This is a genomic window from Streptomyces sp. NPDC003697 (assembly GCF_053587115.1).
Genome location: NZ_JBSFNN010000029.1, coordinates 1 through 56,365, shown reverse-complemented (window position 1 = coordinate 56,365; position 56,365 = coordinate 1). Strand labels below are relative to the sequence as shown.

The 56,365-nt window shown below is 73.2% G+C and carries 48 protein-coding genes and 1 pseudogene; 15 read left to right on the top strand and 34 right to left on the bottom strand.

Features of this window, described 5'->3' with window-relative positions; genetic code table 11:
• Positions 1–372: 372 nt before the first annotated feature.
• The 3 genes from ACWDNY_RS14655 to ACWDNY_RS14645 form a co-directional block, all read right to left on the bottom strand.
• Positions 373–873, bottom strand: a complete 501-nt coding sequence (locus tag ACWDNY_RS14655; protein ID WP_451646104.1) for a hypothetical protein — start codon at positions 871–873, stop codon at positions 373–375.
• A gap of 323 nt (positions 874–1,196) precedes the next feature.
• Positions 1,197–2,594: a glycosyltransferase gene (locus ACWDNY_RS14650; RefSeq protein ID WP_451646103.1), complete on the bottom strand. Its 1,398-nt coding sequence runs from the start codon at positions 2,592–2,594 to the stop codon at positions 1,197–1,199.
• The gene (locus ACWDNY_RS14645) at positions 2,591–2,770 is read right to left on the bottom strand and encodes a hypothetical protein (RefSeq protein WP_451646102.1); all 180 of its coding nucleotides are present in this window, start codon (positions 2,768–2,770) and stop codon (positions 2,591–2,593) included. The genes ACWDNY_RS14650 and ACWDNY_RS14645 overlap by 4 nt, the downstream gene beginning before the upstream one ends.
• Before the next feature lie 818 nt (positions 2,771–3,588).
• On the opposite strand from ACWDNY_RS14645, the gene ACWDNY_RS14640 reads away from it, so the two are divergent.
• A complete protein-coding gene (locus ACWDNY_RS14640; protein ID WP_451646101.1) occupies positions 3,589–4,944 on the top strand; it encodes a UDP-glucose dehydrogenase family protein in 1,356 nt (451 codons plus the stop codon).
• Between the two features lie 1,022 nt (positions 4,945–5,966).
• Here ACWDNY_RS14640 and ACWDNY_RS14635 read toward each other — a convergent pair.
• The 3 genes from ACWDNY_RS14635 to ACWDNY_RS14625 all read right to left on the bottom strand — a co-directional run bounded on the left by ACWDNY_RS14635 (position 5,967) and on the right by ACWDNY_RS14625 (position 8,260).
• Entirely contained in the window at positions 5,967–6,629 is a 663-nt protein-coding gene (locus tag ACWDNY_RS14635) for a hypothetical protein (protein WP_451646100.1), read from the bottom strand.
• A gap of 234 nt (positions 6,630–6,863) precedes the next feature.
• A complete protein-coding gene (gene arsB, locus ACWDNY_RS14630) occupies positions 6,864–7,955 on the bottom strand; it encodes an ACR3 family arsenite efflux transporter (protein ID WP_451646099.1) in 1,092 nt (363 codons plus the stop codon).
• Complete coding sequence (locus ACWDNY_RS14625; RefSeq protein WP_451646098.1) at positions 7,952–8,260, bottom strand: ArsR/SmtB family transcription factor; 309 nt, start codon at positions 8,258–8,260, stop codon at positions 7,952–7,954. Before ACWDNY_RS14625 ends, arsB begins: the two co-directional genes overlap by 4 nt.
• A gap of 125 nt (positions 8,261–8,385) precedes the next feature.
• On the opposite strand from ACWDNY_RS14625, the gene ACWDNY_RS14620 reads away from it, so the two are divergent.
• On the top strand, positions 8,386–8,811 hold the full coding sequence (locus ACWDNY_RS14620) for an arsenate reductase ArsC (RefSeq protein WP_451646097.1): 426 nt from the start codon (positions 8,386–8,388) through the stop codon (positions 8,809–8,811).
• Between the two features lie 445 nt (positions 8,812–9,256).
• Here the strand turns inward: ACWDNY_RS14620 and ACWDNY_RS14615 are convergent, their stop codons facing one another.
• The gene (locus ACWDNY_RS14615) at positions 9,257–9,718 is read right to left on the bottom strand and encodes a hypothetical protein (RefSeq protein WP_451646096.1); all 462 of its coding nucleotides are present in this window, start codon (positions 9,716–9,718) and stop codon (positions 9,257–9,259) included.
• Positions 9,719–9,826: 108 nt separating this feature from the next.
• Positions 9,827–10,015 carry a hypothetical protein gene (locus ACWDNY_RS14610; RefSeq protein WP_451646095.1) on the bottom strand — a complete coding sequence of 63 codons (189 nt, stop codon included), beginning with the start codon at positions 10,013–10,015 and terminating at the stop codon, positions 9,827–9,829.
• Positions 10,016–10,189: 174 nt separating this feature from the next.
• Here ACWDNY_RS14610 and ACWDNY_RS14605 point away from each other — a divergent pair, with 174 nt between their 5' ends.
• Both ACWDNY_RS14605 and ACWDNY_RS14600 read left to right on the top strand, forming a co-directional pair.
• Positions 10,190–11,791 carry a helix-turn-helix domain-containing protein gene (locus ACWDNY_RS14605; RefSeq protein ID WP_451646094.1) on the top strand — a complete coding sequence of 534 codons (1,602 nt, stop codon included), beginning with the start codon at positions 10,190–10,192 and terminating at the stop codon, positions 11,789–11,791.
• 38 nt (positions 11,792–11,829) lie between these two features.
• Positions 11,830–11,922, top strand: a pseudogene (locus ACWDNY_RS14600) (acetamidase/formamidase family protein); the annotation flags it as partial.
• A 42-nt stretch (positions 11,923–11,964) separates the two neighbouring features.
• Here the strand turns inward: ACWDNY_RS14600 and ACWDNY_RS14595 are convergent.
• Positions 11,965–13,350: an NAD(P)-binding domain-containing protein gene (locus tag ACWDNY_RS14595; protein WP_451646093.1), complete on the bottom strand. Its 1,386-nt coding sequence runs from the start codon at positions 13,348–13,350 to the stop codon at positions 11,965–11,967.
• A 135-nt stretch (positions 13,351–13,485) separates the two neighbouring features.
• Between ACWDNY_RS14595 and ACWDNY_RS14590 the strand changes: the two genes are divergently transcribed.
• From ACWDNY_RS14590 to ACWDNY_RS14580, 3 genes are all read left to right on the top strand, one after another.
• Complete coding sequence (locus ACWDNY_RS14590; RefSeq protein WP_451646092.1) at positions 13,486–13,857, top strand: ArsR/SmtB family transcription factor; 372 nt, start codon at positions 13,486–13,488, stop codon at positions 13,855–13,857.
• Positions 13,858–13,881: 24 nt separating this feature from the next.
• On the top strand, positions 13,882–14,391 hold the full coding sequence (locus tag ACWDNY_RS14585; RefSeq protein WP_451646091.1) for an N-acetyltransferase family protein: 510 nt from the start codon (positions 13,882–13,884) through the stop codon (positions 14,389–14,391).
• A gap of 195 nt (positions 14,392–14,586) precedes the next feature.
• Positions 14,587–16,524 carry an NAD-binding protein gene (locus tag ACWDNY_RS14580; RefSeq protein ID WP_451646123.1) on the top strand — a complete coding sequence of 646 codons (1,938 nt, stop codon included), beginning with the start codon at positions 14,587–14,589 and terminating at the stop codon, positions 16,522–16,524.
• Positions 16,525–16,952: 428 nt separating this feature from the next.
• On the opposite strand, the gene ACWDNY_RS14575 is transcribed toward ACWDNY_RS14580, so the two are convergent.
• A complete protein-coding gene (locus ACWDNY_RS14575; RefSeq protein WP_451646090.1) occupies positions 16,953–18,806 on the bottom strand; it encodes a prolyl oligopeptidase family serine peptidase in 1,854 nt (617 codons plus the stop codon).
• A gap of 261 nt (positions 18,807–19,067) precedes the next feature.
• On the opposite strand from ACWDNY_RS14575, the gene ACWDNY_RS14570 reads away from it, so the two are divergent.
• Positions 19,068–19,877 carry an SURF1 family protein gene (locus ACWDNY_RS14570; protein WP_451646089.1) on the top strand — a complete coding sequence of 270 codons (810 nt, stop codon included), beginning with the start codon at positions 19,068–19,070 and terminating at the stop codon, positions 19,875–19,877.
• Between the two features lie 67 nt (positions 19,878–19,944).
• Here the strand turns inward: ACWDNY_RS14570 and ACWDNY_RS14565 are convergent, their stop codons facing one another.
• From ACWDNY_RS14565 to ACWDNY_RS14535, 7 genes are all read right to left on the bottom strand, one after another.
• Complete coding sequence (locus ACWDNY_RS14565; RefSeq protein ID WP_451646088.1) at positions 19,945–21,141, bottom strand: hypothetical protein; 1,197 nt, start codon at positions 21,139–21,141, stop codon at positions 19,945–19,947.
• Positions 21,138–21,848, bottom strand: a complete 711-nt coding sequence (locus tag ACWDNY_RS14560; protein WP_451646087.1) for a SigE family RNA polymerase sigma factor — start codon at positions 21,846–21,848, stop codon at positions 21,138–21,140. The genes ACWDNY_RS14565 and ACWDNY_RS14560 overlap by 4 nt, the downstream gene beginning before the upstream one ends.
• A 436-nt stretch (positions 21,849–22,284) precedes the next feature.
• Positions 22,285–23,337 (bottom strand): aspartate-semialdehyde dehydrogenase, encoded by a 1,053-nt coding sequence (locus tag ACWDNY_RS14555; protein ID WP_451646086.1) that lies wholly within the window; start codon positions 23,335–23,337, stop codon positions 22,285–22,287.
• A gap of 52 nt (positions 23,338–23,389) precedes the next feature.
• Positions 23,390–24,667 (bottom strand): aspartate kinase, encoded by a 1,278-nt coding sequence (locus ACWDNY_RS14550; RefSeq protein WP_451646085.1) that lies wholly within the window; start codon positions 24,665–24,667, stop codon positions 23,390–23,392.
• A 439-nt stretch (positions 24,668–25,106) separates the two neighbouring features.
• Entirely contained in the window at positions 25,107–25,763 is a 657-nt protein-coding gene (locus tag ACWDNY_RS14545; RefSeq protein WP_451646084.1) for a DUF5063 domain-containing protein, read from the bottom strand.
• Positions 25,756–26,355 (bottom strand): recombination mediator RecR, encoded by a 600-nt coding sequence (gene recR, locus ACWDNY_RS14540; protein ID WP_451646083.1) that lies wholly within the window; start codon positions 26,353–26,355, stop codon positions 25,756–25,758. Before recR ends, ACWDNY_RS14545 begins: the two co-directional genes overlap by 8 nt.
• Before the next feature lie 122 nt (positions 26,356–26,477).
• Entirely contained in the window at positions 26,478–26,819 is a 342-nt protein-coding gene (locus tag ACWDNY_RS14535; RefSeq protein ID WP_451646082.1) for a YbaB/EbfC family nucleoid-associated protein, read from the bottom strand.
• A 386-nt stretch (positions 26,820–27,205) separates the two neighbouring features.
• Between ACWDNY_RS14535 and ACWDNY_RS14530 the strand changes: the two genes are divergently transcribed.
• Positions 27,206–27,955: an SLATT domain-containing protein gene (locus ACWDNY_RS14530; protein ID WP_451646081.1), complete on the top strand. Its 750-nt coding sequence runs from the start codon at positions 27,206–27,208 to the stop codon at positions 27,953–27,955.
• Between the two features lie 109 nt (positions 27,956–28,064).
• On the opposite strand, the gene ACWDNY_RS14525 is transcribed toward ACWDNY_RS14530, so the two are convergent.
• The gene (locus tag ACWDNY_RS14525) at positions 28,065–30,596 is read right to left on the bottom strand and encodes a protein kinase domain-containing protein (protein WP_451646080.1); all 2,532 of its coding nucleotides are present in this window, start codon (positions 30,594–30,596) and stop codon (positions 28,065–28,067) included.
• Between the two features lie 256 nt (positions 30,597–30,852).
• On the opposite strand from ACWDNY_RS14525, the gene ACWDNY_RS14520 reads away from it, so the two are divergent.
• From ACWDNY_RS14520 to ACWDNY_RS14510, 3 genes are all read left to right on the top strand, one after another.
• Positions 30,853–32,208 (top strand): aminotransferase class III-fold pyridoxal phosphate-dependent enzyme, encoded by a 1,356-nt coding sequence (locus tag ACWDNY_RS14520; protein WP_451646079.1) that lies wholly within the window; start codon positions 30,853–30,855, stop codon positions 32,206–32,208.
• A gap of 116 nt (positions 32,209–32,324) precedes the next feature.
• The gene (locus ACWDNY_RS14515; protein ID WP_451646078.1) at positions 32,325–33,026 is read left to right on the top strand and encodes a GntR family transcriptional regulator; all 702 of its coding nucleotides are present in this window, start codon (positions 32,325–32,327) and stop codon (positions 33,024–33,026) included.
• A gap of 245 nt (positions 33,027–33,271) precedes the next feature.
• Positions 33,272–33,922 carry a hypothetical protein gene (locus ACWDNY_RS14510; RefSeq protein ID WP_451646077.1) on the top strand — a complete coding sequence of 217 codons (651 nt, stop codon included), beginning with the start codon at positions 33,272–33,274 and terminating at the stop codon, positions 33,920–33,922.
• A 533-nt stretch (positions 33,923–34,455) separates the two neighbouring features.
• On the opposite strand, the gene ACWDNY_RS14505 is transcribed toward ACWDNY_RS14510, so the two are convergent.
• Positions 34,456–35,739 carry an adenylosuccinate synthase gene (locus ACWDNY_RS14505; protein WP_451646076.1) on the bottom strand — a complete coding sequence of 428 codons (1,284 nt, stop codon included), beginning with the start codon at positions 35,737–35,739 and terminating at the stop codon, positions 34,456–34,458.
• A gap of 187 nt (positions 35,740–35,926) precedes the next feature.
• On the opposite strand from ACWDNY_RS14505, the gene ACWDNY_RS14500 reads away from it, so the two are divergent.
• Positions 35,927–36,796, top strand: coding sequence for a diacylglycerol kinase family protein (locus ACWDNY_RS14500; protein WP_451646075.1), 870 nt, complete (start codon positions 35,927–35,929; stop codon positions 36,794–36,796).
• Positions 36,797–36,835: 39 nt separating this feature from the next.
• On the opposite strand, the gene ACWDNY_RS14495 is transcribed toward ACWDNY_RS14500, so the two are convergent.
• On the bottom strand, positions 36,836–37,333 hold the full coding sequence (locus ACWDNY_RS14495; protein ID WP_451646074.1) for a GbsR/MarR family transcriptional regulator: 498 nt from the start codon (positions 37,331–37,333) through the stop codon (positions 36,836–36,838).
• Positions 37,334–37,543: 210 nt separating this feature from the next.
• Here ACWDNY_RS14495 and ACWDNY_RS14490 point away from each other — a divergent pair, with 210 nt between their 5' ends.
• Together ACWDNY_RS14490 and ACWDNY_RS14485 are read left to right on the top strand one after the other, a co-directional pair.
• Positions 37,544–38,506 carry an ABC transporter ATP-binding protein gene (locus ACWDNY_RS14490; RefSeq protein ID WP_451646073.1) on the top strand — a complete coding sequence of 321 codons (963 nt, stop codon included), beginning with the start codon at positions 37,544–37,546 and terminating at the stop codon, positions 38,504–38,506.
• Positions 38,503–40,137 carry an ABC transporter permease gene (locus ACWDNY_RS14485; RefSeq protein WP_451646072.1) on the top strand — a complete coding sequence of 545 codons (1,635 nt, stop codon included), beginning with the start codon at positions 38,503–38,505 and terminating at the stop codon, positions 40,135–40,137. Before ACWDNY_RS14490 ends, ACWDNY_RS14485 begins: the two co-directional genes overlap by 4 nt.
• A gap of 7 nt (positions 40,138–40,144) precedes the next feature.
• On the opposite strand, the gene ACWDNY_RS14480 is transcribed toward ACWDNY_RS14485, so the two are convergent.
• From ACWDNY_RS14480 to ACWDNY_RS14415, 14 genes are all read right to left on the bottom strand, one after another.
• Entirely contained in the window at positions 40,145–41,368 is a 1,224-nt protein-coding gene (locus ACWDNY_RS14480) for a cytochrome P450 (RefSeq protein WP_451646071.1), read from the bottom strand.
• Between the two features lie 80 nt (positions 41,369–41,448).
• Positions 41,449–42,195 (bottom strand): response regulator, encoded by a 747-nt coding sequence (locus ACWDNY_RS14475; RefSeq protein WP_451646070.1) that lies wholly within the window; start codon positions 42,193–42,195, stop codon positions 41,449–41,451.
• Entirely contained in the window at positions 42,192–43,556 is a 1,365-nt protein-coding gene (locus tag ACWDNY_RS14470; protein WP_451646069.1) for a histidine kinase, read from the bottom strand. The genes ACWDNY_RS14475 and ACWDNY_RS14470 overlap by 4 nt, the downstream gene beginning before the upstream one ends.
• Positions 43,557–43,767: 211 nt before the next feature.
• Positions 43,768–44,739 carry an alpha/beta hydrolase family protein gene (locus ACWDNY_RS14465; RefSeq protein ID WP_451646068.1) on the bottom strand — a complete coding sequence of 324 codons (972 nt, stop codon included), beginning with the start codon at positions 44,737–44,739 and terminating at the stop codon, positions 43,768–43,770.
• Positions 44,740–45,046: 307 nt separating this feature from the next.
• The gene (gene kynU / locus ACWDNY_RS14460; protein ID WP_451646067.1) at positions 45,047–46,291 is read right to left on the bottom strand and encodes a kynureninase; all 1,245 of its coding nucleotides are present in this window, start codon (positions 46,289–46,291) and stop codon (positions 45,047–45,049) included.
• Positions 46,284–47,180 carry a tryptophan 2,3-dioxygenase family protein gene (locus ACWDNY_RS14455; RefSeq protein WP_451646066.1) on the bottom strand — a complete coding sequence of 299 codons (897 nt, stop codon included), beginning with the start codon at positions 47,178–47,180 and terminating at the stop codon, positions 46,284–46,286. Before ACWDNY_RS14455 ends, kynU begins: the two co-directional genes overlap by 8 nt.
• A gap of 162 nt (positions 47,181–47,342) precedes the next feature.
• Complete coding sequence (locus ACWDNY_RS14450) at positions 47,343–47,756, bottom strand: DUF3151 domain-containing protein (RefSeq protein WP_451646065.1); 414 nt, start codon at positions 47,754–47,756, stop codon at positions 47,343–47,345.
• Between the two features lie 46 nt (positions 47,757–47,802).
• Entirely contained in the window at positions 47,803–49,353 is a 1,551-nt protein-coding gene (locus ACWDNY_RS14445) for an MFS transporter (RefSeq protein WP_451646064.1), read from the bottom strand.
• Between the two features lie 101 nt (positions 49,354–49,454).
• Entirely contained in the window at positions 49,455–50,486 is a 1,032-nt protein-coding gene (gene fbaA / locus ACWDNY_RS14440; protein WP_451646063.1) for a class II fructose-bisphosphate aldolase, read from the bottom strand.
• A gap of 174 nt (positions 50,487–50,660) precedes the next feature.
• Positions 50,661–51,233 (bottom strand): orotate phosphoribosyltransferase, encoded by a 573-nt coding sequence (gene pyrE, locus ACWDNY_RS14435; protein ID WP_451646062.1) that lies wholly within the window; start codon positions 51,231–51,233, stop codon positions 50,661–50,663.
• A gap of 10 nt (positions 51,234–51,243) precedes the next feature.
• On the bottom strand, positions 51,244–52,032 hold the full coding sequence (locus tag ACWDNY_RS14430; RefSeq protein ID WP_451646061.1) for an aldose epimerase family protein: 789 nt from the start codon (positions 52,030–52,032) through the stop codon (positions 51,244–51,246).
• A 70-nt stretch (positions 52,033–52,102) separates the two neighbouring features.
• Positions 52,103–53,461: an SRPBCC domain-containing protein gene (locus ACWDNY_RS14425; protein WP_451646060.1), complete on the bottom strand. Its 1,359-nt coding sequence runs from the start codon at positions 53,459–53,461 to the stop codon at positions 52,103–52,105.
• A 218-nt stretch (positions 53,462–53,679) separates the two neighbouring features.
• Positions 53,680–55,365: a polyamine aminopropyltransferase gene (locus ACWDNY_RS14420; RefSeq protein WP_451646059.1), complete on the bottom strand. Its 1,686-nt coding sequence runs from the start codon at positions 55,363–55,365 to the stop codon at positions 53,680–53,682.
• Positions 55,366–55,478: 113 nt separating this feature from the next.
• Positions 55,479–56,009: a DUF2617 family protein gene (locus ACWDNY_RS14415; RefSeq protein ID WP_451646058.1), complete on the bottom strand. Its 531-nt coding sequence runs from the start codon at positions 56,007–56,009 to the stop codon at positions 55,479–55,481.
• Between the last annotated feature and the right edge of the window lie 356 nt (positions 56,010–56,365).

The following is a 56,365-nucleotide window of genomic DNA, read 5'->3' as shown; positions in this document are numbered from 1 at the left end:
TTCAGCCGGCCGCCGTGCTCGTGGACGGCGTGGTTGCGCTTGTTGAGGCGGTGCAGGACCTCAGTGGTGCGCACCCGCTTCTCGTCCCATACGACGGCCGCGAGGTCGGCGCCGGAGATGAAGTGCGTGCGGACCGTGACGGGGGCCTTCCCGCGACCGCTACGCCCTCAGCCGCAAGAAGTCCGACCACCTTGACGCCAAGGGCTGGCCAACATCCTGCGCACCGACCCCGCGGAACACCGGCCCTTGCTTTCAGGTCCGCTGGTCAGCGGAGGGGCCGATCAGTAGACCGGCTTGTGAGCACACACTCCCGGGCTTTCCTCGGCGCGTGGAAGGGTGTTCAGTGATGATCAACGTCGACGCACGCAGCGATTACGGAGTGGTGTTCTTCTTCAGCGTCTGCGTCACGCTCGTCAGGCACGCCTGCATGAACTCACCCCGGTCGATCGCCATCGAGGTGTACTGGTTGCTCAGCGACGTGTAGAAGTCGGAGCACGTCGAGTCGTTCGGGGTGAACACCTCGTTGCCCGCACTGTCGTACGTGCCCTGCTGGATCGCACCCGACGCGAAAATCCCCATCAGCGTGGACTTCCCGAACGTCGGCACCTTCTTGGTCACCGTCTTCGTGACCGTCTTCGGCGGCTGGTTCTTCAGCGCCTTCGCCTCGGCCTGCGCCTTGTGTTCTCCCTTGCGCGCGGCGTCGACCTGGCTCTGTCCGTACATCCCCACGGTCACCGCAGCAGCGATGGCCAGGACAGCGACCCCGGTCGCACCGGCTGCGAGGAACTTCAGCCTGCCCCCGCTTCGCTTCTCCTCGATCTCCGGCACCTCCGCCACCAGTCCCTCGACCGGCAGCTCGTCCGTCTTGCTCACTTGCTCATTCCTCCCCAGTGCGACGACTTCTGGGGGCCTCCCCTAGGCCGCGCCGCCGCGGGTGAATCTTCACGGTTCAACTACCTCTCGTCAAGTGATCGTCCCGCCCGTAGTTCGCATCACGAGGCGCACCGCGACACCCCCACTCGGGCCGTCTCTGGGCCGTCCGAGGACGGCCGACGACGGCGGATGACGACAGTCGACGACGGCTCTTTCCCCTGCTCAGAGACGGTGCTTCGGGTACCGGCGTAGGTGCCGATCAGTGAAGCAGAGTTGGGGCGCAACAGAGCTTGCGGGCAGTCAGCCGCTGGCGCGTTCACCTGTCAAGGGATCAGCTGGAGGTCCAGTTCGACCTTCTGCCGGGTGCCCCAACCAGTCTTGTAGCAGGTGGCCATGGCGTACCAGCGCACGAACCGGAACACGGTGAACGCGAAGATCTGCGCAATCGGGGCCGCAAGGAACGTCAGGAAGTGTGACCAGAACGCGTCGTCGCTCCGCTTGAAGCTCAAGTAACGGAGCGCTTGTCCGTATCCGATGAGCACCGGAATCCACAGCAGATCCCACGTCCATTGCTGCTCAACCACCGGCAGGTACAAGAACAGCACTACGAAGATCACGGTGGACAGCACCATCTGCACCCAGCCCAACAGGTGCGCCCAGTAGGCATAGTTGTTCAGCCGTAGGTACCGGAAGCGCCAGAAGGTGCGGATGAAGGCTCCTCGCATCCACCGGGTGTACATGCGGAACAGCTGAGAGAAGTTGTCCGGCATCAAGGTGGTGGCGAAGGCAGTGGGCTGCTGCACCGCCTTACCCCGCTGTAGCGCGTAGATCGTCAGCATTGAGTCATCGGAGAACTCCACCTTTCGGCCACAAAACGTCTCGTTGAGGTATCCGTCCAGGTTGTCGTCGAGGACACCTGAACGATAGGCAGCGAGGACCCCGGAGTTCACGAGCACACCACCGAGCACGGACTGCGCTGATCTGTCCACCAGTTGACCCACAACGAACCACAGGTCCGTCATGCGTACCAGCATGTCCCGCCACTTGCGCGGCTGCCCCTCCTGGTTCACGTTCCCTCGCAGGTTCGAGGCGAGCACGATACCGGCGACGGACTGGATGGCCTTGTCCGCGAAGGGCTTCAAGATCTCCTCAAAGGCGTTCTGGTCCAGGTTCGCATCCGAGTCGACCGTCACGTAGACGTCCGTGATGACGCCTGCCCGCCGAGCACCGGTGACGGCAAGGCCCTGGGCGTGGCGCTTGCCGGGTGTCGGCGTGGATTCCCAGATGAGGGGAATGCGCAGCGCCGTGCACTCCGCCTCGAACCACGCCTTGACCTGGGAGTAATCCACGGAGTTGTCGTTTTCGACGACGATGATGCACTGCGGGAGACGGGACTGGCGAAGGATGGAAGCCAGGCACTCTCGGAAGGCGTTGGGGCCTTCGTTGCGGACCGGGATGGGAACCGTGACCCTAAGCTGGTCCAGCTGCTTCTGCTGCCCTGGGGAGACCTTGCTAGGCCGCTCGGAGAAGTACAGGACGCACTGCCACATGAGCATGAGGAATGCGAGGGAATAGACGGTGGCAAAGCGCTGCCCCTGGCCCTGCCAGGTGTGAATGCCGGAGTAGATGTGGCGGACCAGCCAGATGGAGAGGACCGCCCCCGAGAGGGCGGCCCCTGCCAAGATGCGGGTCCGGGTGCGGCGTACCCGGATCACGTTCATACCTCAGAAACCCCCTTGTTCCTGCGGAACTTCGTCCGGACGAGGACGGCGCCGCCGAGGACGAGCACGACCGCCAGGGCCAGCAGCCACAGCTGCTGGAAGGCGACCCCTCCCACCGTGATGGCGCCGGCTCCAGTAGCGGCGAGGCTCCCGCCTCTCCCCCCTGTGTAGTTCATGATGTTTTGCTCCTGAAATTGGTTGTACTCGACATTTGATAGCCCGCGCTCTCACGAGCGGGGCGGCTCTCGGCCCCGGCTTGTCTTTGTCAGCTCTGCACTGGTCGGCCCGTCCCCACAGGGCACCGGTCAGACAGAACCCTTGAGAGCATGGCCTTGAGGCAAATGGCGAACGTCAGTTGGGTGCCGGGAAGAGAGCTGTGGCTCCCCCAGTGACGGATGTACGCAGCCACATAACGACCCGAATGAGGACTGCCGTCGGATGCCAAGCCGGGAGAGCGACGGGAGTCGTCACATCTCCTGCGTGCACTACCCGCGCTGGGGCCCTTGTGTGGTTGGTGTCACCCCTGCTCCCAGGCGGATGGTTCCTGACCAGTGCGAAGAAGCCGAGGCCGCCTCACCTTCCGGCCCCCGGGCGAACGTGCGGTCGATGACCATCATCGCGGATGGCCGCGATGGGCGTCCGGACGCCCATCGAGTAGGTGATACAGCCGTCAACGAGAGCAGGCGCAACAGCCAGCTCAATCCCCCCATGCCCGGACATACCCCTCCAAGGGCAAGAACCCGATCCATCAATGGTGAAGATCCTGTGCGCAACGTGTATAGCATGCGGGTGGTTGATGTTGAAACTTCATCTTGCTAGCTGGTAGCAGGGAGGCGGACCCGCATGCCTCTGGATGCTCAGCGGCACTCCCCAGAGCAGCGGCATCCCCCTGTGACCACCGTCCCGCAGCCCCTACCGCGCCTACGGCCAGTGGAATCACTCGCCCCCCTGGCGCAACGTCACATCCTTCCGCCATGAACGAACGGAGCCCCGTATGCAGGGCAGTACCCGCAGCATCGCCGTCTTCGGCGCTGGATACATTGGACTGGTCACAGCCGCCTGCTTCGCTCACCTGGGCCACCGGGTCACCGTCCGCGACATCCAACACGAACGCATCCGTCTGCTTAACTCCGGCGAAGTGCCCCTCTACGAGCCGGGCCTGGGTGACCTCCTTGCCGAAAACAAAGAGCGCCTGACCTACACGCTGGACGCCGCAGAAGCCGTCCGCGACGCCCAAGTCGCTTACATCTGCGTTGACACCCCGCCTACCGCCTCCGGAGATGCCAACCTCGCCCGGGTTTGGGCCGTCATAGATGCCCTCAAGGACGCACCCCAACTGACGGCCGTCGTCGTCAAGTCCACTGTCCCGGTCGGTACCGGAGCGCGCATCAGGGCTGCTCTCAACGAGGCCGGCCTCGAACACGTCGGCTACGCCGCGAACCCCGAATTCACCGCCGAAGGCCGAGCCGTCACCGACTTTCTGCATCCCGACCGCATCGTCATCGGCACCGCCGATCACAACACCGTCGCGCTCCTCGCCGAGTTGCATGCCGGCATCGACGGCCCGGTGCAGCAGATGGACGTTGCCTCGGCCGAAATGGTCAAACTGGCTGCCAACGCCCTTCTCGCCACGAAGATCACCTTTATTAACGAGATAGCCACTGTCTGTGAGGCGACGGGCGCCGACGTGACTCACGTCGCCGACGCCGTCGGCATGGATCACCGACTCGGCCGCCACTTCCTCAACGCCGGCCTTGGTTACGGCGGATCATGCTTTCCCAAGGACTCCCGTGCCCTGCGCGCCATGGCCAGCAACAGTGGGTACTCCTTCCAACTCCTCAACGCCGTCATCGAGGTCAACGACCTCCAGCCCCGTCGCGCCGTCCATCGCCTCAAAGCCGAACTCGGCACCCTCAACCAGCGGCGCATCGCCCTACTCGGCATGACGTTCAAACCCGGCACCGACGACATGCGCGAAGCCCCCAGCACCGTCCTCGCCTCCCGCCTCCTCGCCGAAGGCGCCACCCTCACCTGCTGGGACCCCATGGCACGCACCGCCGACACAGCCCCCTGGGCCACCGCAGAACGGCACTCCACCATCATCGAGGCCATCACCGGCGCGGACGCTGCCATCATCGTCACCGAATGGCCCCACCTCCACGACGTCGACTGGGAACAGGCACGCCCCACTATGCGCAACCCCTTGCTCTTTGACGGACGCAACATGCTCGACCCCGACGCCCTTTCACGTGTCGGATACACCTGCATGAGCGTGGGACGCGCCACCACTCGGCCTAGCCCTGACGCCGTCATGCCGCACGCCACGCCAGCCGGTTGCAGCGGCGGCTGAACCAGCAGCTCAGAGTGGTGCCTGCCAACGCTGTAGTGCGTCTGGATGTCTCGGCCGGTCGGCGGGGCATCACTGGCTCAGGTCGTTCGGCTCGGTGGTCGGGACGCGCCTGGCGCCTTCCTGCCCCCAGGCGGCAGCCTGCGTGGCCTGCTGGGCACAGTCGAAGCCCGAAATAGGGGCGCGAGTACTTCGACGACAGGGTCAGGAGCGTGCGCACCATCCCGTACGACGCGGCTGATGGTTCAGGACGGCGGGCATGTCTGTGGTCTACGCAGGCGCGGCATTGACTTCGCCTCGCTGCACGAGGTGGTCGAGATGACCACGCTGGGCGGCGCCTGTGTTAACAGTTGTTGTCTTTCCGATCTTGAGAGATGCGCGTCGAACGGGGGTCCCGATCGGGTGATCGTGGGACGCTTGGCGCATGCGGACAGGGCCTCCTGAACAGCTCGTTGGTGTCGAATCACCGAGCAGCAGGAGGCCCTGATGCAGCAGTCTTCCGTGCCGACGGTTGGGCAGTCCCAGGTCGGTCACCTGGGAGTGTGACTGCCTGGCGCACCGGTTCGGAAACGCCGCCGACACCGGGGTGCGGCAGCCGCGCTACCCGTCGGACATGACGGACGCGGAGTGGGCGGCCGTCCGTCCGTTGCTGCCGGTGCCCGGCTGGATGCGCGGTCGCGGCGGTCGGCTGGAGGCGTACTGCCACCATGCTGTACTCGATGCGATCCGTTACCTCGTGGACAGTGGCGCATCGAGGGTGCGCCGTCAGCCGAGCGCGCCGAAGCTGGGCCGTCCCTGGGCCGTCCGAGGTCGCTCGACAGTGGCCAATGATGACCAACGTCGACTACCAGGCACACGTACCCATTGCTCCTGAACAGCGAAGACGCAGGGCACCAAGATTCCCGCCAAGACCCAGGGCAAGAAGACAGGCCGGGGGCGGCCGTGCAATCGGCCCTCCGAATGCGCGACGAAGTAGAAGGCCCCACCGCGACGGACTGGCACGGTGGGCAGTCCTTTGCTCTGGGTCAGCAGGCTTCTCCGAACTTGACCGCGGTGAAGGTGACCGGCTGCCCGTCGAGCTTGGCCCCGGAGGCCGGTTCCTGGCTGCAGACTTGCCAGTTGGACTCGACGAGGATGAAGCGGTCCTGCCCAGAGGCGTCTTTGACGGTGATGCTGGTACTGCTGTCGAGAGCCTCGCGAGCGACGTTGACAGACTTGCCTGTGAAGTCAGGCATGATGGAACCGGCTGCTTGCGGCTGGGCTCCTTGGTCCTCGGCCGGGCAGGTCTCCTCCAGCTTGACCGTCGCAAAATCGACGGTCGTGTCTGTCGAGTACTCGCCCGCCTCAGGCGCCTGCGAGCAGACCTTCCAGTTGCGGTCAAAGGCCTGCATGCGGCCTCGGCCGGAAGCATCGTGCGAGGAAAGCGCGTAGAAGCCGGCTGCCTGCGCCTGGTCCTGGGCGGACTGGAGACCCTTGCCCCTCATGTCGGGCAGGGCTGCGGTCTTGGCCTTCCCGGTGTTGGCGTCGCTGCCAGTCGTGCCAGTCGCTCCCGGGGCATCGGACTGGCTCTTGCTGGACGCGATGGTGCTGGGCTTGCTTGAAGTGCTGCCCGTGTCGGTGCCTTCGCAGGCAGTGAGCGCGCACAGCGCTGTGACAGTGAGTGCGGCGGCGGTGATGCGGCTGATCATGGTCCCCCCAGGACGGTGCTTGGATCGCAGATGCATGATGCATCAACCAGTGGAGATGCGGTGATTGCGTGACGCCTCTGTGACGTACTTGGGTGGGAACGTGGTCGGGCCCGCCCGGCGCCGGAGCGGCGTCCGGGGCCGTGAAGTCTGCGCCGTGGCGGCGCAAGTGGCAGCCGGCGGCGAGACTTGCCTGGCCGCCGCCGACCACCACCACGTCCACGTCGAGGTGCTGCGTCACGAACCCAGTCGGGCGGCCGTGAACTTCCGCCGCCAGGCGAGCGAGACATGGACCAGGGCGACCAGCACCGGGACCTCGATGAGTGGGCCGACCACGCCGGACAGCGCCTGACCGGAGGTGACACCGAAGGTGGCGACGGCCACCGCGATGGCCAGCTCGAAGTTGTTGCCCGCCGCCGTGAAAGCCAGCGTCGCGGTGCGGTCGTAGGCCAGGCCGATCGCCTTGCCGAGGGCGAACGTGCCGAACCACATCACCGCGAAGTAGGCCAGCAGCGGCAGCGCGATCCGGGCGACGTCCAGCGGCCGCGAGGTGATCGTATTTCCTTGCAGGGCGAAGAGGATGACGATCGTGAACAGCAGCCCGTACAGCGCCCACGGGCCGATCTTCGGCAGGAACTTGGCCTCGTAGTCGGCACGGCCGAGTTTCTTCTCGCCGATACGACGGGTGAGGAACCCGGCGAGCAACGGGATACCGAGGAAGATGACGACATTGAGGGCGATCTTCCACAGGGAGATGTTGAGGTGCTCACCGTCGCCCAGGCCGAGCCAGCCGGGCAGCAGGTCGAGGTAGAACCAGCCGAGCAGGCCGAACGCCAGGACCTGGGGGACCGAGTTGAGGGCCACGAGTACGGCGGCGGCTTCACGGTCGCCGCAGGCGAGGTCGTTCCAGATGACGACCATGGCGATGCAGCGGGCGAGACCGACGATGATCAGGCCGGTGCGGTAGGCGGGCAGGCCGGACAGGAAGATCCATGCGAGCGCGAACATCACCGCGGGTCCCACGAGCCAGTTGATGACCAGCGAGGACACCATGAGCTTCTTGTCGCCGGTGACGGCGTCGAGCTTGTCGTAGCGGACCTTGGCCAGGACCGGGTACATCATGATCAGCAGGCCGACGGCGATGGGCAGCGAGATGCCGCCTACATCCACCTGGGCCAGGGCGTCGTTCAGGCCCGGGATGGCACGGCCCAAGCCGAGACCGAGGGCCATCGCGAGCAGGATCCAGACGGCGAGGAAGCGGTCCAGGGTCGACAGCTTCGCGACGATCGAGGATTCCTCGGGCGGCGCGGCTGCTTCGGTGCGGGTCACGGGCAGGCCCTCTTGTCGCCGGCGGTGGCGCGGGCAGTGGCGGCGAGATCGGCGAACTGACCGGCCAGCGACGCGATGACGTCGGGCTTGAGCCGGTAGTAGGTGTACCGGCCGCACGGCTCCGTCTCCACGACCCCGGCCTCGCGCAGCACCTTGAGGTGGTTGGAGAGGTTGGTCTGCCTGGCCCCCGTCTCCTCGATCAGGTGCGTGGTGCAGAGCGTCTCCCTGGCGAGCAAGGAGACGATCTGGAGCCTGAGCGGGTCGGCCAGCACCCGGATCAGATCAGTATCGACTGACGTCAGCATGGGCTGATACTGTCACATCAGCCTGGAGTGATACCAGTCCGGGCTGATCCCAGGGAGTCGAACTCCACGTTCCGATGGCGACGGCCCAAAGGGGCCCGCTCGGTCCGCTCGTGAAGGAAGAACCGATGTCCTCCAGCCCGCTCGCCTCCGTGCTGTTCGTCTGCGTCCACAACGCCGGCCGGTCCCAGATGGCCGCCGGATTCCTCTCCCACCTCGCGGGCGACCGGATCGAGGTCCGCTCCGCCGGTTCCGTCCCCGGCGACCAGGTCAACCCCGCCGCGGTCGAAGCCATGAAGGAAGTCGGCGTCGACATCTCGGCCGCCACACCGAGGGTCCTCACCACCGAGGCCGTCCAGGCGTCCGACTACGTCGTCACCATGGGCTGCGGTGACGCCTGCCCCGTCTTCCCCGGCAAGAAGTACCTCGACTGGGCCCTGGAGGACCCGGCCGGCAAGGGCGTCGAGGCCGTGCGCCCGATCCGCGACGAGATCAAGATCCGCATCGAGGCCCTGATCGCCGAAATCGACGCCGCCGAGCAGCGCCAGGACTGACGCTCACTGACACCAGCACACGAGCGCGCAGCATCGGTGAGTGTCTGACTGCATGACAACGCTGACGCACAGCGGCGGACGAGCGCGGACGCCTGCGGACCACCGGTGATCCGTCGGTCCGGTGCGCCTCAGTCGGCGATGGTGGCGTACTCATGCGCCGGCGTCCCCTGTACGACGAGTCGACCGCAGTTCGCCCGCGGCGCGGAGTGGCAAGGCCCAGTACGTGCGACGCCTTGCCGCGCCGCCCCCGGGGCCTCCACGGCCACTGCGCACGTCACGCGTTCGAGCTTGGCAGGGGTATGCCGGGCCGGGGGCGGGAGTCGGGGTTTTCGGGCGCTGGGCAGGGCCGGGTCCGAGGTGGCGGATCGGCTGGAACGGCCGCTGCGCGAAGGGCCTCCGGCTGCGACCGTTCCAGATTCTCCCGCTGCGGATGCGAGGGGGGTGACTACTTGAGGCCCGCGCCCTTGTCGGCGATGTGGGAGATCCGGTGGCTGCCGTGGTCCATGTCGACGACCAGTTTGGTGGTGCTTCCCTCGCTCCAGGTCAGGGTGACGACGGCCTCCGTGTTGTTGCCGACGGTGCCGTTGCCGGTGACCTTCCAGGCGAGCGGGACGTTCTGGGCGCGCAGGACGCCGTCGGCGTGCTCCCGGTCCTCCCAGACCGCCAGCTCCTTCTGGAGGGCCGGGGTGAGGTAGTGGTTTCGCAGGGCCTGCCCCAGGTTGCCGCGGTCCTCGTCGATCACCGCGTCGATGTAGGTGCCGTAGAAGTCGGCGATGCGGGTGATGTCGTCGGACGGCTTGCCGCTGACGCTGCGCGGGGCGCCGGCGGAGGCGTGGGCGGTGGCACCGAGGCCGAGGGCGACGGCGAGGACGCCGGCGGCCAGGACGGTGCGGGTCTTGCTCATCATGTGCTGTTCCCCTTTTTTGGGTCGTGCCGCATCACGCCGAATGGCGCGGTCGGTGGTCGATGGGCCGCCCTCCCCACCCCCGTGGCGGAGGGCGGCCCGGTCATGCGGTCAGTGGAGCTGTCCAGGACGGCTCGGGTGCGGCTGGTGACCGGCCGCAGTACGGCGGTCGGGCACCTTGGCCGTGGCGTTCGCCCCTGTGGTGAGCGTCGCGCCGAGGGCGAGGCCGGTGACGACGAGCGCGAGGAGCGGGTCTGTGCGGGTGCGCTCGGGCATGGCTGTCCCCCGTGAATCGGGCATGGCTGTTCCCCGTGCATGAGTGCATGGATGGGGTCTGTCGCCCGTCGCCGGCTGGTCGGTCCGGCCCTCGTCGGGGCGACACCAGGAGCATCGGCCGTCATGGCGGCCCGGCGCAACGCCGGACGCCCCTCCGGCGACGGTGGAACCATCCCAGCCCATCTGACGTGCAGGTACATGGGCCGCCTGGGATACGGGGATACGCGGCAGGACGGGGGAACGGTGCCGACCGGGGACGACGTCGAGCAGTTCGCGGGGCTGCTGCGCCGGCTGAAGGACCGCGCGGGACGGAGCTACGGCTCGCTGGCCCGGCGCGTCAACATGAACACCTCCACGCTGCACCGCTACTGCGCGGGCGAGGCGGTCCCGCAGGACTACGCCCCGGTGGAGCGCCTGGCCGTCTTCTGCGGGGCGACACCGGAGGAACGCCTCCAACTGCACCGCCTGTGGCTGCTCGCGGTGGCGGCACGGCAGCGGCCGAGAGCTGGTGAGCGGACGACGGAGCCGGCCAGGGCCGGTCAGGGAGCAGGGGCCGAGGGGCTGCTGGAGCCGACGGGGGGCGACCGGGCTCCGGGTCCGGCCAGCCGGACGGCGCGGGGCCCGGGCGGCGGCGCGCACGGCATGGGTGGCGATGCGAGCGGCATCGGTGGTGGCGCGGACGACAGCGGCGATGACGGGGGCGGCACCGGCGGCGGCGCCCCCGTCACCGGGGGTGACGGTGACGGGGGCGGCGCGAGTGGTGCGTCGTCGCGGCTCGACGCGCGGGCACCCGGCGCCGGGCGCCCCGCTTCCGACGCTTCCGGTCCGGGCGGTCCGGGTTCGACGGCCCGGTGGGGGGCGGCCCGCTCGGCCGGACGGCCCTGGTACCGCCGTCGCCGTACCGTCGTCGGCGCCGCCGCGGCGACCGTGCTGCTGGTGACGCTGGGCAGTCTGTCGGCGCTGTCGGCCGGCCGGTCGCACGACGACTCGGCCAGGGCCCCCGCTCAGTCCCGTACGACAGGCACCGGCACGGCACACCGTCCCCCGGCCGCCAGGACCAGCCCCTCCCCCAGCCGTTCGCCTTCGCCCTCCGCGGCAGCGCATGCTGCGGGGCCTCCCGAGGCGGACGGCGGACCGCCGGCGGACACGACGAGCGCCGCCCCCGTGACGGCCGGTGTACCGCTCGCCTGGACCGCCGATTCCCAGATCTGGCGCGGCGGTTGCGGACATGACTACGTCATCGGCAAGGAGCCGGACCAGGTGCCCCCGCCGCCGGTGCAGCAGGATGCGGGGGCGTGGGCGGCGACGCAGGGGGCGGTGCACGGCCGGGAGTCGATGGTGCGGATCTCGGTGCAGGGGAAGTCGTCCACGGCCGTGGTCCTGGAGGCCCTCCGGGTCCGTGTCGTCAGCCGCGGCACCCCGGTCACCGGCACCGTGTACGCCATGGACCAGGGCTGCGGCGGTGACCTGACGCCCGGTTACTTCTCGGTGAACCTGGACGTCAACCGCCCGGTCGCCCGTGCGCGCCGCGGTGACGACAGCGGGAAGCCCCTCCGGCGGTTCCCCTTCCGCGTCTCCGCCGGGGAGCCGGAGGTGCTGCTGGTCACCGCGACGACCGAGACCAGCGACTGCGCCTGGTACCTGGAACTGGACTGGTCCTCCCAGGGCCGCACCGGCACCGTCCGCATCGACGACCACGGCCGCCCGTTCCGCACCAGCAGCATCAAGGGCCTGCCGCGCTACTGGTACGGCACCAACGACCATGGTGTGCGCCAGTGGGTGCCCACCGCCGGCTCCTGAAGTGCGCCGCAGGACCGGCGACGCCGCGGCCTCCCCTGAGGTTCGGCTACACCGGCGAGCAGGCCTACCTGCCCCTCGGGTCCGCCCCCATCGAGGGACGCATCAGCGGGATCGTCGACATCCCCAACGCCCAGCCCCACCGGCGGGGCTGCCGCTTCCCGCCCGACCACCGGTCACGAGCCGCAGCAGCCGCCCGCCGCAGTCTCTTCGGCTGGTGCGCTCATGCCCAGCCGGATCAGTTGCGGTGCCGGTGTGCAGCACTCGCCGCCGGTCCGCTCCCCTTCGGGGGCGTCGAAGAGGCCCGCGCCGCCGCACACTCCCGTTTCCGGGAGGGTGAGTTCGACACGGTCGGCGGACTCGACGTCGCCTGCGAGGGCCGCGACGACGGAGCGGACCTGCTCATAGCCGGTCATCGCGAGGAAGGTCGGGGCGCGGCCGTAGGACTTCATGCCGACCAGGTGGACGCCCCGCTCCGGGTGGGCCAGTTCGCGGTGGCCGTGCGGGGGGACGGTTCCGCACGAGTGCTGGTTGGGGTCGATCAGCGGTGCGAGGGCGACCGGGGCCTGAAGGCGTTCGTCCAGGCCGAGGCGGATCTCCGACAGGAAGGACAGGTCCGGCCGGAAGCCGGTCAGGACGAGCACCTCGTCGACGGGGTCCAGGCGGCGGCCGTCGTCCGCGACCAGGACCAGGCGGCCGTCGGCGTCCGGTTCGACGGCCTCGGTGCGGAAGCCGGTGACCGGCTCCGCGTGGCCCGCGTCGACGGCGGCCTTCGCCGCGAGTCCCAGCGCGCCGCGGGCGGGGAGCTGGTCCGCGGCCCCGCCGCCGAAGGTGGAGCCGGACAGGCCCCGGCGCACGATCCACACCGCCTTCGTGCCCGTGCCGTCCCCGGCCCCGGCCAGGTCGGCGAGCAGTGCGAGGGCGGTGAAGGCGGACGCCCCGGAGCCGATGACGGCCGTGCGCCTGCCCGCGTACCGGGCGCGGACGGCCGGGTCCCTCAGGTCGGGGACGCGGTAGCCGATCCGCTCGGCGGCGGCGCGCTCACCGAGCGCGGGCAGACCGCTGCCGCCCGCCGGGGCGGGTGTGCCCCAGGTGCCGGAGGCGTCGATCACCGCGCGGGCGAACAGCCGCTCCTCCCGGCCGTCGGTGTACTCGACGTGGACCACGAAGGGCTGGTCCTCCCGGCCGGCGTCGACGACGCGGTCGCGGCCCGCGCGGGAGACGCCGGTCACCCGCGCACCGGTACGCACCGTCTCGCCGAGGACCTCGGCGAGCGGCTGGAGGTAGAGGTCGGCCCAGTCGCCGCCGGACGGGTAGGCCGTCGGGTCGGGCCTGGTCCAGCCGGTGGGGGCCAGCAGCTTCTCGGCGGCCGGGTCGGTGACCTCGCCCCAGGTGGAGAACAGCCGGACGTGCGACCACTCGCGCACGGCGGCGCCGGCGGCCGGGCCCGCTTCCAGGACGAGGGGGCGAAGGCCCCTGCCGACGAGGTGTGCGGCGGCAGCCAGTCCGACGGGTCCTGCCCCGATCACGACCACGGGCAGCTCGGTGTTGGACGCGCTCACGGCGACTCCTTGTACTTGCTTCGACGTTTGTCGATGGATGGCGATCTCAGCATGGCAGTCTGATTCGACTAACGTCAACATAGACACACGTCGAACTCACACCTGGACGGGTTCGACGTGTGTCAACATAGACATATGTCGAATGCCGAAGTGCCGCCCGTGCCGGAGTCCGACGGCCGGGACGTGGTGCCCTGCTGCCCGCCGCTGACCGAGCGGCCGATGGCGGCCGAGGAGGCCGAGACGGCCGCGCGGATGTTCAAGGCACTGGGCGATCCGGTGCGGCTGCGGCTGTTCTCCGCGATCGCCTCGCACGAGGGGGGCGAGGCGTGCGTGTGCGACATCTCCGACGTGGGGGTCTCCCAGCCGACCGTCTCCCACCACCTGAAGAAGCTCAGGGAGGCCGGGTTGCTGACCTCCGAGCGACGCGGAACCTGGGTCTACTACCGGGTCGAACCCTCCGTGCTCGCCGCGATGGGCAGGCTGCTGGCCGTGCCCGTGGCGGTCTGAGCGGTGGCGGGCGAGGAGAGGACGGTGCAGAGCGGCGGGTCGAGCGCGGTGATCGTGCCGCTGGCGGTGGAGCATGCCGCGCAGGTGCTGGCCATCTACCAGGCCGGTATCGACGAGGGCGACGCGACCTTCGAGACCAGCGCGCCGTCATGGGAGGCGTTCGACGCCGGGAAACTCCCCGGGCACCGTTTCGCCGCCCTGGACGCGGACGGGACGGTGCTCGGCTGGATCGCCGCGAGCAGGGTCTCCGACCGGGCGGCGTACGCGGGTGTCGTCGAGCACTCCGTCTACGTCCACCCCGCCGCCCGCGGTCGCCGGGTGGCCTCGGCGCTGCTGAAGGCGCTGATCGACTCCACCGAAGCGGCCGGCGTCTGGACCATCCAGTCCGGCATCTTCCCCGAGAACACCGGCAGCCTCGCCCTGCATCGGCGGGCCGGCTTCCGGGTGATCGGTATCCGCGAGCGCATCGGCCGCCACCACGGTCGCTGGCGCGACGTCGTCCTGGTCGAGCGCCGCAGCCCTCGGATCGGCTGAGCGGCCGGCGCGGGCGCTTGACCCGGTCCGCTGGTCCGCTCCCCCATGGCCCGCTGCGGCGGCCCGGCCCCTCCGGCCCCACGGCCCGCCGCCGCGTGCGTCGACGGTGGAACCGCCCGCCCCGGTGGGGCAGTCTTCTCCCTCGTGGGGAGCGTTCCGTATCAGGGTGGTGCGCCGGGAGGCTCCGGCGCGCACATGGTGGTGTGCGGGGACGACGGCCTCGCGCACCGTCTGGCCGCCGAGTTGCGCGGGGTGTACGAGGAGCAGGTCACGCTGGTCGTGCCGCCCAGCGAACGCACGGTCCGCCCGCCGGTGGTCGGCCGCACCCGGGCGGCGTCCACGTTGCTGGACCGGGTGGTCAACGCGGCCGTGAGCCGGACCGGGACCAACGGCGCGAGCGGCCCGGCCCCCGGCGGGGACCGCGTCGTGGAGGCCGCCGAACTGACCGAGGCGGTGCTGGCCGACGCCGGCGTGCAGCGGGCCGCCGCGCTGGCGCTCGTGTACGACGACGACGAGACGAACATCAGGGCGGCACTCACCGCCCGCCGGCTCAACCCGCGGCTGCGGCTCGTACTGCGCCTGTACAACCGGCGGCTGGGGCAGCACATCGAGGAACTTCTCGACCAGGCCGCCGCATTGGCGCTCGGGGACGGAGACGGGGAGGGGGACGGTGCCGAGGCCGGCTCCGGGTTCGACGCCTCCACCACCGTCCTGTCCGACGCCGACACGGCGGCGCCCGCGCTGGCCGCCGGCGCCGTCGCGGGCACCAGCAAGGTCGTGCAGACCGACGGGCTGCTCCTGCGTGCGGTGGAGCGGCCTCCGCCCGCGCCGGGGCAGGTCGCCGATCCCGGGCTGTGCACACTCGCGCTGCTGTCGGCCACCAGCAGCGACCCGGCCGGCGCGGACGGCTCCGAGGGCAGCGGGGAGCAGGGGCCGCGGCTGCTGCCCGACGAGGCCGCGGTACGGGCGGCCACCGGGCGTGGCGCCGTCGTGCTGGAGCAGGTGTCGTACTCCGGTCCGCCGCTGGCGGCGGGTCGTGGGGTCTCCGGTGTCGTGCCGCCGCTCACGTCGCTGTTCTCCCGGCGGCTGCGCTGGTCGCTGGCCGGTCTGGTGGGCTGCGTGTTCGCGCTCGCGGTGACGCTGTGGCTCGTGACCGGCGTCCATCCGCTGGGCGCGCTCTACCTCACGCTGCTCGACCTGTTCGCCATCGACGACCCGGCCCTGGGGTCGTCGACGGGCCGTCAGGTGCTGCAACTGCTCTCCGGACTGGTCGGGTTGCTGCTGCTGCCGGTGCTGCTGGCCGCCGTACTCGAGGCGCTGGGGACCTTCCGGTCCGCGTCCGGGCTGCGCAAGCCGCCGCGCGGGCTCGGCGGGCACGTGGTGCTGCTGGGCCTCGGCAAGATCGGCACCCGGGTGCTGACACGGCTGCGGGAACTGCACATCCCGGTGGTGTGCGTGGAGTCCGATCCGGAGGCGCGGGGCCTGGCCGCGGCACGGAGGCTGCGGGTGCCGGTGGTGCTCGGGGACGTCACGCAGGAGGGCGTGCTGGAGGCCGCGAAGATCCACCGCGCGCACGCGCTGCTCGCGGTGACGAGCGCCGACACGACGAACCTGGAGGCCGTGCTGTACGCGCGGTCCGTCCGCCCCGACCTGCGGGCCGTGCTCCGCCTCTACGACGACGACTTCGCGACCGCGGTGTACCGCACCCTGCGCGCCGCGCACCCGCGTGCGCTGACCCGCAGCCGCAGCGTGTCCCACCTGGCCGCGCCCGCGTTCGCCGGGGCGATGTTCGGGCGGCAGGTCCTCGGGGCGATCCCGGTGGAACGGCGGGTGCTGCTGTTCGCGGCCGTGGGCGTCGCCGGGCATCCGCAGCTGGAGGGCAGGACGGTCGCGGAGGCCTTCCGCGCCGGCTACTGGCGCGTGCTGGCCCTGGACACGGGCGTGACGGACGGGGAGCGCCGGGAGCCGGCCGGGCAGGCGGCGGCCAGGGACGCCGGACACGGGTCGGGGCTGGTGTGGAACCTCCCGGGCACGTACGTCCTGCGGGGCGAGGACCGGGTGGTGCTGGCGGCGACCCGCAGGGGCCTGGCGGAACTGCTGGGCCGCCGGTCCCGCGAACGGGCCGGGGCCTGACCCCGGCCGGCACCCCGCGACGGCCCGGCGCGACGGCCCCCCGGCGGCGCCGGCGGGCCGCCTGCTCCGCGTGGGCGCGCCGGCCCCTCGGTCCACGGCCCGCGCGGCCCCGGACCGGCCACCCACCCGGCCCCGGAACAGCCCACCGGCCCACGACCCACCGCCCGGGGGGACGGACCGCCTCAGCCGCCGGCGCCTTGCCTGCTGCGGCTGCGCTGCCCGCCAAGGACCGCCACCGGCCGACTGCCCGCCACGGCTCCGGGTGCCGGCTACCGACCACCCGCCGACTGCCGCCCACAGCCCCGCCCACCGGCCACGCCTGCCGCAGCAGCCGCGCGCCGCGGTCGGCGGAGGGGACGGCACCGGCGGCCCGGGCTCCGGTCCGGCCCCTGCCCGCGGCCCGGCGCCGCCGTCGCCGGGGCCCGTCCTCAGCCGGTGCGCCGGGGCAGGTGGCGCTGGGCGAACTCCAGCTCCAGGCGGACCTGCTTGATCCGCTCGTCCACCACCAGCGAGCCGTGGCCGGCGTCGTAGCGGTAGACCTCGTGGACGGCGCCGCGCGACTCCAGACGCTTGACGTAGTTCTCGATCTGGCGGATCGGACAGCGCGGGTCGTTGACGCCGGCGGAGATGTGGACCGGGGCCTTGACCTGGTCGACGTACGTCAGCGGGGAGGAGGCCTCGAACCGCTCGGGCACCTCCTCGGGCGTGCCGCCGAGCAGGGTGCGGTCCATGGCCTTCAGCGCCTCCATCTCGTCGTGGTACGCCGTGACGTAGTCGGCGACCGGGACCGCCGCGATGCCCAGCGCCCAGGCCTCCGGCTGGGTGCCCAGACCGAGCAGGGTGAGGTAGCCGCCCCAGGAGCCGCCGGTGAGGACGAGCCGCTCGGGGTCGGCGAGGCCCGAGCCGATCGCCCACTCCCGCACCGCCGCGATGTCCTCCAGCTCGATCAGGCCGACGCGGTGCTTGAGCGCGTCGGTCCAGGCCCGGCCGTAGCCGGTGGAACCCCGGTAGTTGACCCGGATCACCGCGTACCCGTGGTCCACCCAGGCCGCCGGCGCGGCGGCGAAGGAGTCGCTGTCGTGCCAGGTCGGACCGCCGTGGATGTCGAACACCGCGGGGAACGGCCCGGTGGCGCCCGCGGGCTTCTGGACCAGGGCGTGGATGCGGCCGCCCGGCCCCCGCACCCACACGTCCTCCACCGGCACCGAGCCCGGGGACTTCATGCCGGGCGGGTCCAGGACGACCCCGCCCGCCGTGGAGCGGACGACGGGCGGCTCGGCCGCCGACGACCACAGGTATTCCACGCTGCCGTCGGGTCGCGGCGTCGCCCCCGAGACCGTGCCGGCGGGCGTGGGGATCCGGGTCAGCTCACGGGCCCCGAGGTCGTAGCGGAACAGCTCGCTGCGCGCCTCGAAGCCGTGCGCGACGAGGAGCGCCCTGCCGTCCGGGTACCACTCCGCGCTCACGTCGCCGGGCAGCTCCAGCGCCAGGTCCGTCTCCTCGCCCGTCGCGACGTCCCACACGAGCGGCTCCCAGCGGCCCCGCCGCTGGTGGCCGATGAGCAGCCGGGTGTCGCCGTCGACCGGCGCGAACCCGAGCACCTCGAGGCCGAGCTCCCGCGTGCCGCCCTTGGTGTCGTCCAGCTCGGCGACCGGCGAGCCGTCCGGGCGCACCACCCGCAGCGCCGAGTGCATCGCGTCGCCGTGCTCGGTGTGCTCGACGGCGATCAGCGAACCGTCGTGGGACAGGTCGCCGACGTGCGCCGACTCGCGGTGGCGGTAGATCTCCACCGGCTGCCCGCCCGCCCGGGCGAGGTGGATCGTGGTGCCCTCCTCGTCCGTGGAGCGGCCCACCACCGCCGTGCGGCCGTCCCGGCCCAGTGCGAGGCCCGCCGGGTACGAGGCGCCCAGGCCCGGCACGGCCGCCTCGTCGGGTCCGCCGGTGAACGGCTGACGGCGCCAGACGCCGAACTCGTCGCCGTCCTTGTCGTCGAACCACCAGACCCACTCGCCGTCCGGCGAGAGCACGCCGTCCGTCGTGCCGTTCGGCCGGTCCGTCACCTGGCGCTGCTCACCGGTCGCCCGGTCCCAGGCGTACAGCTCGTACGTCCCCGTGGCGTTCGACACGAACAGGGAACGGTCCGGTGCGTCCTCCGCCCAGTCCGGCAGCGACACCCGGGGTGCCCGGAAGCGCTTCTCCCAGTCCGGCATCTCCTCGGTCCGCGCCCGCAGGCCCCGCTGTTCACGCTGGTCCCGCGAGTCGGACCCGTTGCTCTCATTCATGGCCCCATAGTGCCTGGACCGCCGGACAACACGCTGACGGCGGCCACAGCCTGTGGACAACGTCGACCCGACTCCTCCTCACTCCTCACCTTCCCCACGCGGGACCACCCCGCCGGGGCGCACCCGGACGCGCCCGGGCGGAGCACCCCGACACGCCCCACCGGGGCGGGCGCCCATGCCGTACGCCTCGAACGCCTGCGCGACAGCCTCCGGTCCCACCCCGCGGCCGGTGCGTGCCGCGCAGTGCGTACCGTTGAGGGCGTGTACCGGTTCCTGCTGACGCCCCGCTGGTGGGGCATCAACGTCTTCGTGCTGCTCGCCATCCCCTTCTGCGTGTTCATGGGGACCTGGCAGCTCGGCCGCTTCGAGGACCGGGTGCAGGAGCACCGGGCCACGAACGAGCAGGCCGCCTCGAACCGCTCGGAGGCGGCGCGTCCACTGGCGCAGCTGCTGCCTGTGGACAAGCGGACCTCCGGGAGGCGGGCCACGGCCACCGGCCGGTACGGCATGCAGCTGCTGGTCCCGGACCGCGAGCTGGACGGCAAGCGGGGCTACTACGTGCTGACGCTGCTGCGCACCGACGGCTCCGGCAAGGCCCTGCCGGTCGTGCGCGGCTGGCTGCCCGGGACCGCGGACGCGGCGAAGGCCCCGGCCCCGCCGGCCGGCGAGGTCACGGTCACCGGTGCGCTCCAGGCGTCGGAGACGCCGGGCGAGAACGGCGTGAGCGCCAGGGGCGGGCTGCCGGCCGGGCAGACCGCGGCGATCAGCGCGGCGTCGCTGGTCAACCTCGTGCCGTACGACGTCTACGACGCGTGGGTCACCCTCGACCACGCCGACTCCGGGATGACGGCGGTGCCGGCGAGCGCGCCGCAGAACACCGGACTGGACCTGAAGGCGTTCCAGAACCTCGGCTACACCGGTGAGTGGTTCGTGTTCGCCGGGTTCGTGGTCTTCATGTGGTTCCGGCTGGTTCGGCGCGAGGCGGAGTACGCGCGGGACGCGGAGCTGGGCCTGGTGCCGGACGAGGCCGCCGCGGCCGGCCCCGCCCCGAAGAGCCCGTCCGGCGTCTGAGCCGGCCGCCTGCGGGGCCCGGAGGCCGGTGCGGCTCCGGACCCGCCCGGCCGGCCCGCGCCGCCGTTCAGGACGCCGTGAGCACTCCGGTCCGGTACACCGTCCCCGCGCACGCGTTGGACACCGTCGCCGAGACCGTCGGGGCGCCCCCGTCCGCGGTGTACGACACCACGACGCCGCCGTCCGCCGGGCCGTCCTGGACCAGCTGGGTGGTGGTGCCCGTCTCGCCCGACGAGGTCGCACCGCCGCCGGAGCTCACCGGCTGGCTCGGCGACGGATCGGGCGAGGGGCCCTCGGTGGCGGTGCCGCCGGTGGTGCCGCCGCCCGTGGTGGGGCAGGTCTGCGAGGGCACCCAGGCGAACTTCACCACGTACGACGCACCGGGCTTCAGGACGAGCCCCGGCACCTCGGTGGACGGGTCGGGCAGTCCGGCCGCGGCGTCCCCCGAGGTGTGGGCCAGGACGCTGATGCTGCCGGGGTCCGCCGCACCCTGCGGGAGGGTGCTCACGGTGCCGGTGCCGCCGACGGTGCAGCTCCGCGAGGAGACGTTGCCGATCCGGAAGGTGCCGTAGACGGCGCCCGCCGAGTCGGGCGGGGCGACCGTCGCCGAGGCGGAGCCGAGCTGCGCGGACGTGCACGCGGGGGCGCCGCCCTGTGAGGCGGAGGGGTCGTCCGTGCCGCCGCCGGAACCGCCGCCGGTCCCGGCGCGCCTGTCCCCCTTCCGGCCGTCCCCGGTGCCGTCCCGGTCCTTGTCGGTGGACTTGCCGTCGGGGCCGCCCGTGGCGCGCGGTCCGCCGTCCGGTCCCCCGCCCTCGCTCGTGCCGCCCTGGGCCTGCGAGGCCTGGCCGGCGATGGCGGGGCTGGCGGTGGACCCGGTGGAGTTCGAGACGTGCACCAGGGCCGGGACGGCGGTGCCGACGAACAGCGCGGCGGCCGCCATGCCGACGGCTGCCTGCCGCTTGCGGGCCCGCCGGGCGGGCACCGCGCGCCGGAGATGGTCCAGCGTTCCGTCGCTCGGGGCGATGTCCTCGACCGCCTGGTGCAGCAGCCTGCGCAGGGCCAGCTCGTCCGAGTCGAACCCCTCGAGGTCCATTTCGTCGGGGCTGTGGTTCACGGTGTCGTTCCCAGCGTGCGATTGCGTGTGCTCTTGCTCGTGCGGCCGCGGGGCCCCGGCCTCGTCCACGGGGGCGGGCCCGGGCGTCCGGGCGGTGTCGGCGGGGTCGCGCTGCTCGCGCGGCCGCCGCTCCTCGCCGTTCGCGCTCATGCCCGCGCCTCCATGGCGATCCGCAGTGCGGCTATGCCACGGGAGCCGTACGCCTTGACCGAGCCCAGCGAGATGCCGAGGGTCTCGGCGACCTGGGCCTCGGTCAGGTCCGCGAAGTAGCGCAGCACCAGCACCTCGCGCTGCCGGCGCTGGAGCCCCTTCATCGCCTTGATCAGCGAGTCGCGCTCGAGCTGGTCGTAGGCCCCCTCCTCGGCGCTCGCCATGTCCGGCATCGGCTTGGAGAGCAGCTTCAGGCCGAGGATGCGCCGGCGCAGGGCCGAGCGGGAGAGGTTCACGACGGTCTGCCGCAGGTAGGCGAGCGTCTTCTCGGGGTCGCGGACCCGCTTGCGCGCCGAGTGCACGCGGATGAAGGCCTCCTGCACGACGTCCTCGCAGGAGGCGGTGTCGTCCAGGAGCAGGGCCGCGAGACCCAGGAGCGAGCGGTAGTGGGCGCGATACGTCTCGGTGAGGTGGTCGACGGTGGTGCCGGCCGCCACGGTCTCCTCGGCGCCGTCACGCTGGTTCGGTATGCGGGCGGGCCGCGCAGCGGGCATGGGCGCGATCACCGGCATGCCGCCGGGCGCCCCGGGCATGCGGGGGCGGAGCGCCCCGCGGGGCGGCCGGAGGGCCGTGCCGCGGGCCGCCAGGGGAAGTCCTCCCGCCCCGGCGGAGCCGAGGGCGGGGGAGAAGTCGAGTACCTCTGCCACGCCAGTTGGACACGTCTGCCCCCGCAGGGGTTGTACGTGCCGGGCATCACTTTTGCGCCGATCGACGCGGCCGACCACGTGCGCGTGCCCGCCGGCACCACGGACGGTGCCCCAAGTGCACTCATGTGTCCCGCTCTTCCCCTGTGTCCTGAATGCTCGGGCCGTCCCCACGTCCCGCAGCGTCCCCACGCCCCCGACGGGCGTCCGCAAAGACGCTCCCCGCCCTTCGCGCGGTTGCGAAAGACGGGGAGGGAAATCTTCGGACGCCGAGGCGACGCGGATCAAGTGGCCCGGGCCACCGGCCGCTTCACATTCCTTGACCGAGATCCTACAAACGTATCAGCGGTAACCAGGAGTTTTACCGGACGGTAGTCGCCCGAGACCCCCCCAATCCTGGCGGCGGGCGCGCGCGGTCCGCGCTCCCGGGCCGGGCGGATCACGCCGACTCGGCCGCCAGGAGCTCCGCGATCTGGGCCGCGTTCAGCGCCGCGCCCTTGCGCAGATTGTCACCGCAAACGAAAAGTTCGAGCGCCGTCGGGTCGTCCAGCGCCCGCCGCACCCGCCCGACCCACGTCGGGTCCGTGCCCACCACGTCGGCGGGGGTGGGGAACTCGCCGGCCGCCGGGTCGTCGTACAGGACGACCCCGGGTGCCGTGGCGAGGATCTCGCGGGCCCTGTCGACGGTGACCTCGTCCTCGAAGCGGGCGTGCAGGGTGAGCGAGTGAGCGGTGACCACCGGGACGCGCACACACGTCACGGCGACCGGGAGCCGGGGCAGCCCTAGGACCTTGCGAGACTCCTCCCGCACCCGCATCTCCTCCGACGACCAGCCTTCCGGGCACAGCGAGCCGGCCCACGGCACGACGTTCAGCGCGACCGGCTCCGGGAAGGGCCCGGTGTCGTCCCCGACGGCCCGCCGCACGTCACCGGGGCTGGTGCCCAGCTCCGTACCGGCGACCAGGGACAACTGCCGGCGCAGGGTCTCCACGCCCGCGCGCCCCGCCCCGCTCGCGGCCTGGTAGGCGGAGACCACCAGAGCGCGCAGCCCGAACTCGGCGTGCAGGGCGCCGAGCGTCACGATCATGGACAGCGTCGTGCAGCCCGGGCCCGCGACGATGCCGCGCGGCCGCCGCCGGGCGGCGTGCGGGTTCACCTCGGGTACGACGAGCGGCACGTCCGGGTCCATCCGGAACGCCGCGGAGGTGTCGACCACCACCGCGCCCTTGGCGGCGGCGACCGGCGCCCACCGCGCGGCCACCTCGTCGGGCACGCCGAAAAGGGCGACGTCGATCCCGTCGAGGGCTTCCTCGGCGAGGGCGACGACCTCGGCCTCCTCCCCGCGCACGGCCAGCTTGCGGCCGGCCGAGCGCGGCGAGGCGATCAGGCGGATCTCGCCCCAGATGTCCGCGTGCTGGGACAGGATCTGGCGCAGGACCGTGCCGACGGCCCCGGTCGCTCCCACGACCGCGAGCGCCGGTCGGGCGGTCATCGCCGGACGCCTCCGCGCGAGGGGGCGCTCAGCGCCCGCTGCCGGGGGGACGTCATCGTCCGGTGCCCCCGTAGACGACGGCCTCGTCGCTGTCGGAGTCGAGCCCGAAGGCGGTGTGCACGGCACGCACGGCCTCCGGCACGTCGTCCTTGCGCGTGACGACCGAGATGCGGATCTCGGAGGTCGAGATCAGCTCGATGTTCACGCCGGCGTCGGACAGTGCGGTGAAGAAGTCCGCCGTGACTCCCGGGTTGGTCTTCATCCCGGCGCCGACCAGGGAGATCTTGCCGATCTGGTCGTCGTAGCGCAGGGAGTCGAAACCGATGCCGGACCGGTTCTTCTCCAGTGCGTCGATGGCCTTGCGGCCCTCGGCCTTCGGCAGGGTGAAGGAGATGTCCGTCAGGCCCGTGGCGGCGGCGGACACGTTCTGCACGACCATGTCGATGTTGATCTCGGCGTCGGCGATCGTGCGGAAGATCGAGGCGGCCTCTCCCGGCTTGTCCGGCACGCCGACCACCGTGATCTTGGCCTCGGAGGTGTCGTGCGCGACACCGGAGATGATGGCCTGCTCCACCTGCATGTCCCCTTGCTCGATCGGCTCGCTGCTGACCCACGTGCCCTGCAGCCCGCTGAAGGAGGAGCGGACGTGGATCGGGATGTTGTACCGGCGGGCGTACTCCACGCAGCGGTGGAGCAGCACCTTGGAGCCGGACGCGGCCAGCTCCAGCATGTCCTCGAAGGAGATCCAGTCGATCTTCCGGGCCTTCTTCACCACGCGCGGGTCGGCGGTGAACACGCCGTCCACGTCCGTGTAGATCTCGCAGACCTCGGCGTCGAGGGCGGCCGCGAGGGCCACGGCGGTGGTGTCGGAGCCACCGCGACCGAGGGTCGTGATGTCCTTCTTGTCCTGGCTGACACCCTGGAAGCCGGCGACGATGGCGATGTTGCCCTCGTCCAGCGCGGTCCGGATGCGGCCCGGGGTGACGTCGATGATCCGGGCTTTGTTGTGGACCGAGTCGGTGATGACACCTGCCTGGCTGCCGGTGAACGACTGGGCCTTGTGACCCAGGTTCTTGATCGCCATGGCCAGCAGGGCCATGGAGATCCGCTCCCCGGCGGTCAGCAGCATGTCGAGCTCGCGGCCGGCAGGGATCGGGGATACCTGCTCGGCGAGATCGATCAGCTCGTCCGTCGTGTCGCCCATCGCGGAAACGACGACAACCACCTGGTTGCCGTTCTTCTTCGCTTCCACGATCCGCTTGGCGACGCGCTTGATGCCCTCGGCATCGGCTACGGAGGAGCCTCCGTACTTCTGCACGACAAGGCCCACGTGCGCTCCTCGCTCAGTCCGTCTCGGTCGCACATACGCGAATGCAGTGCGGTCGGCTCAGTCTATCGAGCGTCCGAAATCCACCTCGGCGATATCGCATGGTGAGATGTCCGGCGCCCGCTTTCCAGGACGGCACATGCCCACCCCGCGGAACGGCCACGCGAAAAGTGCCCGGGGTCACACGGCCCTGGATGCGACCGGACTTTCCGCTCCTCCGCCCCCCTGTGTCCGCCCTGTCGGGCACGCAGTCCCGGAGCACTGCCCGGGGAGGCGCCGCAGTCATACCTGACTTTCCGTCACCCCGGTTGTGCGGACAACGAGCTGACGGCGCAGGAGCTCTCCGACCACGACAGGTCGAAGAGCTGCGCGGACGAAGCGCCGAGGCCGTCGCCACCCGCGTCGGCGATTCGTCCCGTCTCTGCAGCGCCCTGCTGCCCCGCTACTGCGGCACGTGCAGGCCCAGGGTTCCGATCTCCTGGGCCATGACCCGGCCGGCCTCGAACTCCAGGGTGTCGTCGCCCAGGCCCTGGTCGGTGTCCAGGCCGTCCAGCTCCTCCAGGGGCTGGTTCAGACGGACGTGGGCGACCAGGGACTGCAGGGCGCGCAGCGTCGCGGAGGCGGTGGAGCCCCAGTTCGAGAAGTAGGAGAACTGCCACCACCACAGGGCCTCGGTGACGCGGCCCGCGCGGTAGTGGGACATGCCGTGCCGCAGGTCGGTGACGACGTCCGCCAGGTCGTCGGAGATCCGGGCGGGGACGGGAGCCCGGCGGGGCTCGTAGGGGTCGAAGACCTCGGAGTAGACGTCGATCGGCTCCAGCAGGCGGGCGAGGTTCTCGCGGAGCTGGTCGACGTCCTGCTCGGGACCGATGTCGGGCTCGTAGCGCTCGTCGGGGAGGATGTCCGCGTGCGCGCCCAGACGCCCGCCGGCCAGCAGCAGCTGGGACACCTCCAGCAGCAGGAAGGGCACCGCCGAGTCGGGTTCGTCCCCCCTGGCGATCTCCGTGACCGCGACCAGGAAGCTCTCGATCTGGTCCGCGATCTGGACCGCGAAGTCGTCCGGGTTGCGGTTGGCGGCGTGCAGCGTGGCGTCAGACATCTAGCAGTCGTCTCCCCTCGAAGGCGCGGCCGAGGGTGACCTCGTCCGCGTACTCCAGGTCGCCACCCACCGGGAGGCCGCTGGCCAGGCGGGTGACCTTCAGGCCCATGGGCTTGATCATGCGGGCGAGGTACGTCGCCGTCGCTTCGCCCTCGAGGTTCGGGTCCGTGGCCAGGATCAGCTCGGTGACCGTGCCGTCCGCGAGGCGGGCCAGGAGTTCCCTGATGCGCAGGTCGTCCGGGCCGACGCCCTCGATCGGGCTGATCGCGCCGCCGAGGACGTGGTAGCGCCCCCGGAACTCGCGCGTGCGCTCGATGGCGACGACGTCCTTGGGCTCCTCCACCACGCAGATGACCGAGGGGTCCCGGCGGCTGTCGCGGCAGATCGCGCACAGCTCCTCCTGCGCCACGTTGCCGCAGGTGGCGCAGAAGCGGACCTTCGCCTTCACCTCGAGCAGGGCGTGCGCGAGCCGCCGTACGTCCGTCGGTTCGGCCTGGAGGATGTGGAAGGCGATCCGCTGGGCGCTCTTGGGACCGACGCCGGGCAGCCGCCCCAGCTCGTCGATGAGGTCCTGGACCACGCCTTCGTACAACGGACTGCCTTCCTTGTTCGGGTGGGTGCGGATGGGTCCCGCACACACCGCTTGTAGTACGTACGGTAGTCGGCCGCCGCCTGCCGGAGGAAGACGGCGGCCGGGACGCGCGGAGGCGAACCTCAGAAGGGGAGGCCGGGGATGCCGCCCCCGCCCAGGCCCTGGGCCAGCGGGCCCAGCTTCTGCTCCTGGAGGGCCTGCGCGTTCTCGTTGGCCGCCTGCACGGCCGCGACGATCAGGTCGGCGAGGGTCTCGGTGTCCTCCGGGTCCACCGCCCCGGGGTCGATCTTCAGCGCCCGCAGCTCACCGGCGCCGGTGACGGTGGCCTTCACCAGACCGCCGCCCGCCTGTCCCTCGACCTCGGTCCGCGCCAGCTCCTCCTGGGCCCGCTGCAGGTCCTGCTGCATCTTCTGGGCCTGCTGGAGCAGCTGCTGCATGTTGGGCTGGCCACCACCGGGAATCACGATCGGCTCCTGCTTTCGTACGACTGTCCGGGGCGGGGTGGGTCGGGACTCCCCGCTGCCACGAGCCTACGTGGTCCACGCGGGCAGCGCCCTGCCACTCTTTCGGGTGAGTCGGGGCCGGGCCCTATACCTGATCAAGGCGCACGTCCGGGCGGATGAGCGCCGAAGTCGCCCCCTTTGCCACCCATTGGGCGGTAGGAAGGGTCCGGCGCGGCAGCGTCGGGTGCCACACCGGATGCCGTACGGCGGTGGGGGCGGCGGCCCGGCGTCGCCGTCGTGCAGCGGCGCGGCGCGCCGCCGCCGTGCGGCCACGCCGGCCGTGGGGCCGGTGGGGCCGCCGTTCAGCCGTACCAGCGTCACGCAGCGCGATCGTGAGGGAGTGCCGGGTGGGTCAGCCCGAGAGGGAGCGCGAGGGCCGGCGACAGGACGGGCGCGGCGAGGGGGCGGCCGGCCCACGGCCGGGCGACCTGACCGGACGGCCCTTCCCGCACGGCGACTGGGGCGAGCCGGCGGAGCGGCTGGAGGAGCTGTACCGGTGGGTGGAGCGCGGCGCTCTGGACACGGTGGCCTGGTACCTGGCGGACCGCGCGCGGAAGCGGCGCGGCGCCCGCGTGCTGCGGTGCGGCGCCGCGGTGGGAGCGGTCGCCGGAGCGGCGCTGCCGTTGCTCGACCTCACCGGGGTGGCCGGCGGGCTGGCGCCCTGGGGGTATCTGGCGTTGCTGCTGTCCGTGGCGTGCGTGGGGGCCGACCGGTTCTTCGGGGTGACCTCGGGATGGACGAGGGACGTGGCGACCGCGCAGGCCGTGCAGCGGCGGTTGCAGGTGCTGCAGTTCGACTGGGCCTCCGAGAGCGTGCGGGAGGTGCTGGGTCCGGCCGAGGGCACGGCGAGCGAGGCGGCGGAGCGGTGTCTCGGGGTGCTGCGGCGGTTCTCGGAGGACGTGACGGAGCTGGTCCGGGCGGAGACGGCGGACTGGATGGTGCAGTTCCGGATCGGGGCGGCACCGATGGGACCGCAGTCGTCGGTGAGGGGCGGGGGCCGGCCCGCGGAGACGGGCGGTGCGCACGGGCGGCCGCCCTTCGTGCCCGGGGGTGCCCGGCCGAACATGCCTCGGCAGCGGCCGCCGGAGCCGAGGTGACCGCGTCTGCGGCTCCCGGGCGGCTGCCCCGCGGTGCGGCCGGGTGCCCCACGAGGGCGCTCGGCGCGGTCCCCGGGTGCGCCACTGCCTGAGGACTGCGCCGGGTGCGTCACTGCCTGGTGTACGTCAGCTTCTCGCCGTTGCTCGTGTTCACCCGCTCCAGGCTGCCGTCCGGCAGGAGGGTGACCTCCGTGGCGGCGCCCGGGGTGCACGACGAACGCGGCTCGCCGGCCGTGACCGTGGACGGACCGATCTGCAAGGACCCGCCGGCGGTGGGCTGCCGGGTGAGCCGGGCCGTGAACTCGCAGTGGTAGGTGCCGGAGCCGGAGGGTCCTTCGGCGACCAGGGTGAGGACGCTGTCGCCGACCTCGCCCTGAGTGATGACCAGTAGGCGGGTGTTCACCCCGCTCGCGTTGTCGATCGTCGCCGTCCAGGTGCCGACGTATCCGGCGGGGACCGCACCCCCGGACGGTGACGCGGACGGGGAGACGGACTCCTGTGACGAGGCCGCCGGGGACGGCTCCGCGTCCGGCGAACCCGGGGTCGTGGGCGCGCCGGCGGTCGGCGACGGGCCGGGGCGGCCGCTGCCCCGGTCGTTGCCGTCCCCGCCCCTCATCAGCGCGTACACCGAGCCGCCCGCGCCGACCGCGACGACCAGCGCGACCGCGACCAGCAGCGCGGTGGAGCGCCGGTCCGCGCGCCGGGGCTCCGGGGCCGGCAGAGGGGTCGGTCCGTACGGCGGGGTGGAGCCGACCGGTGGCGGCCCGTACGGCGGGGTCGGGCCGAGACCGCCGTACGGGTGCGGCGCCGGCGTTCCGGACCGCGCGGACCAGCCACCGGGGTGCTGCGGGTAGCCGTAGGCGGCAGGCGGCGGGTAGCCGTAGGCGGCGGGCTGCGGCTGGTGGCCGTAGGCCGCCTGCGGCGGGTGGCCGTGGGCGGCGGGCTGCTGCGGATGGCCGTAGGCGGGGTGGGTGGGCGCCGGGCCCGGTGGTGGTGCGGGGCCCGCGACCACGGTGGGGAGGTGGTCCGTCCGGGCGGGACCCGCGCCGCCCGGATGCCCGGTGGGCGGCGGACCGGGTACGGAGGCACCGGCGGCCTGCGCGTGCTCCGGGGCCGCCTGGACGGCGGCGGACGGATCGGCGCCAGGCGCGTGCTGCTGACCTCCGGCGGGGCCGCCCGCGACGGTGGCGGGCACTCCCCCGTCGGCGGGATGCCGCGGACCGGCTCCCGGGTTCCCCGGGGTGGCGGCGGCGGGTGTCACGGAGGCGGACCCGGCCGGCGCGGGCGCCCCGGGCGCCCCTGGGGCCGCCGGAAGAGTGCCCGGGACAGCGCCACGTGTCCCTGCGCCGTCCGCGGCGACCGCGGCACCCGCCCCGTCGGCTCCGGCCTCGGCCGCGCCACCGCCACCGCCACCGGCGGATGCGGCTCCCGCGGCGACCGCCGCATGCGTCCCGGCTCCGGCACCGGCGGCTGCGGCACGCGCTCCCGCACCCGCCCCGCCGGCATCAACCCCAGCACCCGCCACGCCGGCCGCAGCTCCGGCGTCCGCGGCGAGGCCCGTCCCGGGGGACTCCGGTCCGCCCGCGACAACCCCCGCGCCCCCGCCCGGAACGCCCGGTCCGCCCGCGGCAACCCCCGCGCCCCCGCCCGGCACGCCCGGAGCGCCCGCGGGCAGCGGGGCCGGGTCGGTGGCGCCGGGCTCGGTCCCCTGCCCCGGCTCCTCCGGGTTCTCGGCGTCCAGCAGCCGCACGGCGTGCCGCCCCAGCTGCGCGACCAGCGCGCCCGGCAGCCACGGGTCGCGGGACCGGCCGTCCGCCACCGTGTCCTCGGCGCCCGTGCGCTGGAGGATCTGGCGCAGCGTCGGCCGGGCGGCCGGGTCCTTCTTGAGGCAGGCGCGCACGAGGTCGGCGATGCCCTCGGGCACCGACTCCAGGGTGGGCGTCTCCTCGGCGATGCGGAACATCAGTGCGTGCGCGCCGTCGTCGGCACCGCCGAAGGGCAGGACGCCGGTCGCGGCGTAGGCGAGGACGGATCCAAGGCAGAAGACGTCGCACGCCGGGGTGATCCGGTCGCCCCGCACCTGCTCGGGCGCCATGAAGCCCGGCGACCCGACCAGGGCGCCGGTGCGCGTGAGGCCGCCGTCCGTGACGGTCTCCAGCGCCCGCGCGATGCCGAAGTCGATGACGCGCGGTCCGTCGATCGTGACCAGCACGTTGGACGGCTTGAGGTCGCGGTGGACGAGCCCGGCGGCGTGGATGTCCGCCAGCGCGTGGGCGAGACCGGCGGCGAGGATGCGCACGGACCGTTCCGGCAGCGGGCCGTGGTCGTGCCCGACCACCTGCTGGAGGCTGGGCCCGGCGACGTACCCGGTGGCCACCCACGGCACGGGGGCCTCGGTGTCCGCGTCCAGGACGGGCGCCGTCCAGTACCCGCCGACGCGCCGCGCGGCCTGCACCTCCTGGCGGAACCGCGCCCGGAACTCCTCCTGCTCGGCCAGCTCGCGCCGCACCAGCTTGACCGCGACGGTCCGCCCCCGGCCGGACCGGGCCAGGTACACCTGTCCCATGCCGCCGGCCCCGAGCCGCGCCAACAACCGGTACGCACCGATCCGCTGCGGATCGCCGGCCCCGAGATTCTCCACGGCCGCGCCGCCTCCCCCCGACAACATCCCCCGAAGCGCCCCCGCGCAACAGCCAGAGGATAGTGCGGGGGAGCGGCCGGACGAGCCGGACCGCCGTCTACGGTTGCGTAACGGCACGGACGGGTCCGTGCCGTTACGGCACGGACGGGTCCGCCGCCCGTCCGGCCGCGCCTCTCGACAACCTGTCGTGGAATGCCCGGGACCGCAGACAGGACGCCGATATCGAGTCCGTATGCCGGACACCTACGCTCGCCGCATGACCCCTCAGCCGAATCCCGCAGCCGGAGCGGCCGTCAAGGCCGCCGACCGTGCGCACGTGTTCCACTCCTGGTCCGCGCAGGAGCTCATCGACCCCCTGGCCGTGGCCGGCGCGGAGGGTTCGTACTTCTGGGACTACGACGGCAGGCGCTACCTGGACTTCACCAGCGGCCTCGTCTTCACCAACATCGGCTACCAGCACCCGAAGGTCGTCGCCGCGATCCAGGAGCAGGCCGCGAGAATGACGACGTTCGCGCCGGCGTTCGCCGTCGAGGCGCGGTCGGAGGCGGCGCGGCTGATCGCCGAGCGGACGCCGGGCGACCTGGACAAGATCTTCTTCACCAACGGCGGCGCGGACGCCGTCGAGCACGCGGTGCGGATGGCCCGGCTGCACACCGGCCGGCCCAAGGTGCTGTCGGCGTACCGCTCGTACCACGGCGGCACCCAGCAGGCGGTGAACGTCACCGGCGACCCGCGGCGCTGGGCCTCCGACAGCGGCACGGCCGGCGTGGTGCACTTCTGGGCGCCGTTCCTGTACCGCTCGCGCTTCTACGCCGAGACCGAGGAGCAGGAGTGCGCCCGGGCGCTGGAGCACCTGGAGACGACCATCGCCTTCGAGGGGCCGGGGACGATCGCGGCCGTCGTCCTGGAGACCGTGCCGGGCACGGCGGGGATCATGATGCCGCCCGCCGGCTATCTGGCCGGGGTGCGCGAGCTGTGCGACAAGCACGGGATCGTCTTCGTCCTGGACGAGGTCATGGCCGGGTTCGGGCGGACCGGTGAGTGGTTCGCGGCGGACCTGTTCGACGTGGTGCCTGACCTGATGACCTTCGCCAAGGGGGTCAACTCCGGATACGTGCCGCTGGGCGGTGTGGCGATCTCCGGGAAGATCGCCGAGACGTTCGGCAAGCGGCCCTACCCCGGTGGCCTGACCTACTCCGGGCATCCGCTGGCGTGCGGGGCCGCCGTCGCGACGATCAATGCGATGGCGGAGGAGGGCGTCGTCGAGAACGCGAAGCGGCTCGGCGCCGACGTCCTGGAGCCCGGGCTGCGGGCGCTGGCCGACCGGCACCCGTCGGTCGGCGAAGTGCGCGGCGTGGGCATGTTCTGGGCCCTGGAGCTGGTGCGGAACCGGGAGACCCGGGAGCCGCTGGTGCCGTACAACGCGGCCGGTGAGGCCAACGCGCCGATGGCGGCGTTCGCGGGCGCGGCCAAGGCGAACGGCCTGTGGCCGTTCGTGAACATGAACCGCACGCACGTCGTGCCGCCGTGCAACGCGACCGAGGCGGAGCTGAAGGAGGGCCTGGCGGCCCTGGACGCGGCGCTGTCCGTGGCCGACGAGCACACCGTGTGACGGGTGCCCGCACGCCCCGGCCCGGGCGAAAATCGAACGCGTAAGGTGGCGTGCTCGTAGACGTGGACGTAGACGTACGAGCACGCCATCCGCACGCGCGAGGAGACGCCCCGACCATGCCCGGCAACAGCGGCACCGGTGCCGTGACGCGCAGCACCCTGCGCCAGCAGATCGCCGACGCGCTGCGGGACGAGGTCCTGGCCGGGCGGCTCCAGCCGGGGCAGGAGTTCACGGTCAAGGAGATCGCCGAGCAGTACGGGGTGTCGGCGACCCCCGTCCGCGAGGCCCTCGTCGACCTCTCCGCCCAGGGCCTGCTGGAGGCCGACCAGCATCGCGGGTTCCGCGTGCGCGAGTACTCCCTCGCCGACTTCCGGGAGATGATCGAGGCCCGCAGCCTGGTCACGGACGGCATGTTCCGCTGCCTCGACGACGCTCACGCGGCCCTGCGCGACCCGCGGGACCCGTGCACCACGGCCACCCTCGCCGGGGTGCGCCGGCGCGGCGAGGAGGCGCAGCGCGCCGCCGCCGCCGGCGACCTGACCGTCCTCATCGGTTACGACCTGCGCTTCTGGCGCGAGCTGGGCGTCCTGTTCGGCAACGCCTACCTCACCGACTTCCTGCACCGCATGCGCGTGCAGTCCTGGGTGTGCCTGGTGCAGCACCTGCGCCGCATGACCGACCTGCGCGGCCTGCTGTGGTCCGGGTACACCGGACTCGTCGACGCCCTGGTGCGCCGCGACACCGTGACCGCCCGTGCGGCGGTCGCCGCCTACAACGCGCACGCCCTCGCCCTCGTCGAGCGACTGGGGGACGGCTGACCGCGGGCGGTCACCCGTCCGGCGGCCGGCGGACCGGGGAACGGCCGGAAGGCGCACCGGCGAGCGGCTGGACACGGGTCCCGCGGGCGGGTGGGCAAGCAGCCCGCGAGGGGTGGGCAGGAGACCCGCGGGCGGGTGGGCAGGGGACCAGCACGGGGAGAGGCCGAGCCGCGCCGCACCGACTAGGCTTCTACTCCTCCGACCGCCGAAGACAACTCCGCTCTGCCCTACGCGAGGAGCCCTCCTTGGCCTGTGACCTGTGGCTGGTACCGCTCGTCGACGTGTTGTGCCACACCCCCGACAACCCGTTCGCCGAGGAACTCGCCCAGTACAACAAGGTGCTGACCGAGAACGGGCTCCCGCCGGTGCCGGTCTACCAGTACATGCCGGGTCTGACCGGCGAGGTGGCGCCGGTGGCCGGCTTCGACTACGACGCACTGCACTTCCTGCGCCGTGCCCACCTGCTCCAGCTGTGCGGCCTTCCGCTGACCCCGGTGGACGAACTCGGCGGGGACTATGAGCAGTTGCTCGAGATGTTCGAGACGACCGCGCAGCAGTCCCACCTCGTCTGGCACTACGACCACGCGGGCGCCTACGTCCCCCTCGACTTCCCGCATCCGCTGTCCAACGACGAACTCCTCGCCGGCGGCGGCCCTTTGGGCTCCTCCCAGGCCCTGCTGAGGGAGCTGGAGCTCGTCGCCCCGGCCATCGGCATCGACCCGGCCAACCCCCCGGCGGCCCCCGCGCCCCCGCCGGGCCCCACGGAGCTGGAGCAGCCTGCCGCGCCCGCGCCGTACGACCCCAGCCCCTTCGCCCGCGAACGGTACGTGTGGCTCGGTCTGCACGCGGCGGCGACGCGCAGCCTGGCCCAGGGCTCGATGATCGTCTTCAGCTGAGCCGGGGAAACCGCCACTCGCCGCCCGGAGCCCGCCATCGGGCACCCCGTGCCCCGCGCCGGCCCCCGGGAACGAGGGCGACAGACGGCCGCTCCCGGCCCCGCCCCACCGTCGCCGCCCCGGAACGGCGCCGCCCCCGCCGCGGCAGAAGCCGGACGGGGGCGTGGTGCACGAGGTGCGCGGGACGCCGAAGCGCCCGAGGGCGGACCACCGGAACCCGGGAGCGCCGCAGCGCCGCACGCCCGAGCTCCCTGGTGCCGCGGCAGGCGACGTCTGCCCGTCGAGGAGCGGCGTCCGATGCGTGCTCCCGGCGTGCCGGCCGGACGCCCTCGTACGGGATGTACTCGGGCTTCCGGCCGGTGCGGCGAGAGGGGGTACCCCCTGCTCGAGCGGAGCCGAGAGCTTGGGTGGGGGTACCCCCTGCTCGAGCGGAGCCGAGAGCTTGGGTGGGGGTACCCCCTGCTCGAGCGGAGCCGAGAGCTTGGGGGAGCGTGCCGGGCGTCGCGACGGGACGAACGTCGCCCGCCGCGGCACTAGACGAAGGAGTTGATCTCGATCGTCTCGTCGCGGCCCGGGCCCACGCCGATCGCGGAGATCGGCGCACCGGACATCTCCTCCAGTGCCTTGACGTACGCCTGGGCGTTCTTCGGCAGGTCGCCGAAGGTCTTGGCCTTGGAGATGTCCTCCTGCCAGCCCGGCAGGTACTCGTAGACGGGCTTCGCGTGGTGGAAGTCGGTCTGGGAGTAGGGCAGCTCCTCGACCCGCCGGCCGTCGATCTCGTACGCCACGCAGACCGGGATCTGCTCCCAGCCGGTGAGGACGTCGAGCTTGGTCAGGAAGAAGTCCGTCAGGCCGTTCACCCGGGTCGCGTAGCGGGCGATCACCGCGTCGAACCAGCCGCAGCGGCGGTCGCGGCCCGTGGTCACGCCCCGCTCGCCGCCGATGCGGCGCAGCGCCTCACCGTCCTCGTCCAACAGCTCGGTCGGGAAGGGACCGGAGCCGACGCGGGTGGTGTAGGCCTTCAGGATGCCGATGACGCGGCTGATCCTGGTCGGGCCGACGCCGGTGCCCGTGCAGGCACCGCCCGCGGTCGGGTTCGACGAGGTCACGAAGGGGTACGTGCCGTGGTCGATGTCCAGCAGCGTGCCCTGCCCGCCCTCGAAGAGCACGACCTTGTCGTCGTCGAGCGCCTGGTTGAGGATCAGCACGGTGTCGGCGACGTACGGCTCGATCTGCGCGGCGTAGCCCAGCAGCTCCTCGACCACCTGGTTCACGGCGATCGCGCGACGGTTGTACAGCTTGGTCAGGATCTGGTTCTTGACGTCGAGGGCCGCCTCGACCTTCTGGGTCAGGATCGACTCGTCGTACAGGTCCTGCACGCGGATGCCGACCCGGTTGATCTTGTCGGCGTAGGTCGGGCCGATGCCGCGGCCGGTGGTGCCGATCTTGCGCTTGCCCAGGAAGCGCTCGGTCACCTTGTCGACGGTCACGTTGTACGGCGTGATGACGTGCGCGTTGCCGCTGATCAGCAGCTTCGACGTGTCGACGCCGCGCTGGTTCAGACCGCTCAGCTCGGAGAGCAGGACCGACGGGTCGACGACGACGCCGTTTCCGATGACGGGCGTACAACCGGGAGACAGGATTCCGGAAGGGAGGAGGTGGAGGGCGTACTTCTGGTCACCCACGACCACCGTGTGGCCGGCGTTGTTGCCGCCCTGGTAGCGCACCACATAATCCACCGAGCCACCGAGCAGGTCGGTGGCCTTTCCCTTGCCTTCGTCACCCCACTGAGCACCGAGCAGCACAAGTGCGGGCACGCGCGTACACCCCTTCCGGGCGGGGCATGTCCAAGGTCAGGGGCGTACGCGGAGTGTTCGCCGCCGCGTGCGTCGCGACCGTCGTTGGCCGCACAACCGTCGGACCGGATGCCCCGGAATAGACGAAGCCCCTGGCGCAATCGCGCAAGGGGCTCTTGCACAAAGATGCTACCCGAGGAAGCGAGGCATGACCGAGGTGGCGACTTCCGACCAGTTGCTGGTGGTCATCGACCCGGTCGCCCGCCGGACCGACGGCGAGTCCGTACGGATCGCGAAGGACGTGCTCACCGCGGGCGCGGCCGCGAAGGTGTGCCTGCCCGAGGGGCCCGAGGAGTTCGCCCGCGCCCTCGCGCGGCGGGGTTCGCGGCGCCCGGTGGTGGTCGGCGACGACCGGGCGCTGCTGCGGGCGGTGTCCGTGCTGCACCGGCGGCGGGAGCTGGCCGGATGCGCGCTGTCGGTGGTGCCGGTCGGGGGCGCCGTGGCCCTGTCCCGCTCCCTGGGTCTGCCGGCCGGCGCGGTGGCGGCGGCGCGGGCGGTGCTCGACGGGGCCGAACGGCGGCTCGACCTGCTCGTCGACGACAGCGACGGGGTCGTGCTCGGCGCACTGCGCATTCCGCCGCTCGGGCTGCGGGAGGCGCCGGCGGGCGCGACGGCGGTCCCGGCCGGGGCGGCCGGCGGGCCGCACCACCCGTGGCTGAGGACGTGCCAGTCCCTCGTCCGGACCTGGGTGACCCGCCCGGCCCGGCCGACGGCGCTCGCCGGGCCCGGGCCCGCCCGGCTGCGGGTGGAGGTCGACGGAGTGACGCTGATGGATCTGGACCATCCGGTGGAGGCGGTGTCGGTCAGACCGGGCGCGCGCGGGGTGGCGGAGGTGGAGGTCCGGCCGCTGTCGGTGGGTGCGGAGGCGTCGCCGGTGCTGGCCGAGGGGCGGACGGTGACCGTGTCGGGGGCGGACTTCCGCTACCGGGCCGACGCGGTCGTCTCCGGGCCGGTCCGCACGCGGACGTGGACGGTGCGGGAGGGCGCCTGGTCTCTGACGCTGCCGGCGACGTCGTGAGGCCGCCGCGGTCGGGGGCCTGGGGAGCGGCCCGTGGGGTCACTCCTGGCCGAACGTCTTCTCGCGGTGCTCCCGCCAGCGTTCCATCATCGCGGCGATCTCGCCGTCGACGAACTCGAAGAAGGCCAGCGTCTCGGCCAGGCGCCGGCCCGCCGGCGACCCCGGGCCTAGGCGGTCGACGCCCTCGCGCAGGGCGTGCTCCCAGCGCTTCAGCACCGCGTCCCGGTTGGTGAGGGCCTCGTACCACTGGTTGCTGTGCACGCGGTAGCGCTCGCGCCGGGAGCCGGGCTCACGCTCGCGCGAGACCATGTGCTGCTGCGCGAGGTACCGCACCGCCCCGGAGACGGCGGCGGGGCTGACCTGGAGCTGTTCGCCGAGCTCGGCGGAGGTCAGCGAACCGGAGTCGCTGGACAGCAGCGCCGCGAACACCCGGGCCGGCATCCGCTGCATGCCGGCCTCGACGAGCTGCGCCGCGAACCCCTCCACGAACTGGGAGACCGCCTCGGGATCCCGCCGGGCCGCGCCCGCTTCCGTCATCGCCGTTCCTCTCCGCCGCCGCTTCCGCCCGCCCCGCCGCCGGGCACCGGGCACCGGGCACCGGCCACACCGTCGACCGGCCCTGCGGCCCCGTCACCGCCGCCGTTCCGCCCGGCCGCACCGGCACGGTCCGGTCCTCTCCGAGTCTATCCGCGCTTTACTCCGTTCCTTAACTTCACAAGTTTCTGAAAGTGGCGTAGCTTCTGAAGCATGATGAAGGCCGACCTCGCCGTCGAGGTGTCCGCACTGCACAAGTCGTTCGGCAGGACCCGCGCGCTGGACGGGCTCGACCTGCGGGTCGGGACGGGCGAAGTCCACGGCTTCCTGGGGCCGAACGGCGCCGGGAAGTCCACCGCCATCCGGGTCCTGCTCGGTCTGCTGCGCGCCGACGCCGGCGCCGCCCGGGTCCTGGGCCGCGACCCCTGGAGGGACGCGGTGGACGTGCACCGCCGGATCGCCTACGTCCCCGGCGACGTGACCCTGTGGCGCAACCTGTCCGGCGGCGAGGTCATCGACCTGTACGGCAGGCTGCGCGGGGGCCTGGACCGGCGGCGCCGCACGGAACTGGTCGAGCGGTTCGAACTGGACCCGACGAAGAAGGGGCGGACGTACTCCAAGGGCAACCGGCAGAAGGTCGCCCTGGTCGCCGCCTTCGCCTCCGACGTCGACCTGCTGATCCTCGACGAGCCCACCTCGGGCCTCGACCCGCTGATGGAGGGGGTCTTCCGGCGGTGCGTGGAGGAGGAGCGCGAGCGGGGCCGGACGGTCCTGCTGTCCTCCCACATCCTCAGCGAGGTCGAACAGCTCTGCGACCGGGTGAGCATCATCCGCAGGGGCCGGACCGTGGAGAGCGGCTCGCTCGCCGACCTGCGCCACCTCACCCGCACCAGCGTCGTCGCCGAGCTCGCGGCCCCGCCCGACGGGCTGGCGCACCTGCCCGGCGTACACGGCCTGGACGTACGGGGGAACCGGGTCCGCCTCCAGGTGGACACCGGCCGGCTGGACGAGGTGCTGCGGTCACTGACCGCGTCCGGCGTACGGTCGCTGACGTCGACACCGCCGACGCTGGAGGAGCTGTTCCTGCGGCACTACACCGGGGACACCGCCGAGGAGACCGCCGGCGACCCCGCCGAGGGCGCCGCCGGGGACAGCACCGCCGGGGTGACCCGATGACCGCCACGGCCCTCCCGGCGCGCACCTGCGGAAACCGCCACCTGGCCGGCACGTGGACGCTGCTGCGCCTCGCGCTGCGCCGCGACCGCGTCCTCATCCCCGTCTGGGTCGCGGTGACCGCCGTGATGGTCCTGTCCATGCCGAGCACACTGGACGGTCTGTACAGCACCCCGGCCCAACGCGCCGACCTGGTGCGCCAGATGGCCACGAACAGCTCACTGCGCGCGATGACCGGCCCGGTCTTCGGCGACTCGCTGGGCGCCCTGACGGCCTGGCGGGTGGGACCGTACGCGGGGATCCTCGCGGCCGTGACGAGTCTGCTCGTCGTCGTCCGGCACACCCGTGACGAGGAGGAGAGCGGACGGCAGGAGCTGCTGTCGTCCGGGAGGGTGGGCCGCCGGGCGCCCCTGACGGCGGCCCTGCTCGCCGCGGCCGTCGCGAACGCCGCCCTGGCCGCGCTGATCGCCGTCGGCCTGGCCGCGCAGGGCGCCGCGGGGGCCCTGGCCCTGGGGCTCGCGGTGGCCGGCGTGGGCATGGTCTTCGCCACGGCCGCGGCGGTCATGGCCCAGCTCACACAGAGCGCCCGTCTGGCGCGGGGCCTGACGGCGGCCGTGCTGGGCGCCGCGTTCGTCCTGCGCGCGGCGGGCGACGCGTCGGCCGGGGCGGGCACGTCCCGGGCGCCCGGCACGGGGGGAGGCTCGCCGGTGCCGACCTGGCTGTCGCCCCTCGGATGGCTGGAGAACGTACGGGCCTTCGCCGGTGAACGCTGGTGGGTGCTCGCCCTGTTCGCCGCGGCGACGGCGGCCCAGACGGCGGTCGCCCACGTGCTGGCCGGGCGCCGGGACACCGGGATGGGCCTCCTGCCGACCGCGGCCGGACCGGCGCAGGGCGGGATCGGGACGGCGGGGGCGCTGGCCTGGCGCCTGCAGCGGGGCGCCGTCCTCGGCTGGAGCGCCGGCTTCCTCCTGGCGGGGGCCGTCTACGGCGCGATGACGGAGGGCGCGGCCGAGCTGGTCGGCGGCAACGACCAAGCGCGCGAGATCTTCGAGCGGATGGGGGGCCGGGCGGGCCTGACGGACGCGTTCCTCGCCTCGATGACGGGGATGTTCGGCCTGGTCGCCGCGCTGTTCGTCGTGGCGTCCGTACTGCGGCTGCACGCGGAGGAGACGTCGGGGCGGGCGGAGCCGGTGCTGGCCGCCCCGGTGGGGCGGACGCGGTGGGCCGCGGGCCACCTGGTGATCGCCTTCGGCGGCTCGGCCTGGCTCATGGTGCCGGCCGGTCTCGGCCTCGCCGCGGGATACGGCGAGCAGGCCGGGCCGATCCTCGGGGCGTGCCTGACGCAGGTGCCCGCGGTGTGGGTGATCGGCGGTGTCGCGGTCCTGCTGTACGGCGTGCTGCCGCAGGGCGCGCCGGCGGCGTGGGGCGTGGCCGGGGCCGTCCTGCTCATCGGCTGGGTCGGCCCCGCCCTGGACGTCCCGCAGGCGGTGCTGGACGTGTCGCCGTTCGGGCACCTGCCGAAGCTGCCGGGCGGGCCGATGCGGTGGGGGCCGGTGGGCGTCCTCGTGGCGCTCGCGGCCACGCTGACCGCGGCGGGCCTCGCGGGGCTGCGCCGGCGGGACCTGACCGGCTGACCGCACCTCAGCCGGTGGTCACCTTCAGCTCCCGCAGTCCCCGGATGACGAAGTTCGGCTTCCGCTCCGGCTCCGCCACCGGAGCGAGCGCCGGGGCCCGCTCGAGCAGGGCTGCCATCGAGGCGGCCAGCTCGATGCGGGCCAGTGGGGCTCCGATGCAGTAGTGGATGCCCGCGCTGAAGGAGATGTGGGGGTTGTCGGCGCGGGCGAGGTCCAGCCGCCCGGGGTCGGTGAAGACCGCCGGGTCGTGGTTGGCCGAGCCGAAGAGCATCGCGATCTCCGCGCCCCTCGGGACCGTCGTGCCGCCGATCTCGATGTCGTCCAGGACCCAGCGCTCGAAGAGCTGCAGCGGGGTGTCGTAGCGCAGCAGCTCCTCGACCGCGGACCGGATCAGGGAGTGGTCGGCCCGCAGCGCCGCCAGCTGGGCGGGGTTGCGGAACAGGGCCCACCAGCCGTTGACGGTGGCGTTCACCGTGGCCTCGTGGCCGGCGTTGAGCAGCAGGGCGGCCGTGGAGATCATCTCCTCTTCGGTCAGCCGGTCGCCCTCGTCGTGGGCCGCGATCAGGCCCGAGATCAGGTCCTCGCCCGGCTGCCCGCGGCGGGCGGCGATCAGGTCCCGCAGGTAGTCGGAGAACTCGGCCGACGCCCGCACCGCCTTCGCCGCCGTCTCCTCTGACGGGTTCAGCTCGTACATCCCGCAGATGTCCGCGGACCAGGGCCGCAGCCGGTGCCGGTCCGCCTCGGGGATGCCCAGCATCTGGGCGATGACCGCCACCGGGAGGGGCTCGGCGACGTCCGTCAGCAGGTCGCCGCCGCCCTCGGCCACCAGCCGCGCGGCCAGCTCGTCCGCCAGGGCGTGCACGTACGGGCGCAGCCGCTCCACCGTCCGCGGCGTGAACGCCTTCGACACCAGGCGCCGGATGCGGGTGTGGTCCGGCGGCTCCAGGTCGAGCATCCCGTGGTCGTTGAGGACGTGGAACGGTTCGTGCGCCGGGTCGGGCGGCGTACGGCCGAAGTCCTCGTGCGTGAACCGGTGCCGGTAGGTCCGGCCCAGCCGCCGGTCGCGCAGCAGGGCCGAGACGTCCGCGTGGTGCGGGACCAGCCACTGGTCGGTGGGCTCGTAGTGGACGACCCGGCCGCGGGCGCGCAGCTCGGCGTAGACGGGGTACGGGTCGGCGACGAACGCCGGGTCCCAGGGGTCGAAGACCTGCGAGAGCTCCCAAGCTGCCATGGACGGACGCTAGCCCGGCCCGCCCCCGCCCGGCCAGGGGTTCCGGCGGACGGGGCGGGCCGGGCCGGAGCGCGGCCCGGTCAGCCGGGGGTGACCAGGCGGACCTCGTAGGCGAAGACGGCGGCCTGCGTCCGGTCCCTGAGCCCCAGCTTGACCAGGATCCGGCTGACATGGGTCTTGATCGTGGACTCGGCGACCACCAGCCGCTCGGCGATCTCCGCGTTCGACAGCCCCTGCGCGATGAGGACGAGCACCTCGGTCTCCCGCTCGGTCAGGTCCCCGTACGCGGCCTGCGCGGTGGGGGCGAGGCGCGGGGGCCGCGCCAGCCTGGAGAACTCCGTGATCAGCCGCCGGGTGACCGAGGGCGCGAGCAGCGCCTCACCGGCCGCGACCACCCGCACCCCGTCGGCGAGCTGCCGTGCCGAGGCGTCCTTGAGCAGGAACCCGGAGGCCCCCGCCCGCAGCGCCTGGTACACGTACTCGTCCAGGTCGAAGGTGGTCAGCACCAGCACCTTCGCGGTGCCGTCCGCGGCCACGATCTCCCGGGTCGCCTCGATACCGTTCAGCTCGGGCATGCGGATGTCCATGAGCACCACGTCGGGGGCGAGTTCACGCACCCGGTCGACCGCCTCCCGGCCGTTGACGGCCTCGCCGACGACCTCGATGTCGGGCATCGCGTTCAGCAGGACCGAGAAGCCCTCGCGCACCATCATCTGGTCGTCCGCGACCAGGACGCGGATGGTGCCCGGCCCACCGGGCGTACCGGCCGTGCCGCCGGTACTGCTCGTGCCGCCCGGGCGAGACGTGCCGCTCGTGCCGCCGGTCATCCCCCGTCCCCTTCCCCGTCCGGGCGCCCGACGGCGGCGGCGACCGGCAGGAACACCGCCACCTCGTACCCGCCGTCGTCCGCCGGGCCCGCCGTCATCTCGCCGTCCAGCATGGAGACCCGCTCGCGCATGCCGGTGATGCCGTGCCCGGCACCCGGCGAGGGCTTCACCAGGGACGGCTGGGGGGCCGGGCCGTTCACCACGCGCAGGCCCAGGCCGCCCAGGACGTACCCGAGCTCGACCCTGGCGCTCGCCCCGGGCGCGTGCCGCAGCGTGTTGCTCAGCGCCTCCTGGACGATCCGGTACGCCGACAGCTCCACGCCCTGCGGCAGTTCGCGCACCGCGCCGGTCACCACCTTCGCCACGTTCAGGCCCGCCTCCCGCACGTTGTCCAGGAGCGCGTCCAGGTCGGCGAGCGTGGGCTGCGGGGCCTCGGGGGCCTCGTAGTCCTCCGCGCGCACGACGCCGAGCACGCGACGGAGCTCGGTGAGCGCCGCGACCGCGTTCTCCCGGATGGTGGCGAAGGCCTTCTCCAGCTCCGGCGGCGGATTCTCCACGCGATAGGGGGCCGCCTCCGCCTGGATGGCGACCACGGACATGTGATGGGCCACCACGTCGTGCAGCTCACGGGCGATCGTGGTGCGCTCCTCCAGCAGGGTGCGGCGCGAGCGCTCGTGCGCCGTCACCGTCTGCTGGGCCGTCACCTCCCGCTCGGCGAACCGGCGGATGTGCCACACGGTCACGGCCAGCAGGACGAACGCGGCGACGACCATCATGGGCGCGGCGTCGCTGCCGTAGTAGCCCGTGCCGAAGAGGGCGGTGACGAAGGCCGCGAAGGCCCCGGTGAGCGCCCACATCCACACCGCCGTGCGCGGCCGGGTGCGTATCGCCACGACGGTCACGACCGTCAGATGGGAGACGAAGGCTCCGGGCGGCCACGGCCCGGCGCCCCAGGACGAGCCGAGGGCGCCGACGATCGCCGTGGACAGCAGCGACGCCCAGAAGGCCCCGACCGGGCGGACCAGGGTGAGCAGCACCGGTGCCAGGACCAGCAGGCCGCACACCCCTGCCGCCAGGCCGCCGCCGCTCCCCCACGCGACGAGCATGGCCAGCAGACCGGCCGCCACCACCAGCGTGTGCGGCATCCAGGCCGCGTACTCCCGCGCGCGTCCGGACAGCCGCCCGCTCCACGTCCCCTCCAGGTTCCGGCGGGGCAGCGGACGAAAGGCGAAGGCGTCGTGGAACAGGTCCTCCCGCAGCCCGCGCAGGGCGTCGGCGGCCAGCCGGAACTCCGGGCTGCGCGGCTGGTACGGACGGAACGCGTCGTCCGGCGTCGTCTGCGTCTGCGTCGTCTCGGTCACGCCGAGAACCGTAGGGGCAGGCGGGGTGCGCGGTCGTCACCAGTGAGGTGGGTTTCCCGGCGTCCGTCTCAGGTACTACGGGGAGAACGGACGGTGGCACCCGAGCCGGCGGGGCGTGCGGCGTGCAGGCGGGGTGGCACCCGAGCCGGCGGGCCGGCGGGGCGAGCCCGCCGGCCGAGTCCGCCCGCGCCCCGGGGCCGCCCGCCGCCGTTCACCACGCCAGCTGGGCGATCTCCTCCGCCACCACCGCGCAGGCGTCCGCCGCCGGGTCGATCAGCGGGAAGTGGCCGACGTCCGCCAGCAGCGTCAGGCCCACCACCTCGCCGGCCTTCGCCGCCGCATCGGCGTACGACTCGGCGACCAGCGCCGGCACCACCACGTCGGCACGGCCCTGGACGAGGGTGGTCGCGATGCCGGTGGGGAGCAGCAGCGCCGGGTCGGCGCAGCCACGGCGTCCGCCGTACTCGTCCGGTCCCCCGAGGAGCTGGAGCGCCGCTCCGCCGCAGACGTCCAGCTTCTCGGCGACGGCGAAGTCGGCGATCGGCGCGAGGGCCACCACACCGCGCAGCGGGGCGGGGCGGTCGGTGCGCCAGGGCGCGTCCGCGGGGAGGACGTGCCGGGCGGCCGCCCACAGGGCCAGATGGCCGCCCGCCGAGTGGCCGGTGATCACCGTACGGCGTGTGTCGGCCTGGGGCAGCGCCTCCCGGACCAGCGCGGGCAGGGCGTCCAGCGCGGCCGCCACGTCGTCGAACGTGTCCGGCCACCGGCCCGCGACCGGGGCCTCGCCCTCCCGGGCCGTGGCGGCGCCGCGCCGGTACTCGACACTGGCCACGGCGAAGCCGCGCCGGGCCAGGAAGTCCGCGAACGGGCTGATGTGGCGGCGGTCGTACAGGGCCCGCCAGGCACCGCCGTGCAGCACCACCACCAGCGGGACGGTGGCGGCGGGCGCCGGGTTGGCGCCGCCGGCGCGCGGGGCGTAGAAGTCGATCACCTGGTCGGCGTGTTCGCCGTAGGGGGCGGTGGCGTCCGGGGCGACCGGCGGGTGCGAGAGGGCCGACTCCTCCTCCGCGGCGGCCCGCGCCGCGGCGTCCCGGCCGGTCGTGTGCTCCGCTCCGGCGGCGTCCCTGGCCGCCGCCGTACCGCGGGCGGCGGTGTTCTCCGGTTCTGCGGCGGCGTCCGGCATGCTCCAACCTCTCAGCTGCGTCAAGGAATTGGCGGACCAGATGTGTGTTCGGCCGTTGGCCGGGACGGTATCAGGCGCATGACGTGCGCGAACACGGGGATGTCACGCACGGTGAGGGACGTCGGGGCGGGCTTTCGCCACGTTCGCGGCAGCGTGCGCCACGACGGGGGGATGCCCGCCGCCGCGTGCGCGACGACGGAGGGTACGCCCCCGGCAGCGTGCGCCACGGCGCGGGCAGTACGCCCCCGCCGCGTGCGCCACGGCGGGGGCGTCTCCTACGAAGGGGCCGAAGAGCGTGCCGGCGCCCCTACGCCAGGATCTCCCCCAGCACCCGGGCCGCCCGTTCCACGTCGGCGAAACCGACGTACAGCGGGGTGAAGCCGAAGCGGAGCACGTCCGGGTGGCGGAAGTCGCCGACCACGCCGCGCTCGATCAGCCGCTTCATCACCTCCGCCGCGGTCGGCCCGCCGCCCTGCCCGGACGAGGGCGGACAGCGCAGCGCGACCTGGCTGCCCCGCTCGGAGTGGGCCGCCGGGGTCAGCGACTCGACCCGCCCCGCGGGCACGTACGCGGCGACGCACTCCAGGAAGAAGTCCGTCAGCGCCAGGGACTTGGCCCGCACGGCCTCCACCGGGACGCCGTCCCACACCTCGAGCGCCGCCTCCAGGGCGAGCATGGACAGGATGTCGGGGGTGCCGACCCGGCCGCGCACGGCACCGTCGGCGGGGGTGTAGTCCGGCCGCATGCCGAAGGGCTCGGCGTGGGAGTTCCAGCCCGGCAACGGCGAGTCGAAGCGGTCCTGCAGCTCGCGGCGGACGTACAGGAACGCCGGTGAACCCGGTCCGCCGTTCAGGTACTTGTAGGTGCAGCCCACCGCCAGGTCGACGCCGTGCGCGTCCAGGCCCACCGGCAGGGCCCCCGCGCTGTGGCACAGGTCCCAGACGACGACGGCCCCCGCCGCGTGCACCGCGGCCGTGAGCGCGGGCAGGTCGTGCAGGCGGCCGGTGCGGTAGTCGACGTGGTTGACCAGCACCGCGGCCGTGCGGTCCCCGAGGACCCCGGGAACCACCGCCGGGTCGGCCGGCCGCAGGGCGCAGCCCGTCAGCCGGGCGGCGGACTGCGCGATGTACCCGTCCGTGGGGAAGGTGGTCGCGTCGACCACGATCTCGTCCCGGTCGCCGTCGCCCGCCTCCCGGGCCATGCGCACCGCCGCCACCAGTGCCTTGAAGACGTTGACGCTGGTGGAGTCGCCGACCACGATCTGCCCGGGTCCCGCCCCGACCAGCGGGGCGATCCGGTCGCCGATCCGCTCGGGCGCGGTCCACCAGCCCCCCTCCTCCCAGGAGCGGATGCGCAGCCGCCCCCACTGGCGGCGGACGACGTCGGCGACCCGGTCCGGGACGGCCGCCGGCAGCGCGCCGAGCGAGTTGCCGTCGAGGTAGGTCACGTCGTCGAGGACGAACCGGTCCCGCAGGGCGGCCAGCTCGTCGTCGGCGTCCAGCTTGCCCGCCCGGGCGGTGAGGTCCCCGGTCGGGGCGGTCGTCTCAGACATGGGACCTCGCCGTCCACAGCTCGGGGAACACGTTCTTGCGGGCCCGCTTCTCCAGCCAGGCCACGCCGGCGGAGCCGCCCGTGCCCGCCTTGGCACCCATGGCGCGGCGGGTGGCGACCAGGTGGTCGTTGCGCCAGCGCCACACCAGCTCGGCGACGTCCGTCAGCGCCTCCCCGAGGCGGGCGAGCTCGTCGGCGCCGTCCGCCCGGTAGACCGCCGTCCAGGCGGCCTCGACCTCCTGCGACGGCTCGTAGCGCTGCGAGACGTCACGGTGCAGCACCGCGTCCGGGATCGCGTGTCCGCGCCGGGCGAGCAGGCGCACCACCTCGTCGTAGAGGCTCGGCTGGTGCAGCGCCTTCTCCAGCTCGGCGTGCACGCGCGGCGCGCCGCGGTGCGGGACGAGCATCGACGCCGACTTGTCGCCGAGCAGGAACTCCAGGCGCCGGTACATCGCCGACTGGAAGCCGGAGCCCTCGCCGAGCGCACCGCGGTAGGAGTTGAACTGGGCCGGGGTGAGCTGGCCGAGCGGCTTCCAGGAGGCGTTCAGCGCCTCCAGCTCGCGCACCGACCTCTTGAGCGCGGCGACGGCCGTCGGGACGTCGTCCGCGCGCAGGGCGTCGGCCGCGGTCTCCCACTCGTGGACGATGACGGTGAACCACAGCTCCATCACCTGGGTGGTGACCAGGAAGACCATCTCCCCGGGATCGTCGGAGAGGGGCTGCTGGAGGTGGGTGAGCACGTCCGCCTTGACGTAGTCCTCGTACGGCGTCGTGCCTTCGAAATCGAGATGCGGGGTCTCGGGCTCCTGAGCCTCGTACGACGCGTCGGACGGCGTCTGCGCCGCCGCCGGTGACGACGTCTCGTACGACCGGTGAGCCTGTTGGGACATCGCTGTCTCCTGCATGAACTCCGGGTAGCGGTCCGCCCCTGCCGATGCCGGCACGGGGGCCCCGGTCCCCACCGGCATCCTGCGCACCGCCCGCGCGGACCGCAAGGCCCGCCCGGCGGCGCGGCCGGGTCCCGGTGCAGGCCCGGGACCCGGCCGTCCGGATCAGCCCAGCGTCTGGGCCGCCGTCTCCGAGGAGTCCTTCAGGAACTGCGTGCAGCGCGCGTACTCCTCCTGCTCGCCGATGGCCTGCGCGGCGCGGGCCAGGGCGTGCAGGGCGCGCAGGAAGCCGCGGTTCGACTCGTGCTCCCAGGGGATGGGGCCGTGGCCCTTCCAGCCGGCCCGGCGCAGCGCGTCCAGACCGCGGTGATAGCCGGTGCGGGCGTAGGCGTACGACTCCACGGCCGCGCCCCGCTCGAAGGCGTCGTCGGCCAGCTGCGCCCACGCCAGCGACGACGCCGGGTGCCGGCCCGCGACCTCGGCGGGCGGGGTGCCCTGGGCGAGGAGTGCGCGGGGCTCCGGGTCGTCGGGGAGGTGGGTGGGGGGCGGGCCGCCCAGGAGGTTCTCGTGAATCGTCATGGGTTCAGTGTGCTGCATGCCCCGTGGGGCGGAACGGGGCGGCTCCTCACGCCGGTGGTCCTCCCCCGGCGGCGGCGTCCGGCCCCGCGCGGCCGGCGGCGCCGTCGGGCCCCGCGCGCCCGGGCCCGGCGACGCCGTCCTCCAGCGGCGGAGCGGTCACGCAGCCGTGTGTGCGGCACTCCGGGTGGGGGCACCGCGGGCTCGGCCGGCGGACCGTGGCGAAGGCCAGCACGGCCCCCGCCACCAGCACGCCCGCGCACAGCGGCATCGCCCGCCGGAACGCGGCGTCGAAGGCGCCCGCCGACCGGTACGCCTCCGGCCCCATCCCCGTCAGCAGCGGCAGCGCGGCCACGGCGATCAGGCCGGCCGCGCGGGCCGCCGCGTTGTTGACCCCGCTGGCCAGGCCCGCGCGGCGGGTGTCGACGGAGGCCAGGACGGTGGCGGTCAGCGGGGCGACCAGGGTGACCATGCCGGCGCCCATCACCAGCACGGCCGGCAGGACGTCGGCGAGGTAGGTGGCGCCCTCGCCGGCCCGCGTCATCAGCAGCATGCCCGCCGCGCACAGCAGGGGGCCCACGGTGAGCGGGATCCGCGGGCCGACGCGCTCGGCGAGGGCGCCCGAGCGGGCCGACAGCAGCAGCATGAGCACGGTGGTCGGCAGCAGGGCGGTGCCCGCCTGGAGCGCCGAGTAGCCCACGACCACCTGGAGCTGCAGCGCGGTGAGGAAGAAGAAACCGCCGAACGCCGCGTAGACGCAGAGCGTGACCAGGTTGACCGCCGTGAACTGGCGGGAGCGGAAGATGTCCAGCGGCAGCATCGGGTCCCGGCGGCGCCGCTCCCACCCCACGAACGCCACCCCCGCGAGCACGCCCGCGACGGCCGTCACCACGACGCCCGGGGAGCCGCTGCCGGCCGCGATGAGCGCGTACGTGACCAGGGCGAGGGACAGGGCGCCGAGCAGGGCGCCGACGACGTCGAAGCGGCCGTGCACCGAGCCGCCCGAGGACTCCGGGACGTGCCGGACGGCGATCGGCGCGCAGAACAGCGCGAGCGGGACGTTCAGCAGGAAGACCCAGCGCCAGCCGGGACCGTCCACCAGCCAGCCGCCCAGGAACGGGCCGACGGCGGCGCCGATGCCGCCGAACCCGGACCACAGGCCGACCGCCCGGGCCCGGTCGTCCGGGTGGAAGGAGGCCTGGATGAGTGCGAGCGAGCCGGGCGTCAGCAGGGCGCCACCCACACCCTGCAGGGCCCGGGCCGCCACGAGGACGCCGGGGTGCGGGGCCAGTCCGCACAGCAGGGAAGCGGCCGCGAACCAGACCACCCCGACGACGAACACCTTGCGACGGCCGAAGGCGTCCCCGAGCGCGCCGCCGAGGAGGATCAGACCGGCCAGCGTCAGCAGGTAGGCGTTGACGGTCCACTGCAGGACGGCGAGGTCCGCGTCGAGGTCGCGGCCGATCCGGGGCAGGGCGACGTTGACGACGGTGGAGTCCAGCAGCACCATGCTCGAACCGAGCACGGTCGTCAGCAGGATCCACCTCCCCCTGGGGGAGCCGAGCCGGACGGCGGGGGCCTGCTGGGCGACGACGGCCATAGGGGAAATCATCCCGCGCCGGCCGGATCACGACCAGCGCGGCGACCCGCAAGGGCCCGGCGCCGTCACCGGCACCGGGCCCGGTCGTCACCGGCCGCGGATCACTTGATCTTCGAACCCGCGGAGCGGAGGTGGCCGCAGGCCTGGACGACGCGCTGCGCCATCGACGCCTCGGCCGACTTGCCCCAGGTGCGCGGGTCGTAGGCCTTCTTGTTGCCGACCTCGCCGTCGACCTTCAGGACGCCGTCGTAGTTGCGGAACATGTGGTCGGCGATCGGACGCGTGAACGCGTACTGCGTGTCCGTGTCGATGTTCATCTTCACGACGCCGTTCTCCAGGGCGGTGCGGATCTCCTCCTCCGTGGAGCCGGAGCCGCCGTGGAAGACGAAGTCGAACGGCTTGCTGCCGGGCGGCAGGCCGAACTTCTTCGCCACGCCCTCGTTGAGCTCCTTCAGCAGCTCGGGACGGAGCACGACGTTGCCCGGCTTGTACACGCCGTGGACGTTGCCGAAGGACGCGGCCAGCAGGTAGCGGCCCTTCTCGCCCAGGCCGAGGGCCTCGGCGGTGCGGATCGCGTCGTCGACCGTCGTGTACAGGGAGTCGTTGATCTCGTGGGAGACGCCGTCCTCCTCGCCGCCGGTCGGGGTGATCTCGACCTCCAGGATGATCTTGGCCTTGCGGGCCTGCTCCAGCAGCTCCTGGGCGATGGCGAGGTTGTCGGCGAGGGTCTCCGCGGAGCCGTCCCACATGTGCGACTGGAACAGGGGGTTGAGGCCGGCCGCGACGCGCTTCTGGGAGAGCGCGAGCAGCGGACGCACGTACCCGTCGAGCTTGTCCTTCGGGCAGTGGTCCGTGTGCAGCGCGACGTTGACCGGGTACTTCTCGGCGACGACGTGCGCGAACTCGGCCAGGGCCACGGCGCCGGTGACCATGTCCTTGTTGTACTGACCGCCCAGGAACTCGGCACCACCGGTCGAGATCTGGACGATGCCGTCGCTCTCCGCCTCCGCGAAACCGCGCAGGGCCGCGTGCAGGGTCTGCGAGGAGGTCACGTTGATGGCCGGGTAGGCGAACTCGCCTGCCTTCGCCCGGTCGAGCATCTCGTTGTAGACCTCGGGGGTTGCGATGGGCATCTGTCCGCTCCTCGTATGTGCGGGTGCTTCTTGCGTGCTGAAGGCCCTGACCTAGGGGGTGACGTCCTCGTCGGCCCCATCTTCGCAGACGACGCCGGTCGTCTTGGACACCGTGTCCGGTCCGTGGATGAAGGGTGACGGCCGGGCCCGGTCCCCCGGCCGGCCGGGGGACGGCTAGTCGAGTCCCAGCTCGTCCTTCGCGTACGCGTACAGGTACGGCACGCCCGCACCCTCCTGGATCTTCTCCGCCGCGCCGGTCGCCCGGTCGACGATCGTGGCGACGGCGACGACCTCGGCGCCCGCCTCGCGCACCGCCTCCACCGCGGTGAGCGGGGACCCCCCGGTGGTGGAGGTGTCCTCGACGACCAGCACCCGGCGGCCCCGGATCTCCGGGCCCTCGACGCGGCGCTGCAGACCGTGCGCCTTGGCCGCCTTGCGCACCACGAACGCGTCCAGTCTGCGCCCGCGGGCCGCGGCGGCGTGCAGCATCGACGCGGCGACCGGGTCGGCGCCCATGGTCAGGCCGCCGACCGCGTCGTAGTCGAGACCGGCGGTCAGGTCCAGGAGCACCTGCCCGACCAGCGGCGCGGCCTCGCCGTCGAGGGTGATGCGGCGCAGGTCGACGTAGTAGTCGGCCTCCAGACCCGAGGAGAGGGTCACCCTGCCGTGCACCACGGCCTTGTCCTTGATCTGCTGCAGCAGCGCGCCGCGGGGGTCCGGCGGGGTTACGGCGTTGACGTCACTCATGCCAGTCAGCTTACGGGCGGCGCCAGGACCAGGTCGTCGTGGCCTCCAGCGGCTCCAGCGGCGTGACCAGGCGCGGGAGGGTGTTCAGGCCGTTGGGGGGACCGGTCTGCGGCTCCACGCACACGGCGGCGTCCTGCTCGTCGTAGACGACGACCCACTCCTCGGGGCTGGTCACTCTCAGCTCCAGCTGCCCGGGCCAGGTGAGCGTGACGTCGACACCGCCGGGCATGCCGAAGCAGTCGTCCCAGGGGCCCGGCTTGGGGTCTAGGCGGTGGCCGGTGGGCAGGTGGTCGTCGCCGCGCTCCTCCTGCCAGGCGGGGGCGAAGCCGATCCGCACGTCCTGGCCGCCGAGGGTGCGCCGGAACCACGGGTGCCAGCCGATCTGGGCGGGGAAGGAGGACTCGTACGTCTCCACCGCCATGGCCAGCGTCAGCGCGTCCTCGGTCAGGGTGGCCACCTGGGTGACGCGGCCCGGATAGGGCCAGGGTGCGACGAGGTCGTAGGTCATGACCGCCTCGGTCGGCGTGGTGCGGGCCGTGCGCCAGGCGCTGTCACGGGCGGTGCCGTGGATGGCGTGCGGCGGGGAGTTGAGCGGCATCTGCTGGACTGTGGCGCCGTCGAGGAAGCGGCCGTCGCGAATGCGGCCGCACCAGGGAACCATCGGGAAGCAGCCGAAACGCTCCCCCTGGCGCAGCAGCTCGACGCCGCCGACCCGGAGCCCCCCGACACGCCCTCCGTTGCCCGGCTGCAGGGTCACTTCCGCGTCGCCCGCGGTCAGCGTGATCTCTTCGTTGCTCACGCGACGAGGCTACTGGGCCGATCAAGAGCGCGTTCGGTGTCCCGGTGGCTGTGGCGCGAACACGCCCCGCTCAGCGGCGCCGCCGCAGCACGCGGGCCAGCACGATCGCCGACGCCACCACGACCGCCGCGGCCGGGGCGGCCCAGCGCAGGGCGGGGCTGGTGGAGACGGTCAGCGGCGCGGGAACGGGGGCGTAGCGGCCGCGCGGTGGCGCGTGGTCGACCTCCTCCGCGCTGCGCCCGATCATCGTCCGCCGCGCGTGCGCCGCCTCGGCGGGCGGCTCGGCGGCGTCGGCGAAGTCCTCGGAGGCGGGCCGCGACGGCTCGCCGTCCCCGTCCCCGCCGTCCGGTTCCTCACCGCCGTCGCCCCTGCCGCCGTCCTCCGCGTCGTCGTGGGCGTCGTCGGCGTCGGCGTCGGCGAGCGGGTCGAGGGAGGGCGGCGGCACCTCGACGTCGAAGACGGAGGTGCGCTCGGCGGCCGCGGCGGACCCGGCCCCGGGCTCCCCGTCCGCGTCCTGCGCCCCGGCACCCTCCGGCTCCCGCCGGCCGACTCCGGGACCGGGCTCCTCGGCCGACGTGCCGGCTCCGGATCCCGGCTTCCGGGCGGCCTGGGCGTCGGTCGGCCCGGCGCCGCCCTCCGAGCCCCGGGACGACCGGGCAGCCTCGCCTTCGGACAACGCGCCGACCCCGCCCTCGGCGGCCTCCGAGCCCTCGGGCGGGCGGGCGGTGTCGCGTCCGGACGGTCCGGCCGTGGCCGCTGTGTGGTCCCCGTCCGGCATCGGTGCCGGGGAATCGCCGGCGTCCGGCGCGGCGTCGAACTCCCCGGTCGCATACGGGGCGAAGTCCGCGGTTTTCCGGGACTCGGCGGCCCCGGGCGTTCCGGCGGGGGCGGCGGCGCCGGCCGGCCCGGTGGCCTCCCCGTCCGCGGCGGCCGCCGCGGACGGCGGCCCCGACGGGGCGGTGTCCGCGAGCCCGGCCGCCAGGTTCTCCGCGAAGCGGTTCAGCAGGCGGATCACGGCGGAGCGCACCGTGTCGGCCGGCAGCGCGGCGACCCTGCCGTCCGCCGTAGCGGTGCCGCCGAAGGCCAGCGTCGCGCCGCCGCCGGTCTCGTGGACCCGGAGTGTGAGGGAGAGACGGGCCGTGCCGGTGCCGCGGGACTCGGCGGCCTCGGCCTCGACCGTGCACGCACCGTCGTCGCGCCGGGAGAGCCGGAGCGTGCCGCGGTAGGTGATGGAGTGACCGCCGACGCGCAGTCTCAGGCGCCCGGCGACCGGCCCGCCGTCCCCGCTCACCGTTCCGCCGCCCGGGCCGTCCTCCCCGGCGGCCGCGTCCCGCTGGAACCCGGGGACCGCCCGGGCCACGCGCGCGGGATCGGCGAGTGCCTCCCTCAGCGGCGGGGCCGGAACCGGAACGAACACCTCGTGCTCCATGTCAGCCGAGGGTACCCAGTGGTGCCGGGTCGTACCCCCGCTCCCGCACAACTCGCCCCCTGCCGCACCGGCGTCACCGCGGCCCCACCCGGCAGTGGCCCGGCTCGACGTGTCGGTACCGGACGGCGGGCCCGTTCGCGCCCGCAGCCAGGATGCCGCCACCCGCCACCCGCCACCCGCCACCCGCAGCCTGCACGGCAACGCACAGCAACGTTGCGTCAGCCGGTGTAGCGCGGGTGGACCAGCGTCGACGGCGGCAGCCCCGCGAGGCGGGTGCGGGCGGCCGCGCGGGCGTCCTCGGCGAGCCCGGCCGGGCTGAGCGTGCGCGGAGGCGGCGCCCCGGGGTCCAGGCGCAGCGCCGGGGCCGTACGGGCGGCCAGGACGAACCCCCAGTCGCGGGGCGGGCGCAGGGCGGCGCCCGCCGTGCGACCGGGCCCGGCGTCGGCGCCCGCGTCGGGGTCGCCGACGCGGTACACGGCCGTCCGCAGACCGGCCGCCCGCACGGTCGACTCCACCGTCCAGAAGACGCGCGGGCGGGAGGAGACGGGGCCCGCGTGCACCGCGAGCCGCCCGCCGCGTGCCAGCGCCCGCCGGGTCAGGCCGTAGAACTCCTGGGCGTACAGCTTCGTGCTCGCCGTGATGCCCGGATCGGGCAGGTCCCCGATCACCACGTCGTACGTCGCGGGCGGCACCTCGCGCAGCCAGCCGAAGGGGTCCGCCGTGGTCACCCGCACGCGCGGGTCCCGGTAGACGTGCCCGTTGAGCCGGGACAGCGCCGGGTCGGTCCGTGCCAGCCGCACGACGTCCGCGTCGGGGGTGACGACGTCCACCCGGCGGACGCCGGGGTGGCGCAGCACCTCGCGCGCCGCGAGACCGTCGGCGCCGCCGAGCACGAGCACGCGCGTGTGCGGGCCGGCCATCGCGGGGTGGACGAGCGCCTCGTGGTAGCGGCGCGCGTCGCGGCCGACCCGCAGCCGCCCGTCCACGTACAGGTGCAGGGGGCGGCCGCGGGTGCCCCCGGTGAGGACCACTTCCTGGACGCCGCTCTCCAGAGCCACGCGGACGTCCGTGCCGTACACCGCGTGCCGCGCGGCCCGTTCGAAGTCGCCGGCCAGGGCGGCGGCCGAGGCGAGCAGGCCGAGCACGACGACGTTGGCGACCAGCAGCAGCCGGCGGGTGCGCGGGCTCAGGTCCCGCCGGAACAGCCCGAGGACCAGGGCGCCGCCGGCGACGACGTTGACCGCGCCGGTCAGCAGCGCGCCGGTCAACTGGCCCAGCATCGGGAGGAGGAGGAAGGGGAAGGCCAGGCCGCCGACGAGGGCGCCGACGTAGTCCGCCGCGAACAGGTCGGCCACCGCGCCGCCCGCGTCCTGGCGCCGGATGCGCTGGATCAGCTCCATCAGCAGGGGCACCTCGGCGCCGATCAGCAGCCCCATCGTGAGGGAGAAGGCGACCAGCAGGAAGCACGGTCCGTCCGCCCACAGCCCGCCCCAGTCGCCGGTCCAGGCGAACACCGCGTACAGCACCATGGCGCTGCAGCCGCCGGTCAGGGCGAGCACCGCCTCGACGGCGCCGAAACCGGCGGCGGCGAACCGGCGCAGCGGCTTCGCGGCGAGGGAGCCGATGCCCATGGCGAACACCATCACGGACAGCACGACCGACGCCTGGGTGACCGAGTCGCCCATCAAGTACGAGGCCAGGGCCACCAGTTCCAGTTCGTAGACCAGTCCGCAGGCCGCGCAGACGAACGCCCCCGCGAGGACGAGGAACCGGCCCGCTCCAGGCCGGACGGGCAGTCTCGCCGGGGTGCCGCGGGCCGGCGCCGGACCCGGCGGCACCAGGCCGGGCCGGGCCGTGCCTCGTGCGGCCGTGCGGGGCGGGGCCGGGGCGTGCGGTTCGATCACGACTGCGACGTTACGTCACCGGTGTGGCACGCTTCGTCACCCACACGCGTGGAACCGGAACGCGCGCAGGTGCGAGCCCGGGTGCGCGCCCCGGCGGGGAAAGGCCGGACGGCTCACCACCCGTCGGCGGCCGCCGCACGTGAACGGGCCCCCACCTTCGTCCGCGTCGCCACCAACTGCCCGTCCTGCGGGTAGGCGTGCCAGGTGCGCCAGTGCACCTGGCCCCCGTGGCGCTGCGCCAGCATCGCGGTGAACGCGTGCGGACTGCCGGGGAAGACGCCGGCGAGCCCCCGGGGGTGGTCGGAGACGAGGGCCAGCAGTTCCTGGGCGCGGCCGGCGAACGATCCCGGCGAGAGGACCTCGACGCGGGCGGCGAACTCGTACTCCCAGTCGTCGGTCCGTTTGGCGACCCCGAGCGGCAGCGGGGTCCTGGAGCCCGGCATGCACGCCACCGTCTCCGAGCAGGCGCCCCGCCCGTCCTCCATGAGCACCTGGTGGGAGGCGCCGAGCACCCTCAACTGCAGTTTCGCGTCAGCCAGTTCGAGGTCCAGCGTCGCCAGCGCGGGCAGCGGCTCGCGCCCCAGGGCCCAGGCCAGGTCGGCCGCACGCGTGTCGGTGTAGGAGGTGTTCAGGGTCGTGAGCATGGATGGGCTCCGCTGGCACGCAGAAAGACGGGGAGACAGGGACCGGCGCACCGCGGTGGGCGCGGGGAGGACAGCCCGGTCGGCCCAGCGCGGGAGACGTGTGTGCGGGACGTCCCCAGGGGGCTGCGTCGGCGTTTTAGAGGGAATCATGAACAGTGGGGCCGCCACAGCCTTTTTACCCAACTTGGTGGGCTTTCCATCCTTCAGAGGGCTCGTCAGTTCAACTGTTCAATGCCGGAGGGGGACACGGCGGGGGACACCGCGTGCGAGCACCGCTCGGGGGCGCCCCCGGGAGTCGACTCCCGGGGGGCGCCCCCCCCCGGCCTAACGAAAGACAAACAAAGAAAAACACTAAA

Coding starts and splice junctions, on each gene's coding strand:
- ACWDNY_RS14555 (WP_451646086.1), bottom strand. CDS start 23,337: ATGACCGCCCGACCGGCGCTCGCGGTCGTGGGAGCGACCGGGGCCGTC.
- ACWDNY_RS14490 (WP_451646073.1), top strand. CDS start 37,544: ATGATGAAGGCCGACCTCGCCGTCGAGGTGTCCGCACTGCACAAGTCG.
- ACWDNY_RS14500 (WP_451646075.1), top strand. CDS start 35,927: ATGACCGAGGTGGCGACTTCCGACCAGTTGCTGGTGGTCATCGACCCG.
- ACWDNY_RS14545 (WP_451646084.1), bottom strand. CDS start 25,763: ATGTCTGACGCCACGCTGCACGCCGCCAACCGCAACCCGGACGACTTC.
- ACWDNY_RS14605 (WP_451646094.1), top strand. CDS start 10,190: ATGGGCCGCCTGGGATACGGGGATACGCGGCAGGACGGGGGAACGGTG.
- ACWDNY_RS14565 (WP_451646088.1), bottom strand. CDS start 21,141: ATGAGCGCGAACGGCGAGGAGCGGCGGCCGCGCGAGCAGCGCGACCCC.
- ACWDNY_RS14590 (WP_451646092.1), top strand. CDS start 13,486: ATGTCGAATGCCGAAGTGCCGCCCGTGCCGGAGTCCGACGGCCGGGAC.
- ACWDNY_RS14650 (WP_451646103.1), bottom strand. CDS start 2,594: ATGAACGTGATCCGGGTACGCCGCACCCGGACCCGCATCTTGGCAGGG.
- ACWDNY_RS14575 (WP_451646090.1), bottom strand. CDS start 18,806: ATGAATGAGAGCAACGGGTCCGACTCGCGGGACCAGCGTGAACAGCGG.
- ACWDNY_RS14415 (WP_451646058.1), bottom strand. CDS start 56,009: ATGCTCACGACCCTGAACACCTCCTACACCGACACGCGTGCGGCCGAC.
- ACWDNY_RS14640 (WP_451646101.1), top strand. CDS start 3,589: ATGCAGGGCAGTACCCGCAGCATCGCCGTCTTCGGCGCTGGATACATT.
- ACWDNY_RS14615 (WP_451646096.1), bottom strand. CDS start 9,718: ATGATGAGCAAGACCCGCACCGTCCTGGCCGCCGGCGTCCTCGCCGTC.
- ACWDNY_RS14450 (WP_451646065.1), bottom strand. CDS start 47,756: ATGACGATTCACGAGAACCTCCTGGGCGGCCCGCCCCCCACCCACCTC.
- ACWDNY_RS14580 (WP_451646123.1), top strand. CDS start 14,587: ATGGTGGTGTGCGGGGACGACGGCCTCGCGCACCGTCTGGCCGCCGAG.
- ACWDNY_RS14610 (WP_451646095.1), bottom strand. CDS start 10,015: ATGCCCGATTCACGGGGGACAGCCATGCCCGAGCGCACCCGCACAGAC.
- ACWDNY_RS14475 (WP_451646070.1), bottom strand. CDS start 42,195: ATGACCGGCGGCACGAGCGGCACGTCTCGCCCGGGCGGCACGAGCAGT.
- ACWDNY_RS14620 (WP_451646097.1), top strand. CDS start 8,386: ATGTCCTCCAGCCCGCTCGCCTCCGTGCTGTTCGTCTGCGTCCACAAC.
- kynU (WP_451646067.1), bottom strand. CDS start 46,291: ATGTCTGAGACGACCGCCCCGACCGGGGACCTCACCGCCCGGGCGGGC.
- ACWDNY_RS14515 (WP_451646078.1), top strand. CDS start 32,325: ATGCCCGGCAACAGCGGCACCGGTGCCGTGACGCGCAGCACCCTGCGC.
- ACWDNY_RS14465 (WP_451646068.1), bottom strand. CDS start 44,739: ATGCCGGACGCCGCCGCAGAACCGGAGAACACCGCCGCCCGCGGTACG.
- fbaA (WP_451646063.1), bottom strand. CDS start 50,486: ATGCCCATCGCAACCCCCGAGGTCTACAACGAGATGCTCGACCGGGCG.
- ACWDNY_RS14625 (WP_451646098.1), bottom strand. CDS start 8,260: ATGCTGACGTCAGTCGATACTGATCTGATCCGGGTGCTGGCCGACCCG.
- ACWDNY_RS14445 (WP_451646064.1), bottom strand. CDS start 49,353: ATGGCCGTCGTCGCCCAGCAGGCCCCCGCCGTCCGGCTCGGCTCCCCC.
- ACWDNY_RS14520 (WP_451646079.1), top strand. CDS start 30,853: ATGACCCCTCAGCCGAATCCCGCAGCCGGAGCGGCCGTCAAGGCCGCC.
- ACWDNY_RS14635 (WP_451646100.1), bottom strand. CDS start 6,629: ATGATCAGCCGCATCACCGCCGCCGCACTCACTGTCACAGCGCTGTGC.
- ACWDNY_RS14455 (WP_451646066.1), bottom strand. CDS start 47,180: ATGTCCCAACAGGCTCACCGGTCGTACGAGACGTCGTCACCGGCGGCG.
- pyrE (WP_451646062.1), bottom strand. CDS start 51,233: ATGAGTGACGTCAACGCCGTAACCCCGCCGGACCCCCGCGGCGCGCTG.
- ACWDNY_RS14495 (WP_451646074.1), bottom strand. CDS start 37,333: ATGACGGAAGCGGGCGCGGCCCGGCGGGATCCCGAGGCGGTCTCCCAG.
- ACWDNY_RS14485 (WP_451646072.1), top strand. CDS start 38,503: ATGACCGCCACGGCCCTCCCGGCGCGCACCTGCGGAAACCGCCACCTG.
- ACWDNY_RS14480 (WP_451646071.1), bottom strand. CDS start 41,368: ATGGCAGCTTGGGAGCTCTCGCAGGTCTTCGACCCCTGGGACCCGGCG.
- ACWDNY_RS14425 (WP_451646060.1), bottom strand. CDS start 53,461: ATGGAGCACGAGGTGTTCGTTCCGGTTCCGGCCCCGCCGCTGAGGGAG.
- ACWDNY_RS14645 (WP_451646102.1), bottom strand. CDS start 2,770: ATGAACTACACAGGGGGGAGAGGCGGGAGCCTCGCCGCTACTGGAGCC.